This is a genomic window from Nocardia sp. 852002-20019_SCH5090214 (genome assembly GCF_001665865.1).
Taxonomy (GTDB): domain Bacteria; phylum Actinomycetota; class Actinomycetes; order Mycobacteriales; family Mycobacteriaceae; genus Nocardia; species Nocardia nova.
The window spans coordinates 1-57671 of record NZ_LZMK01000285.1 but is presented as its reverse complement, the minus strand read 5'-3'; the positions used below and the strand labels follow the sequence as shown (position 1 = coordinate 57671).

At 64.1% G+C, this 57671-nt stretch carries 56 protein-coding genes (1 of these 56 running past the window's edge); 34 read left to right on the top strand and 22 right to left on the bottom strand.

Annotated elements, in window-relative coordinates:
- Positions 1-220, top strand: the 3' portion of a protein-coding gene (locus A5780_RS22165; RefSeq protein WP_064909488.1) for a VOC family protein. Its footprint begins 149 nt before the window's first position; the window shows 220 of its 369 coding nt (coding positions 150-369); its start codon lies beyond the left edge, outside the window; the stop codon is at positions 218-220.
- Positions 221-311: 91 nt separating this feature from the next.
- Here the strand turns inward: A5780_RS22165 and A5780_RS40145 are convergent, their stop codons facing one another.
- The gene (locus A5780_RS40145) at positions 312-1184 is read right to left on the bottom strand and encodes a hypothetical protein (protein ID WP_064909487.1); all 873 of its coding nucleotides are present in this window, start codon (positions 1182-1184) and stop codon (positions 312-314) included.
- Between the two features lie 301 nt (positions 1185-1485).
- Here A5780_RS40145 and A5780_RS22155 point away from each other — a divergent pair, with 301 nt between their 5' ends.
- Complete coding sequence (locus A5780_RS22155; RefSeq protein ID WP_064909486.1) at positions 1486-2289, top strand: class I SAM-dependent methyltransferase; 804 nt, start codon at positions 1486-1488, stop codon at positions 2287-2289.
- 203 nt (positions 2290-2492) lie between these two features.
- Here the strand turns inward: A5780_RS22155 and A5780_RS22150 are convergent, their stop codons facing one another.
- Both A5780_RS22150 and A5780_RS22145 read right to left on the bottom strand, forming a co-directional pair.
- A complete protein-coding gene (locus A5780_RS22150) occupies positions 2493-2819 on the bottom strand; it encodes a putative quinol monooxygenase (RefSeq protein ID WP_064909485.1) in 327 nt (108 codons plus the stop codon).
- A 326-nt stretch (positions 2820-3145) separates the two neighbouring features.
- Positions 3146-4147 (bottom strand): zinc-dependent alcohol dehydrogenase family protein, encoded by a 1002-nt coding sequence (locus tag A5780_RS22145; RefSeq protein ID WP_064909484.1) that lies wholly within the window; start codon positions 4145-4147, stop codon positions 3146-3148.
- 100 nt (positions 4148-4247) lie between these two features.
- On the opposite strand from A5780_RS22145, the gene A5780_RS22140 reads away from it, so the two are divergent.
- Positions 4248-5189, top strand: a complete 942-nt coding sequence (locus A5780_RS22140) for an AraC family transcriptional regulator (protein ID WP_227463111.1) — start codon at positions 4248-4250, stop codon at positions 5187-5189.
- A 23-nt stretch (positions 5190-5212) separates the two neighbouring features.
- Here A5780_RS22140 and A5780_RS22135 read toward each other — a convergent pair whose 3' ends face one another.
- The gene (locus A5780_RS22135; RefSeq protein WP_030514831.1) at positions 5213-5710 is read right to left on the bottom strand and encodes a hypothetical protein; all 498 of its coding nucleotides are present in this window, start codon (positions 5708-5710) and stop codon (positions 5213-5215) included.
- On the bottom strand, positions 5674-5955 hold the full coding sequence (locus A5780_RS22130; RefSeq protein WP_063016007.1) for a helix-turn-helix transcriptional regulator: 282 nt from the start codon (positions 5953-5955) through the stop codon (positions 5674-5676). The genes A5780_RS22135 and A5780_RS22130 overlap by 37 nt, the downstream gene beginning before the upstream one ends.
- Positions 5956-5958: 3 nt before the next feature.
- Here A5780_RS22130 and A5780_RS40140 point away from each other — a divergent pair, with 3 nt between their 5' ends.
- On the top strand, positions 5959-6117 hold the full coding sequence (locus A5780_RS40140; RefSeq protein WP_156769610.1) for a hypothetical protein: 159 nt from the start codon (positions 5959-5961) through the stop codon (positions 6115-6117).
- A gap of 78 nt (positions 6118-6195) precedes the next feature.
- Here A5780_RS40140 and A5780_RS22125 read toward each other — a convergent pair whose 3' ends face one another.
- From A5780_RS22125 to A5780_RS22110, 5 genes are all read right to left on the bottom strand, one after another.
- The gene (locus A5780_RS22125) at positions 6196-7122 is read right to left on the bottom strand and encodes a haloalkane dehalogenase (protein WP_064909483.1); all 927 of its coding nucleotides are present in this window, start codon (positions 7120-7122) and stop codon (positions 6196-6198) included.
- 22 nt (positions 7123-7144) lie between these two features.
- Positions 7145-7588 (bottom strand): TIGR03618 family F420-dependent PPOX class oxidoreductase, encoded by a 444-nt coding sequence (locus A5780_RS22120; RefSeq protein WP_030514834.1) that lies wholly within the window; start codon positions 7586-7588, stop codon positions 7145-7147.
- A 608-nt stretch (positions 7589-8196) separates the two neighbouring features.
- A complete protein-coding gene (locus A5780_RS22115) occupies positions 8197-9291 on the bottom strand; it encodes an acyl-CoA desaturase (RefSeq protein WP_064909482.1) in 1095 nt (364 codons plus the stop codon).
- 561 nt (positions 9292-9852) lie between these two features.
- A complete protein-coding gene (locus A5780_RS41205) occupies positions 9853-10029 on the bottom strand; it encodes a hypothetical protein (RefSeq protein WP_181065144.1) in 177 nt (58 codons plus the stop codon).
- 350 nt (positions 10030-10379) lie between these two features.
- Positions 10380-10790 (bottom strand): RidA family protein, encoded by a 411-nt coding sequence (locus A5780_RS22110; protein WP_030514836.1) that lies wholly within the window; start codon positions 10788-10790, stop codon positions 10380-10382.
- Positions 10791-10834: 44 nt separating this feature from the next.
- Here A5780_RS22110 and A5780_RS22105 point away from each other — a divergent pair, with 44 nt between their 5' ends.
- From A5780_RS22105 to A5780_RS22080, 6 genes are all read left to right on the top strand, one after another.
- Positions 10835-11248 carry a helix-turn-helix domain-containing protein gene (locus tag A5780_RS22105; RefSeq protein WP_197516580.1) on the top strand — a complete coding sequence of 138 codons (414 nt, stop codon included), beginning with the start codon at positions 10835-10837 and terminating at the stop codon, positions 11246-11248.
- A gap of 394 nt (positions 11249-11642) precedes the next feature.
- Positions 11643-11960: a type VII secretion target gene (locus A5780_RS22100; RefSeq protein ID WP_064909480.1), complete on the top strand. Its 318-nt coding sequence runs from the start codon at positions 11643-11645 to the stop codon at positions 11958-11960.
- On the top strand, positions 11957-12682 hold the full coding sequence (locus A5780_RS22095) for a hypothetical protein (protein WP_064909479.1): 726 nt from the start codon (positions 11957-11959) through the stop codon (positions 12680-12682). The genes A5780_RS22100 and A5780_RS22095 overlap by 4 nt, the downstream gene beginning before the upstream one ends.
- A gap of 4 nt (positions 12683-12686) precedes the next feature.
- Positions 12687-13181, top strand: coding sequence for a hypothetical protein (locus A5780_RS22090; protein ID WP_064909478.1), 495 nt, complete (start codon positions 12687-12689; stop codon positions 13179-13181).
- Positions 13178-13840 carry a hypothetical protein gene (locus tag A5780_RS22085; protein WP_156769609.1) on the top strand — a complete coding sequence of 221 codons (663 nt, stop codon included), beginning with the start codon at positions 13178-13180 and terminating at the stop codon, positions 13838-13840. The genes A5780_RS22090 and A5780_RS22085 overlap by 4 nt, the downstream gene beginning before the upstream one ends.
- A gap of 292 nt (positions 13841-14132) precedes the next feature.
- Complete coding sequence (locus A5780_RS22080; protein WP_156769608.1) at positions 14133-14792, top strand: hypothetical protein; 660 nt, start codon at positions 14133-14135, stop codon at positions 14790-14792.
- A 155-nt stretch (positions 14793-14947) separates the two neighbouring features.
- On the opposite strand, the gene A5780_RS22075 is transcribed toward A5780_RS22080, so the two are convergent.
- The 3 genes from A5780_RS22075 to A5780_RS22065 are packed head-to-tail and all read right to left on the bottom strand — an operon-like array spanning position 14948 to position 19004.
- The gene (locus A5780_RS22075; protein WP_231983051.1) at positions 14948-16381 is read right to left on the bottom strand and encodes a serine/threonine-protein kinase; all 1434 of its coding nucleotides are present in this window, start codon (positions 16379-16381) and stop codon (positions 14948-14950) included.
- A gap of 38 nt (positions 16382-16419) precedes the next feature.
- Positions 16420-17037, bottom strand: a complete 618-nt coding sequence (locus A5780_RS22070; RefSeq protein WP_064909475.1) for a hypothetical protein — start codon at positions 17035-17037, stop codon at positions 16420-16422.
- A complete protein-coding gene (locus A5780_RS22065; protein WP_197521832.1) occupies positions 17037-19004 on the bottom strand; it encodes an N-6 DNA methylase in 1968 nt (655 codons plus the stop codon). Before A5780_RS22065 ends, A5780_RS22070 begins: the two co-directional genes overlap by 1 nt.
- A gap of 207 nt (positions 19005-19211) precedes the next feature.
- Here A5780_RS22065 and A5780_RS22060 point away from each other — a divergent pair, with 207 nt between their 5' ends.
- The 5 genes from A5780_RS22060 (at position 19212) to A5780_RS42050 (ending at position 21572) form a co-directional block, all read left to right on the top strand.
- On the top strand, positions 19212-19589 hold the full coding sequence (locus A5780_RS22060; RefSeq protein ID WP_064909473.1) for a hypothetical protein: 378 nt from the start codon (positions 19212-19214) through the stop codon (positions 19587-19589).
- A gap of 19 nt (positions 19590-19608) precedes the next feature.
- Positions 19609-19980: a DUF732 domain-containing protein gene (locus A5780_RS22055; RefSeq protein WP_064909472.1), complete on the top strand. Its 372-nt coding sequence runs from the start codon at positions 19609-19611 to the stop codon at positions 19978-19980.
- 25 nt (positions 19981-20005) lie between these two features.
- On the top strand, positions 20006-20329 hold the full coding sequence (locus A5780_RS22050; protein ID WP_064909471.1) for a hypothetical protein: 324 nt from the start codon (positions 20006-20008) through the stop codon (positions 20327-20329).
- A gap of 10 nt (positions 20330-20339) precedes the next feature.
- Complete coding sequence (locus tag A5780_RS22045) at positions 20340-20963, top strand: DUF4352 domain-containing protein (protein ID WP_064909470.1); 624 nt, start codon at positions 20340-20342, stop codon at positions 20961-20963.
- 402 nt (positions 20964-21365) lie between these two features.
- A complete protein-coding gene (locus A5780_RS42050) occupies positions 21366-21572 on the top strand; it encodes a calcium-binding protein (protein WP_231983050.1) in 207 nt (68 codons plus the stop codon).
- 263 nt (positions 21573-21835) lie between these two features.
- On the opposite strand, the gene A5780_RS22040 is transcribed toward A5780_RS42050, so the two are convergent.
- The 4 genes from A5780_RS22040 to A5780_RS22025 all read right to left on the bottom strand — a co-directional run bounded on the left by A5780_RS22040 (position 21836) and on the right by A5780_RS22025 (position 24286).
- Positions 21836-22276, bottom strand: coding sequence for a hypothetical protein (locus tag A5780_RS22040; RefSeq protein WP_156769606.1), 441 nt, complete (start codon positions 22274-22276; stop codon positions 21836-21838).
- Positions 22273-22782 (bottom strand): helix-turn-helix transcriptional regulator, encoded by a 510-nt coding sequence (locus A5780_RS22035; protein ID WP_156769605.1) that lies wholly within the window; start codon positions 22780-22782, stop codon positions 22273-22275. Before A5780_RS22035 ends, A5780_RS22040 begins: the two co-directional genes overlap by 4 nt.
- 75 nt (positions 22783-22857) lie before the next feature.
- Positions 22858-23400, bottom strand: a complete 543-nt coding sequence (locus A5780_RS40135) for a hypothetical protein (protein ID WP_156769604.1) — start codon at positions 23398-23400, stop codon at positions 22858-22860.
- Positions 23401-23749: 349 nt separating this feature from the next.
- A complete protein-coding gene (locus tag A5780_RS22025; protein WP_156769603.1) occupies positions 23750-24286 on the bottom strand; it encodes an NPCBM/NEW2 domain-containing protein in 537 nt (178 codons plus the stop codon).
- A 344-nt stretch (positions 24287-24630) separates the two neighbouring features.
- Here A5780_RS22025 and A5780_RS22020 point away from each other — a divergent pair, with 344 nt between their 5' ends.
- The 4 genes from A5780_RS22020 to A5780_RS39295 all read left to right on the top strand — a co-directional run bounded on the left by A5780_RS22020 (position 24631) and on the right by A5780_RS39295 (position 33877).
- Positions 24631-27519 (top strand): helicase-related protein, encoded by a 2889-nt coding sequence (locus tag A5780_RS22020; protein ID WP_064909465.1) that lies wholly within the window; start codon positions 24631-24633, stop codon positions 27517-27519.
- Positions 27520-27521: 2 nt separating this feature from the next.
- Positions 27522-30857: a class I SAM-dependent DNA methyltransferase gene (locus A5780_RS22015; RefSeq protein WP_369829542.1), complete on the top strand. Its 3336-nt coding sequence runs from the start codon at positions 27522-27524 to the stop codon at positions 30855-30857.
- A gap of 1294 nt (positions 30858-32151) precedes the next feature.
- Positions 32152-32781 carry a hypothetical protein gene (locus A5780_RS40130; protein WP_156769602.1) on the top strand — a complete coding sequence of 210 codons (630 nt, stop codon included), beginning with the start codon at positions 32152-32154 and terminating at the stop codon, positions 32779-32781.
- Positions 32774-33877: a DUF262 domain-containing protein gene (locus A5780_RS39295; protein ID WP_082976642.1), complete on the top strand. Its 1104-nt coding sequence runs from the start codon at positions 32774-32776 to the stop codon at positions 33875-33877. The genes A5780_RS40130 and A5780_RS39295 overlap by 8 nt, the downstream gene beginning before the upstream one ends.
- Before the next feature lie 116 nt (positions 33878-33993).
- Here the strand turns inward: A5780_RS39295 and A5780_RS22005 are convergent, their stop codons facing one another.
- Positions 33994-34308 carry a 4a-hydroxytetrahydrobiopterin dehydratase gene (locus A5780_RS22005; RefSeq protein ID WP_064909463.1) on the bottom strand — a complete coding sequence of 105 codons (315 nt, stop codon included), beginning with the start codon at positions 34306-34308 and terminating at the stop codon, positions 33994-33996.
- Positions 34305-35636, bottom strand: a complete 1332-nt coding sequence (locus A5780_RS22000; protein WP_064909462.1) for a DNA-binding transcriptional regulator — start codon at positions 35634-35636, stop codon at positions 34305-34307. Before A5780_RS22000 ends, A5780_RS22005 begins: the two co-directional genes overlap by 4 nt.
- A gap of 167 nt (positions 35637-35803) precedes the next feature.
- On the opposite strand from A5780_RS22000, the gene A5780_RS21995 reads away from it, so the two are divergent.
- From A5780_RS21995 to A5780_RS21980, 5 genes are all read left to right on the top strand, one after another.
- Entirely contained in the window at positions 35804-36154 is a 351-nt protein-coding gene (locus A5780_RS21995) for a hypothetical protein (RefSeq protein ID WP_064909461.1), read from the top strand.
- A gap of 144 nt (positions 36155-36298) precedes the next feature.
- The gene (locus A5780_RS39290; RefSeq protein ID WP_181068477.1) at positions 36299-36442 is read left to right on the top strand and encodes a hypothetical protein; all 144 of its coding nucleotides are present in this window, start codon (positions 36299-36301) and stop codon (positions 36440-36442) included.
- A 178-nt stretch (positions 36443-36620) separates the two neighbouring features.
- Positions 36621-36815 (top strand): hypothetical protein, encoded by a 195-nt coding sequence (locus tag A5780_RS21990; RefSeq protein ID WP_231983049.1) that lies wholly within the window; start codon positions 36621-36623, stop codon positions 36813-36815.
- Between the two features lie 246 nt (positions 36816-37061).
- Positions 37062-37364: a helix-turn-helix domain-containing protein gene (locus A5780_RS21985; protein ID WP_064909460.1), complete on the top strand. Its 303-nt coding sequence runs from the start codon at positions 37062-37064 to the stop codon at positions 37362-37364.
- Positions 37361-38632: a type II toxin-antitoxin system HipA family toxin gene (locus A5780_RS21980; protein WP_064909459.1), complete on the top strand. Its 1272-nt coding sequence runs from the start codon at positions 37361-37363 to the stop codon at positions 38630-38632. The genes A5780_RS21985 and A5780_RS21980 overlap by 4 nt, the downstream gene beginning before the upstream one ends.
- A gap of 112 nt (positions 38633-38744) precedes the next feature.
- Here the strand turns inward: A5780_RS21980 and A5780_RS21975 are convergent, their stop codons facing one another.
- Positions 38745-39737: a DUF3048 domain-containing protein gene (locus A5780_RS21975; RefSeq protein WP_064909458.1), complete on the bottom strand. Its 993-nt coding sequence runs from the start codon at positions 39735-39737 to the stop codon at positions 38745-38747.
- Positions 39738-39896: 159 nt separating this feature from the next.
- Here A5780_RS21975 and dapA point away from each other — a divergent pair, with 159 nt between their 5' ends.
- From dapA to A5780_RS21930, 9 genes are all read left to right on the top strand, one after another.
- Positions 39897-40787 (top strand): 4-hydroxy-tetrahydrodipicolinate synthase, encoded by an 891-nt coding sequence (gene dapA, locus A5780_RS21970; protein ID WP_064909514.1) that lies wholly within the window; start codon positions 39897-39899, stop codon positions 40785-40787.
- A 438-nt stretch (positions 40788-41225) separates the two neighbouring features.
- Positions 41226-41570, top strand: a complete 345-nt coding sequence (locus tag A5780_RS21965) for a WXG100 family type VII secretion target (protein ID WP_064909457.1) — start codon at positions 41226-41228, stop codon at positions 41568-41570.
- A gap of 4 nt (positions 41571-41574) precedes the next feature.
- Complete coding sequence (locus tag A5780_RS21960) at positions 41575-41880, top strand: WXG100 family type VII secretion target (RefSeq protein ID WP_064909456.1); 306 nt, start codon at positions 41575-41577, stop codon at positions 41878-41880.
- Complete coding sequence (locus A5780_RS21955) at positions 41877-43250, top strand: hypothetical protein (RefSeq protein WP_064909455.1); 1374 nt, start codon at positions 41877-41879, stop codon at positions 43248-43250. Before A5780_RS21960 ends, A5780_RS21955 begins: the two co-directional genes overlap by 4 nt.
- A gap of 37 nt (positions 43251-43287) precedes the next feature.
- A complete protein-coding gene (locus A5780_RS21950) occupies positions 43288-43557 on the top strand; it encodes a hypothetical protein (RefSeq protein ID WP_082976640.1) in 270 nt (89 codons plus the stop codon).
- A complete protein-coding gene (locus A5780_RS21945) occupies positions 43547-44038 on the top strand; it encodes a hypothetical protein (protein ID WP_064909453.1) in 492 nt (163 codons plus the stop codon). Before A5780_RS21950 ends, A5780_RS21945 begins: the two co-directional genes overlap by 11 nt.
- A gap of 391 nt (positions 44039-44429) precedes the next feature.
- Positions 44430-45389, top strand: a complete 960-nt coding sequence (locus A5780_RS21940) for a DUF4357 domain-containing protein (protein WP_082976639.1) — start codon at positions 44430-44432, stop codon at positions 45387-45389.
- Between the two features lie 237 nt (positions 45390-45626).
- Complete coding sequence (locus A5780_RS21935) at positions 45627-51980, top strand: DEAD/DEAH box helicase (RefSeq protein ID WP_064909451.1); 6354 nt, start codon at positions 45627-45629, stop codon at positions 51978-51980.
- Entirely contained in the window at positions 51980-54193 is a 2214-nt protein-coding gene (locus tag A5780_RS21930) for a 3'-5' exonuclease (RefSeq protein WP_064901744.1), read from the top strand. The genes A5780_RS21935 and A5780_RS21930 overlap by 1 nt, the downstream gene beginning before the upstream one ends.
- 13 nt (positions 54194-54206) lie before the next feature.
- Here A5780_RS21930 and A5780_RS21925 read toward each other — a convergent pair whose 3' ends face one another.
- Positions 54207-54572, bottom strand: coding sequence for a hypothetical protein (locus A5780_RS21925; RefSeq protein WP_156769601.1), 366 nt, complete (start codon positions 54570-54572; stop codon positions 54207-54209).
- Positions 54573-54785: 213 nt separating this feature from the next.
- Positions 54786-55334, bottom strand: coding sequence for a TetR/AcrR family transcriptional regulator (locus A5780_RS21920; protein WP_231983048.1), 549 nt, complete (start codon positions 55332-55334; stop codon positions 54786-54788).
- A gap of 272 nt (positions 55335-55606) precedes the next feature.
- On the opposite strand from A5780_RS21920, the gene A5780_RS21915 reads away from it, so the two are divergent.
- Complete coding sequence (locus A5780_RS21915) at positions 55607-56869, top strand: lipase family protein (protein ID WP_197521831.1); 1263 nt, start codon at positions 55607-55609, stop codon at positions 56867-56869.
- Positions 56870-57671: the final 802 nt, after the last annotated feature.

Here is a 57671-nt window from a genome sequence, read left to right as displayed (position 1 = left end):
ACTCCGCGACATCGTCCCCGGCACCGATCTCGCGTCCGCGGCCCAACCCGGAATCGGCACCGCGATCTGGCTCCACGCCACAGATGTCCAAACCATCCACGACGCTCTGGCCGCCGACGGTCACCCCATCGTCTCCGCACCGATCGACGGCCCCTTCGGCCGAACCTTCACCTTCGCCGACCCCGACGGCTACCACATCACCCTCCACGACCGCGCTTGACAGGGTTCGTCGGCGAACGATCGCGGTTGCGCCGGGTTCCCGTGGCCCTCACAGAACTCGTCACGATGGGCCGGGCCGAGAGCATCCGGCGTTATGCGGGAGATTTGTTCATGACCGTGAAGGCGAGATTGAGCAGACCCACCGGCACGAAAATGCCCGCCCACCATTTCAGTGATTTCAGGCATGCGCCCTTGAGCCACGTCTCGCTGCGCCCGTAGACTCCCGCACTCGTTGCCGCCCAAGCCAATACGAATCCCAGTGTCGCCACATACTGGAGGACGGTCTGAGCGGTGTCGCGGAGCAATATCGCGATGATCGTGAAAACGATGGCGACGCAGAAGGCGATCGTCGCGAACTGGGTCGCTCGGACAACCTGGTTCAGCCCTCTCGCGATATCGGTCCGCCGTTCCGTCGCGATCGGTTCGTAGGGTGTGCGGCCGGAGTCCGCATCGTCCGCGGGCGGCGCCGGATTCCTCAAGCGTGCCTCCTTCACCCGCCGCAGCACCGCCTCGACCTTGTCCGGCAGCAACCGCACCACAGCCAAAGGCGGTCTGGCGTAACCCCTCTCGTACAGCAAGGTGGCATCGGCCGGGCGCAGCCTCAGCGCTCCCACACCGATCTCCGGCCTATCCACGATCTTGTTGCCCCTGGTAAGCGTCTGCCAGCGTTGCAGTTTCACCACCTGGTGCCCGTACCGATATGTGACACGGCGATTGTGGTGGCGACAGCGCATCCACTCGCCGGGCACCCAATTGCGGCACGGTCGCCCCTTGCTCGTGCGCGGATAAGCGCATTGAACCGGCCACACCGACCCACGCAGAAACCAGAGCAGCACCGACACGACAGCTACGTAGACCGGAAACAACCCGCCGATCCACAGCGGCCACGGTATCGGCGACACCGAATCGAGTTGCCTGGAAATCCACTGCAAGGTCGATGGAAGCAGAGACAGATAGTCGTTCACCAGCCACCCCCGTCATTCACATGTTTTGTCACGCAACGACTTCGACGATTATTCCTCAGTCGGGTCGGTGTCGTGGGGCATTCGGGATCGGATCGGCGACAGAGGATGAGCGTCGACGTCCCGGCAGAACTCAGCCCACTCGTCACCACGGCCTGTCCCCCGGACCGCGGTCACCCTGCGAGGGCCCGGCATCGGCAACCGGTGCGGCGCTGTCGGATTCCTGTTCACCGAACGTCGAGCGCCCCGCGTGCCTCTGCGGCAGAGTGGTTTCAGGGCGAGGCACCGATCCGGAAGGGCACCGATGACAACTCCGTCGCTCATCTCCGAGTACGCGAACCTGGATGCTCTTCGGATCCGCATCCGGACGCACCAGCTCTATTCCGAGGTCGACGACGACGTGAACGCCTCGGTGTTCGATGCATTGCGACTCTCGGGATCCGAGCATCTGATCGATATCGGTTGCGGTACCGGAGGATTCATTACCCTCCTCGCCGAGCGCGGCCATGCCGGGCGATTGTGCGGTCTCGATGCCTCACCGTCGGCCGCGGCTGCGGCGGCCCGGGTGCCGGGTGGGGCCGGTGTCCGCGCGACGGCACAGCAGATACCGGCTCCCGACGGAGCGTGGGATTGCCTGACGGCCAGGCACATGCTCTACCACCTCGACGACCCGGTCGCCGCTCTCCGGGAGTTCCGACGAGTGGTCCGTCCCGGCGGCACGGTATGTGTCGTCGTCAACCATGCGAGAGCGTGCGCACGGACCCGCGACCTCGTCACGGCCGTCGCCGGCCGCTACGGGTTCCGAGAGCCGCCGGACATGATGAACCACACCGTCAACTCCGACACCGTGCCCGCCATGATGCGGGATGTCTTCGGCAACGCCGAAGTCCGATCGTCCGACAACGCACTGGTCATCCCGGAACCCGAACCCGCGATTCGGTTCGCGGAATCGCTGTTCGCGTTCTCGGGCGTCACACCGGCCGCGCCCGAATACTCCGAGATCCGTGCCGAGGTGGAATCCGAATTGCGCGGCTGGTTCGCAGCCAACCCGGGCCGGTCGTGGCGAGATCCGAAGGGGTACACGGTGACTACGGCGATCCGGGCCTAAGCGGTTCAGCCGACGCGCCTCCGGCTCCGTCAGTTCCATCGGTCACCCATCTGGCGGTCATGGGGTAGCCGCCGGGGTGCCGTTCCGTCTTACCCTCGCCGCGCTTCTCTATCGGCGGAGCGATGACCGTCGTGCTGTTCCAGCCTTTGCGGCCGGGGCGATTCGGCCACTCGCGGTCTGGGACGGCCAGTCGCGCGACCCGCTCAGCCTTCGGTGATTCGACCGCCGACATGGACGGTGTGGCCGTAACCGCCTTCGGGCTGCTGGGCCAGGAGCGGCGGAACCTGGCGAGAGACCGCCGCCACCGGTTCGGAACGGGTGGTGACGTCGTGTGCGTCCTTATCGCGCCACAGCTGCGTCAGCCAGATCGTGTCCGGGTCGTCGAATGCGATGTTGATGCTGTAGTGGAGCAGGCCGCTCTCGTCTCCGCCGGCGCGAAATCCGGCGAGGAGCACAGCGATCAGTTCGTCACGCCAGCCGGGCTGAGCCTTCATCCGCCCATAGACGCTGAACATGTTCCCACTGGACATACATATCGCCTTTCACCTGCCCACCCCGCGTCGAGGCTACTCCGCAGCGGCAATCGGCACCTTTCACCAATCCACTGCTACAGCGCTTGGTTTCGCGACGCAGCATGGGCAGACCTACGTCCGGAGCTCTTCGAGCCACGCCGCCGATCCTCCCGCGATTCATCGCTCGACGACGCCTTGCTTTCGCAGGAAAACCCCGAGCGCGGCACCCCGGATGCCGGAACCAGCACCAGGAACTGCTCGACCATCCACGACGATGGCGGCGAGCCGGACGTCACCCTCGCCGGCGACCAGCGACGGCTCCACTTGTGCGTCATGGCCCACGTTCAGAGTTTGACGACGATCTTGCCGGTGTGGGTGCTGGATTCCATCAGACGGTGGGCGTCGCGGATGCTGTCGAGACCGTCGAAGACCGCCCCCACGTGCGGCCGGAAGACACCATCGCGGATGCCGGAGGCGATCCAGTGGTTGATCCGGCGGCGACCGTCGGCGGTGACCGACAGCTCCATGTTCGCGTACCCGAGAATTCGCAGCGGCCAGTTCATGGGCATCGCCATCGGGCGCTGGTCGAGCCAACCGTAGACGACGACGGTGCCGTTATGCGCTGCGGCCGTGCTCAATTCGGCCAGGCCCGGTCCGCCGACGGCGTCGAAGATCACCTGCGCGCCGACGCCGTCGGTGATGCGGCGGGTCTCGGCCACGACGTCGGTATCGCCCGAGGCGATGACGTGCGCCGCCCCGTTGTCGAGGAGGTATCGACTCTTCTCGCCGGTGCGGGTGACCGCGATGGGGATAGCGCCGATGCGGGCAGCGGTTTGCAGCGCGGCGATACCGACACCGCTGGACGCCGCGGTGATCAGTACATGGTCACCGGGACGCAGCCCACCGGTTTCGATCAGTCCACCGTATGCGGTGGAGTAGGTCAGCCAGGTGGCCGCGCCGGTCACCGCGTCGAGGCCTTCCGGGCGCGGCACCACGGACTCCACCGGCAGCACGACCCGCTCGGCGTAGACCCCCGCCGAGCTCATCTCGATATTCGGGCCCGTCGAAACCTTGTCCCCCACAGCGAATTCGGTGACATTGGCGCCCACCGCCTCGATCACCCCGGAGGATTCGTAGCCGAGCCGGGATCCCGGAAGCGTCGGCAGATAGTAGTAGGTGCCGGCCCTGAACAAGGCCTCCGCTCGGTTGAGTCCGAGTGCTTCGATGCGGATGAGTACCTCCTTCGGTCCGGGAGCGGGCAGGTCGAGATTCTCGATGGTCAATACCTCGGGGTCACCGAGTTCGTGGAAGACGACGGTGCGTGCGGAAATCGCGTCGGTTGTCATGCCATCGACGATATGTACCGTCGGGGAGATGATCTATGCGTGGAAGTCTCGCGCAAATGTCCGTTCGTCTCGCTGCGCCGTTCGCGGCTACCATGCGGATATGGGTTTGGACGTACTCAGCGATGCCGTCGCGACGATGCGAACCGGCCGCCCGCACTCCTCGCGCCAGCACAAGTCGGCTCCGTGGGGAATGCGCTTCCCCGCGTCCGACGGCACGGGATTCCATGTCGTGTTGCAAGGTTCGGCATGGTTGATCGTCGAGAATCGCGAACCCACTCCGCTCGGCCCCGGCGATATCGTCTTCCTGCCGCACGGCCGCGGCCACGCCTTGGCCAGCGATCCGTCCGTACCTTTGCGCGTGGTGAACCCACTGCCCGACGGATCGTGGCCACCACCCGCGACGGAACCCCACCAACCCGAGGCGCCCAGTACGTTACTGCTCTGCGGCGCATACCAACTCGACCGTCGACGCGCTCACCCCCTGCTCACCGACCTCCCCGATGTCGTCCATCTGCGCCCACGAGTCGGAGCGCACCGCTCCCTGCGAGCGGCGGTCGAACTACTCGGCACCGAACTCGAGGAGTCCCAGCCCGGTTCGGACGCGATCATCACGTCCCTGCTCGACACCCTGCTGCTCTACATCCTGCGCGCCTGGTGGTTGGACACCGAGGACGACGGGACCCCGCGTAACGGCTGGGCCGCCGCATTGGCCGATCGCCCCGTCGCCACCGCCCTCCGCGCCATCCATACCAGCCCCGAAAAGCCGTGGACCGTAGAGGAACTAGGCACCCTCGGCGGCCTGTCACGCGCCGCCTTCTCCCGCCGCTTCACCGCCACGGTCGGCCGATCCCCACTGGCCTATCTGACCTGGTGGCGCATGACTCTCGCCGGCCGCTTGCTCCGCTCCGACGACACCCCGTTGCACACTGTGGCCCAGCGAGTCGGCTACACCTCCGAATTCGCCTTCGCCAAGGCCTTCAAGCGCGAGTACAGCACTCCCCCGGGACGTTATCGCGCTGCGGCACATCATCTTCCACGGTGAGAGCGGAAGCTTCACACGTATCGCTAGTCGAAGCTGTCGTCCTCGGGAAGTTGCTGCGCTGCAGAGCGGCGCCGAACGAGCTTTGCGATCGTTCCGGCGACAGCCGCTCCGACCGCACCGCCGACCACCGCGCCTAACAGACTCTGCGGCAACGAATCCGATGGCAGGGTGCGCCACAGGAAGACGATCACCCACGCGGCGATCAGCGGATACGTCGTGGCATACGCGATCCGTTTACGCCGCGGCGGGAAGCCTTTCAGCACGGTCTGCATATCGATGCCGCGCCGCGCGCAATAGCGCAGGAGCAGAAGTGATGTGAGACTGGGCAGCACGAAGATCAGCAGCGATACCCACTTGGCATCCAACGCTGCGGCGACGATGGCGATGGCGTAACAGCCGTAGATCGTGGCGCACAGCGCGATGGTCGAGCCTCGGTAGAACTCCTCGCGGGCGCGCTCGTCGCCCCAGGCCGGTTCGTCGGGCGCTAGGAAGATGTCTTCGAATGCAGTGGTTTTGGCCATGTCCCCTCCAGATCCTCGGTCCAGAAAATGTCTTCCACCGTCGTTCCCAGCGCACGGGCGATCCGCAGCGCGAGATAGACACTCGGCGCGTAGTCGCCTTGTTCGATCGAGATCACGGTCTGCCGGCTGACGCCGACGGTCGTCGCCAATTGCGCCTGGGTCATCCGGCACTCGCGCCGTCGCTTGCGTACCGGATGCTCCTGCTGATCGCCGACCACGAAACCAATGTTAAGGATGTTTGACATCCAATGTCAAGGAAACTTGTCTTTTCCCGGAGCGTTCGCGGCCCGCACGACCGCGATACCGGCTCGGACACCGTCCGGATTTGGTGGGACGTGGCCCGGTTGATCGATCCGCTCTACGACCCGGATCCGGAATTGGCCCAGCCCGCGCTGCGGATCGCTTAGGCAGTGCCCGACCGCGACCATCGATGGCAAGGGGACAGCCGCAGCGGTCGAGTCGGGCACGCTGCCAATCCAGTCGCCTCAGGCGAGCGACTGGTCCAACGGCGTCGCGTGGACGAAGTCGACGACCACTGCAGCGAGTTCTTCGCCCTTGTCCTCCTGGAGGAAATGCCCGGCCGAGGTGATGGTCACCGGTGAATGCGCTGCGGCGCCAGGGATTTTCGACGACAGCACCTTGTCCCCGCCGCGCGTGATCGGATCCGAGTCCGAGAAGGCACACAGGAACGGCCGCTCGAACGTCTCCAGGACTGCCCACGCGGCCCGGTTCGCGGGGGCGGCAGGATCCTCGGGACTGGTCGGAACCAGGAGCGGGAACTGGCGCGCGCCCTGCTTGTAGGTGTCGTCGGGGAAGGGAGCGTCGTAGGCAGCGATCACCTCGGGAGAGAGATCGGTCAGGCACGCGCCGTTGACGATCTTCCCCGCTCGGAAGTCGGGTGTGTCCTGGCTGAAGCGCTGCCATGCGAGGAACGCGTCGCCGGGATGGCGATCACCGGTCGGCAGGAATGTATTCGCGGCGACAACGCGCGCGAAGCGATCGGGATGTTCTCCGACCAGACGTAGCCCGATCAATCCACCCCAGTCCTGGCATACGAGGGTGATACGGTCGAGGCCGATGGCTTCGATCGCCGCCCAGGTCCAGTCGACGTGTGCTTGATAGGTGTAGTCCCCACGGTCCGCCGGCTTGTCGCTGCGGCCGAAGCCGACGAGGTCGATCGCGATCGCGCGCAGGCCACCCGCCACCAGCACCGGGATCATCCGCCGATACAGGTACGACCACGACGGTTCACCATGCAGCAGCAACACGACCTCACCGTCGGGCGGGCCCTCGTCCAGGTAGTGCATCCGCAGCGTGGTCCCGTCACCCGCGGGCACCTCGACGTAATGCGGTTCGAACGGAAAGTCGGGCAGCCCCGTGAAGCGTTCGTCGGGCGTCCTCAATATCCGCATGGCCCAATCCCTTTCGTCGAAACTAGCCGCCGTTGCTGTACACCCGAGTCGGTTCGACCAGGACCGCCGCACGGCGCTCCGCCGCCATCACGCGGTCGTACTCGTCCCAGTCGTCGTGCTCACCGCCGGCGGCCGTGAACACATCACGCAGAAGCCGACGCAATCCCTCGGCGTCGATCCACGGCTGCGGATCGTCGGGACCCACGATCTGGGCGCGCCCCTCCACTGTCGCCCATGCCCAGCCTTGCCGGAAAGTGGCGCTCACCTGCGGGCGAGCGCGAAGATTCGCGAGCTTGACCTTGCCGTAGGTAACGAAACCCAGAACCGGCTCACCCGTCGAAGGATGAGCCAGCAGCCCGACATTGACCAGCGTGGATTGGATGGTCTCGTCGGATCTGAGAGTGGAGACGACGGCGAGCCCCTTCTCGGCGCGACCGAGCTCCACCGCCTGTTCCAGTGTGGTCATCACATCTCCCGTGGTTGAGTGCTCCGATCCTCGCACGGCCCATTGTGCGCCCGCTGAGTAGCGCGAATGGTGGCGACTTCACGAAGTTGGGCTGCAACTCGCGTCGCGCGATGTCGACTGGACGTCGGGGCCGAATTTTTCGTGCAAACCTCGACGGGAATGCGAGAAAACTGCAAAATTCGGCGAGGTTTGCACGATCAGTACACATCCCCGCACGCCGGTCGATGCTGGATGCTGTGGATTAAGGGCACGAGCACTTCTTCGTGCGCGGCACGGCCTCGCGGACGTAGCGCGGTGGCGCAGGGTTGACGGGATGTAGCGCGGTGCCGCGGGTGTAGCGCGGTGCCGCACGGTCTAGCGCGGTGCCGCACGGTCTAGCGCGGTGCCGCACGGTCTGGCGCGGTGCCCCACGGTCCGGCGCGGTGCCGCGGGGCGTGACGCGGGGACGCCGCGTCTGGCGGTGACGGGCGCGTGGCGCGGTGCCACCAGCTGCACGGGCGATGCTGCGGGCGCCTGATGCAGTGCCGCCAAGCGCAATGCTGTGGGTGCGTAACGCGGTCACGCGAGGGTCGGGCGCGAAGAGCGATGGGCGTTCGAATCGAGCCGGCCTAGCGTCCCGCTGCCGGCCCCTCGTTTGGCACATCCTGCGCCTGGTGCGAACCTCCGCTGCGCAATGGCACACCGACGTCATGCAGATGCCTCAGCGCCTCGCAGTACGAGGTGACCAGCCCGGTCTCGTGATACGGCACGCCGATCTCGGCACAGTAATCGCGGACGATCACCTGGGCGTACCGCAGATTCGGAGTCGGCATGCTGGGGAACAAGTGGTGCTCGATCTGATAGTTCAGCCCACCGAGAGCGATATCGGTCAGCACGCCGCCGCGCACATTGCGCGAGGTCAACACCTGCCGGCGCAAGTAGTCGGGCCGGTCGTCTCCCGTGAAGGTCGGCATACCCTTGTGATTCGGCGCGAAGATGCACCCCATGTAGAGCCCGAACAGCGCTTGGTGCACAACGAAAAACGCAAAAGCCTTGTCGGCAGGCAGAATTGCGAACAGTGCTCCCAGATAGCCGGCGAAATGCCCGAACAGCAGCACGCCCTCCACTACACGGTGCTTGACCGCCCGGTTCCGGAGCGCCCGCACCCCGGCCACATGCAAATTCAGCCCCTCCAACATCAGCAGCGGGAAGAACAGGAACGCCTGCGCCCGCCCGATCAGCCGAGGCAACCCACGACTGGCCCGCGCCTGCCGTTGCGACCACACCAGAATGTCCGGCGCGACATCAGGATCCAGCTCCTCGTGATTCGGATTTGCGTGATGCCGCGTGTGCTTGTCCTGCCACCACCCGTACGCCAGTCCGATCCCGGCATTGCCGACGACCCGACCCATGATCTCGGACCGGCGACGGAGCCGGAACACCTGACGGTGGGCGACGTCATGCATGACGAGCGCGACCTGAGCGAAGGTCACGGCCATGAACGCCGCGACCAGAAGCGTCCACCACGAGTCGCCGACGAGCACGAGGGCCACCCAGCCGGCTACGAACGCAATCCCGACGAGGCCGAGCCGGATGGCGTAGTAGACGGGACGTCGATTCATCAAGCCCGCGTCGGAGATTCGACGTAACAGGCGGGCGTAATCACCGTCGGTACGCCGCGATGATCTCGGGGAGGGCAGTGGGACCAAAGCCGGTGTCGTCATGGTTCTTCCTGGGAGCTGAGGCGCGGACGACACCTCGCCCGCTCGGGATCCCGACCGATGTCGATCGGGATCCGGTGCATCGCGCGGTGGGGCGGGGTGACGTGTCGATACACCGAAGCTATTGGCCGGCTTCTCGTTTCAACTCACCCCCAGGTATGGCATGGCATCGGACTGTGGGGTGATATCGAGCGTCACCGCAGGCAGGTAATCCAGCTGAAGCCTCGAACCGAGCGACCGGCCGACTTACCGCGCAACGACCCAACACGAAGGCGGCACAGTATTGGGTAAACGAGTTCGACCACCACCGCTCGAATCCACGGCGAGTGTGCGAGCGCCACCTCCGCAGTCATCGACTACGTTGTGCGGCTATTTGCGGACACCGCCGCCGACCTTGCCCACAACGAGCCATAGCCCGATCGGCGCTGGGACCCCCGCAACGCGGCGAGTGGCGGCGGAAGTGGGGTACGACCGCGTATGTCTCGCCGATTGCACAGCGTCCGGCACGTCGCTGCTCGTCGGAGAGCGCGTCACCCGGGCCACGCGGGCCTCAGGAAACCGTTATCACCGCTGGTAGCTGGCGATGACGCCCCAGAACAAAGGGCGGTCGATGATGCTGAAGTCCCAGTCGTCGACCAAGGCATGCAGATTGTCGACGATGCCCTCGATGTCGAAGTCGGCTGCCCGAGCGGTCCCCGTCGATTCGACGAGGCCGATCACATACTTGACGGCGGTTCCCATTGCGCCCGTATTCCCGGGATTCGGACTGCCAAACAGGGTTCGCGCCGCAATCACACCGGCGCGGAGAGCTTGCGTCTCTAGTCTTTTCGGCCGCCTCGCTGACGGGGCGGCTAGCGTGAGACGAGGCTGCCCGTGCGGTTGCCGCCATGGGGCATACCGGCAGCCGAATCATTCACGACAGCTTCGACAGGCAGGTGCTCCCGGCCCAGGGCAGTTGGGCCGGGAGCACATACCCAGTCCCGCGTGCACCGTGGCGAGGGCAGTGAAACCGGGTCGTGCGGGCGGGTAACCGCCCATCTCGGCGATATGCATTGAGAAATCATGAAATTGCTAGCCGATATTCCTGCCGGTCAGTCGAGCACCGCGGTCGCCTCGACCTCCACCCGCACATCCGGCTCGAAAAGGTAGTCGACACCGATCAGTGACGCCGGAGGCATCGGAATCGGCAGTCCGATCTCCGCGGCGACCGCCTCCACGCCGGCCATGAAGTCGTCGATCTGCTCCGGGCTCCACCTGGTGACGTAGAACGTCAGGCGCAGCACATCCGCGAAAGACGCACCCGCACCGGCCAATCCGCGAGCAGTGTTGCGCAGTGCCTGGGCGACCTGGCCGGCGAGATCGCCCGGCACAACCGGAGTGCCGTCCGCGAAATGTGCGACCTGCCCGCTGACGTGCACCTGGCGCGATCCGGTGCCTACAGCCACGTGATGGTAGGGGGTCGGCTGCAACATTCCCTCGGGCGTGAAGTGCTTGACAGTCATGCTCTGGACCTTTCGTTTCGAAGTATCGCTAAGATACTTAGTTGATGAAGGACACTTCAACGAAACCAGGTTTCAGCATGGATACCAACGGTGAAATCCGCATCGAGACAGCGCACCGTGACCTACTCGATCAAGTGCTCGACAAGTGGTCGCTCAGCGTCCTCAACGAACTCTGCGAACGCCCGTGCCGCTTCAACGAACTACGCCGCGCCATTCCCGCGGTCACCCAGAAGTCGCTCACCGCGACCTTGCGCAGACTCGAGCGCAACGGCGTGATCGAACGCGTAGTCGTCACCACCCGCCCGGTCGCGATCGAATATCGAATCACCCCCCTCGGCAAAACCCTGCGCCATCCTGTCGACGTACTGCTGGCGTGGGCAGCCGACCATATGCCGGCCATCGAATCTGCGCGCGAGACTTACGATGCGCGCGAGGAGGACACGGTCCTGGGTTCATGACACCCACCGCCCTCGGCCATCGCGGCAAGATCTGGGAGAGCTGGCGGTTGGTGACGGTCGTGCGTGATGCTGGTGGATACCGCGTGCGGCGCTGGAGGCGCAAGCCCGAGTTACCCATCTCGGCCGCGACGGATGCGAGCGGCCTCGTTCAGCAACGTTCCGACGAGCAACTCCCGCCTCGTCCCGCGAAACTTCATCGAAGCCAGCCGAATCCACGTCGGCGGCAGACGATCGATGCGAACGTTCGCGAACCGCGGAAGACTCGTCGAGACCGTCGGCGTTCACGTCTGCCGCCCTGGGCAGAGAGCGCGCCGGTGGAAGTTGACCGGAACCGACCGCGGGCATCGTCCGTCCAACAGATCAGAAGTGTTCAACCCCGCACGCAAGGAGCGCGATGACCGACTTCCAAGTCGTACCCGACGATGTGGACAAGTTCAGCGGCGCGATGCGTGATCTCGCGGGCCAAGCCGGCGCAGCAGGCAGCCACGCGACGAAGTGGTTCAACCTCTCGGATGCCCACACCGGCATATTCGTCGAGGTCAAGGGGATCGTCGAGCATATCCGGCAAAATCTCGAGGACAACTACAAGCACCTCCAGACGCTGGCCGACGGCTCGGCGACCGAACTCGCCAAAGCCGCCCAGCTCTACCGAACGACCGACTACGAGCACGCTCGGCAGCTCGACGAGACATATCCGGGGAATGCGCGATGACCCGTCCCGAAGAGAAGCTCGTCGACCCTCAGGCCGAGGACCCGATGCCGGGCCTGGTGTCGTTCATCGCCGGGGGAAATTTCGTCTCCCCCGCCTACTACATCTCGACCACGATCAAAACCCTCGTCGGCTTCGACATTTACGGCTGGGCAGGAGAGAAGGTCAACGGCGACTGGGAGGCGGTCGCGAAGGCCGCCGGAGCCGCGGGCAACCTGAGCCGCTTCAATTCGGCGTATGCGGAGTCGATCAACACTCAGTGGCTACAGACCGCAGGCGCCACCTGGCACGGTCACGCCGCCGACAGCTCGCAGACCTATTTCACGCATCTCGCTGCCTGCGTCGAGTTCCAAGTTCGCCCGCTCGAAGAGATCGAACGGCAGCTGACGAATATCAGCACCGGCATGCGGGAACTGGGCCGCCGAGTCGGGGACTTTCTACAGGACATCTCCGATTTGGCCCTGCTCTGGCTCGCGTCGCAAGCGGCGGAGGCGGTGCTCGCTTCCAGTCTGGTCGGCGCTCCCGCCGCAGCTGCCCAAGCCGCGGTGTCCGCGGCCTACCTGGTCCAAATCGTGGCGAAGGTGGGCGAACTCATCAAACTCGTCACCACCGCGTACAAGGCGATATACGGGATGATCGGGTTGCTGAACGCACTGTCGAGCCAGACGACCCCGGAAAACCTTCCCGCACTGCCGAATTCGACCTACGACCACCCGGGGGTTTGATCGAATGGAAGATCGCTCCGAAGTCAGCTTCGACGTGGCACACGGCGACATCGCAGTGTCCCGCCAACTGCGCCGTTCCCTGGAAACGATCAAGTCCGCCGTAACCGACCCCGATCTGCGAAAGCAACTCGACGATGTACTGAACGGCCGCCGCAGCATGCGAGACTTCGGTACTTCCGACGCATTCGCGGGAATCATGGACTCCGTACCCGCCGGCCAGCTGAACCGCGCCCTGACGATGCCGGAAGACCAGCGTCAGGCTCTGGCCCAAGCAGGCGAACAAGAACTCGAACGTCTGCGAGGCGATCAGCACGAGTCCGCGCCCACCCCGCCTCCGAGCAATGTGCCGCCGACTCCCTCGACTTCCGCGAAAGATACTGGCAGCCCGGTGATCCCACAAACGAGAAAACCGAATCGCGAGCAGCTGTATACCCCCGATGAACCGGATGAGGACGATCTCTACTTCCAACAGCGACGCAACCGAGGATGGCTGGAGTGAACCCCCGCTCGGGCGCGCAAACCGATATGGCAGTGCGAATTCGCCTCCGCGAGGACTTCGCGGAAGACCCCGATTTCGATCCGCAGGAAACCTTCGTCCTGCAACTGGCCGACGAGCTACCCGACGTATGTACCCGCCACGGCGAGACGGCGATCGAACAGCGCAACAAGGACTTCGACTTCCGCCCGAAGACTGTCCGGCGTTCTACAGAACAACAATGGATACAGCGAACCCCTTCGTACGAAGTCCGATTCCTGCTGCGAGGCTTCTACCGCGTCGCCACATTCAGATGGTTCGAGGTCAACCCACCATCCACCATCCTCGAGGGAACGTGGCCGATCTGCGCGAAATGCGAACGCACGAGCAGGTTTTGCCAATACACCGCACACGCGATCGTCCTTCTGGGCCTCGCCGCAATTCTCGTCATCCTCGCAGCCACCCAAACAACGACCTCCGACCACCTTCCCGTACCGCTTGTGTTGGCCGTCTTCCCGGGATGGGGGCTGTTCGGGTTGATCGCCGCATACCTGCTCTACCGCCGCTCCACGACGTTCGTGCTGTTCCGGCCCATTGCCGATCTCGAATCAGTACGGATCAGGGCACACCCGCGATTCGTAGCGGCGTTCGAATCTCGCGGGTCGGTGCCTGGGGAGGCATAGACCGTTCTGCCCCGCGAAATACGTCCCCCAGAGCAGATCCAGTACACATCGGGGCCGACCCGTCCCGTTCCAGACCACCAGCGGCAAGGAGGGGCATCAGATGCTCATCATCGGACACGACGGCCACCGGCTGGAGGTCTACAACCCTGGAGAAGCACCAGCTGGATCACGGTCGACCAATTCGTGAACGGACACGTCGGGGACATGCCGGGGCCCGACGGGAATCCGCAGGGTGTGCCACAGAACGTCGACCGCGCTTGCTCCCCCGACCGTCATGAGCAGCCGAGGAGACATGGCGACAGCATCGACGACGAAGCATTCTCGACCACAACGCTTTTCGCGCCGTCTCGCCGCCATTGTGGTTGTTCTGCTGCTCATCCCCGTGGTTGTCGTGCTCTCGGTTCGCTATCGGCACGTGCACTCGCCGAGCGGAACAATCGCGACCGCAACACCCGCACCCATGCAATGCCGCCTCGATCCCGGTGTCCTCACGCAAACGCGCACACACAATTTCGAACAACTCACCGATCAGAGCGCCGCCCACCTCCCCGAAGGCGGCGACCTCAACCTGTCGTGCAACTGGGGACAAGTGCGCGGGGAAGACGGTATCGACCCGCGTCACTTGGAATTTCGTGTGCAGCGCTTCGACATTCCACGGACCGGTGGCACGGCGCGAGAACAATTCGACCGGCAAGCTCAGACCCCCTACGCCATGGGGCGGCGAACGGACACCGCAGTGCCGGGATTAGGCGACGGAGCAACATTCGCTGTGACCACGGACCGCAACGATCAGAGCTTGATGCGACTGGCCGTGTGGCAGGGCAATCTGCTGGTGAACGTCTACGTCCGGGGCGAACAACGGCACCTCTTCTGGACCACCCAGATGTCCACCGAGGAAGCACGGCAATCGAGCATCGCGGTCGCGAAAGAGCTGCTGCAGCGCACATGGTAACGCCCCGTGCGTATTTCGCCGGCAGTCGGCGCACCTGAACGAGCTTCCCCGTCAGGTCATTTCGACGCAGGATCCGAACCGGGAGATCTCAGCACTGCAAACATCGTTCCAGGCGCGAATCCGCTATGCGAAACGATGTCGCGAGTCCGAGATTCTCACCGCTCCCCTCCCATCTCGATCAATTTGATCTGTTCGACCAGGTCCACCACTCGCCGATCCTGCTCCCCATACCGCACCGCCATCTGACTGTGCAGCCGGCGCAACCGGGTCAGCGCCGCGGTGATGTCACCGTTTTGCACATCGCAGGTGGCGAGTTGGCGTTGACAGTGCATCACCTGTTCGTCGTATGGGCCGCGTTCGGCGGTGAGGTCGTCGATGAGGGTGCGGAACAGTTCCGCGGCACCGGTGAAATCGTTGCTGTCGAATCGGAGTGCGGCGAGGTTGAGGCGGGCTTCCACCACATCGGCATCCCGCGGACCGAGTTGCGAAATAGCTTGTTCCACCACGGTTTTCAAGTTCGCGATGGCGGGGGTGAAGCGCGATTCGGCGGCGAGATCGCGGGCACGGTGGATGGCGCGTTCGATATCGGAGCGGCTGAAATCGGTGGTACGCGGGGGTACTACCACGGTTTCGCCGGTGACGATCGTCGGCGCGACGACGGTCGCGGCGGTGCGCGACGTACCGGCCGTGCTGGCTGCGGCGGCGTACATCCGTGCCGGTCCGTACGGGTCCTTGACTTCCGGGAGCTCCGCCACACCATCGGTGTAACGCATCAACACGGCGTGGACGGTGGCAGCGTCTTCGGGCCGGCGGTCCGGCGATTTCGCAATCGAACTCATGATCAACCGCGCCATATCGACCGGAACATCGGGACGTTCACGGCGGATCTCGTTCGGCGTGAAGTGAACTTGGTTCTGCCACACCACATATGGCGAGCTCCCGGTCATCACACGATCTCCGGTGAGCAGTTCGTACAGCACCAGCCCGAGCGCGTACAGGTCGGTCTGCGGCACCACGGTGCGCCCCTCGACTTGTTCGGGTGCCATGAAGGCCGGTGTGCCGAGCGTATTTCCGGTGCTGGTGTACCGGGTCATGCCGGTGTCGGTGGTCACGGCGAGGCCGAAGTCGAGCACCTTCACCGTTCCGTCGGCACACAGCATGAGATTGGACGGTTTCAGATCGCGGTGGTAGATCCGGTTGCGGTGCGCCGCGACCAGCACTGCCGCGGCTTGCGCGCCCAGCGTCGCCACGACCCCGACCGGGAGCGGGCCGCGCCGGGCGAGGAGTTCGTCGAAGGTGGTGCCGTCGACGAATTCCATGACCAGATACGGCCGTTCGGGCGGGCCTGGTGAGATGCCGGCGTCGTGGATTGCGGGCATGCCGGGGTGGCTGATCTGCGCCATGAATTCGGCTTCGCGCAGAAAACGCCTAATCCAGTTCGGGTCCCGGTCGAGGTTCGGGTGGGTGATTTTCACCGCGATCCGGCGTTTGAGGTGACTGTCGTAGCCCTCGAACACCTGCCCCATCCCACCGGCGCCGATCTCTCGGACCAGTTCGTACCGGCCTCCGTCGATTCGCGGTTGTGTCACCGCCACCTCCGTGAGTCCACCACTGCCGACACGTCAACCTACTCGTCGACGGTAGCCGGTCGCAGCGCCCCCGCCGCCAGGCCCCTGACCCCGGCACGCACGACCTGCTCGACCGCCGCACGCCGCAGCCGCCATGCAACGTCCACGTCGGCCAGCTGCCGGAAGGCGGCGCCGAGCCGGCGTTGGTCTATGAGCGGAACACGCGGAATCTGCACGCGATACAGGTCGACCGGACCGTCGGCGATCGCGGCGCGCAGCACCCCGGCCAGGAATTGCGGGTCGATGATGGTGGCGCTACCGCGCAGCAGATGAATTCCGGAGCCGAGCAGCACACCGTCCTCGGTGCAGACGTGTGCGGCCGGATCGGCGCCCATGACGACCGCGACATCCCCGGCTCGCACCAGCACCGCGCCAGGCGCGTCGGAGTCACCCCACCGCGACGCCGCCCGACCCAGCCGCACGTCCTTGGCCGACAACATCGCAGTGTCCCCGCTACCGACGGTCGGCGGCGCTTCGTAGACGTGCAGCGCCTCGGCGGCCACCAGATCCTCGAGCGAAATCGAGTCGTGCGCAACCGGACCGGGCTCGAGGAGCGGCGGATCCACGAGGGGCTGTTCGATCAGCGCGGACCGCAGCTCGGCATAACGCTCGCTCACTACTTGTCCTTCCTGTGCTCGTCCTGCGGCACGAGGGCGCCCGCCGTGAGTCCGGTGGTGATCAGCTCGGCAGTGTGGTCGGCGGCTGCCGAGGCCCGGTGCGCCACGGTGCGCAGCAGGAACAGCTGCCGAAACAGCGCCCCGTATCGGCGCTGTTCCTCCAGCGACAGCACCGGCACGCGCAGCCGGGACAGGTCGAAGCGAACCGTGGATGTTCGTATGGCGGAGACGTTTTCGGTGCCGGTAAGGAATCCGGCGAGGAACCACGGATCGAGCCGGCTGCGGTCCACCCGAAGGGCGTGCACATGCGGGCCGAGGACCGCACCGGCATCCTCCGCGGTAGCGACGCGCGCGGTGCGGCCACCGCTGCGGTCGCTGCGCACCGCGGGCATGAGCACGTCGCCCTCGCACACCTCGACCGGTTCGTCGGGCACCGAATCCATCGCGCCCGAGGCCGGAGTTCCGTTCGCGACATCCGGCGCGGTCAGAACGCGGCGATCGCCGGGCGGTCGCTCCGAACCGGGTGGTGCGGCCCGAAACCATTGCAGCTGACCATGGTTGACCAGGTCCGCGATGCCGATGAACCGCCACGACTTCCCGCGAGACTCCGCCCAGCCCGGCACCTCGGCGAGAACGTCGGCCAGGTCCGCGGCCGCCGCGCCCAGACTGTCGAGTGCCGCACCGACCTGTTGGGAAACCGCCCCCGAATCGAGCGCCGATCGCACATACCGGGCGGGAGTAAGGTCGACCTCCTCGTCCAGCAGATCGACCAGCCGCACCACCGCCGACACCCCCGACTCGGCTGCGCTGTCGAAGCTGCCTTCGTCGAACGCCTGCCACAGCGCGATCACCGCATCCTGTCCGAGACGATCGCCGTCCAGACGCGCCCCGCCGGCGGTGTCGACGAACAGCATCGAGTCCGGTACCGCCGCACCGACTTCCGGTCGCCGCACCACCCATATCTGCAGTCCGACGTGCCATGGCTGCGCGACACCCGGCGTCAAACCGATCACGGCCCGCAGCGCACCCGCACGCACCAGGTTGGACCGGATCTTGCGCCCGGACGTCCGGGTTGCGACCGCGGGCGGCAGCAGCAGCGCCGCGATACCGCCGGGCCGCAGATGGGCGATGGCGTGCTGCACCCACGCGAGTTCCGGTTCTCCGCGCGGCGGGAGCCCGTAATCCCAGCGGGTGTCGAAGGCGAGCTCACCCGAGCCCCAGTCCCGTTGTCCATAGGGCGGATTGCACAGCACCGCATCGACCCGGAGGTCGGAGAATGCGTCGGCGGTCAGACTGTCCCCAGCCCGCACCACTGGCTCCAGAGCCGTCTCGGCTTCGATCAGCAACCGGGCGCGCTGCACCTGCACCGGCACCGAATCCTGCCCGTACAGTTCCTCGGCGCCGCACTGGGCGGCCGCGAGCAGCAGGTTACCGCTGCCACACGCCGGGTCGAGGACGCTGCGCACCACGGGGGTGGTCGCCGACCGAAGCAGCGCCGCCATCATCGATGCCACCGCCGGCGGAGTGACATAGACCCCGGTCGAGGCGGCATCGTCCATCGCGCGTTCGGACAGGATGTCGAGCGCGGTACGCACCTGCTCGGTGCTGGTGGCCGACCGCAGGGCGGCGGCGACCTCGGTCGCCAATTTCCGATCGTCGGCCCCGGAGGCGGACCAACCGTCTTCGGTACGACGCAACACCTCCATCACCTTGGTGACAGCCTGCGGCGTCGCATGCGATCGAACCAGTGTGCGCAGTTCGGCCTCCGGCGACTGCGTCGCGTCGATGCTATGCGAAGCCAGCCATTCCCGCACGGCGTGCAGATCGAACAGCGGCCGTGACTCGTTGCCCGCGACCGGGTCAGGGAAGTCGTCGTGGCGGCGACGCCAATTGCTCACCGTGGCACGAGTGACGCCGGCGAGCCGCGAGATCTCTGCGGCGCTCACCTTCGCTACGGGCTTCGGCATACCCCTCCTCTCGCGGGTCTGCTCACACACTGCTGGACCGGTGAGCAAAAATCAATCTTCCGATCGACATTGACAATGTTTTCAGTTCATCCTACTGTTTACATCAGCCTCAAAGCACGCCGACACCGGCGAATCTCCGCACCTCAACCCCTCCCGCAGCCGTCGCCGTCGAGCGATCCCTGCTGCCGTAAACGACAGGACTTCGCCATGAGTCACGAACCCGACCGCCCCATCGACGTATGGGACACCGCACCACCGGACCGCCCGCCCGCACCGGATCCGATGCCGCCGTATCCCCCGAGCGCGGGCGGGCTGATCGAGCCGTATCCGCCGGTTCCGCCCACCGCACCGCCGTACTACCCGGCCGAATACTTCACGTCCCCCGGGCCCGCGCACCCCGCTGTCCCCCAGGCCTTTCCGTCACCACCGCCGATGATGAACGTGGTCCAGCAGTTCCCGCCCGGAGCGCAGGTCGTCGTCACACGATCGTTCCCGCACGGACTGCATCTGGTGCTCACGCTCATCACCTGCGGGCTGTGGTCACCGATCTGGTTGATCCATTACCTGCTCGCATCCAACAACTGACTCACTGCCAGGAATCATCATGAAAAACGCTCGTATCGTCCCTGCTCTGCTCGCCGCCAGCGCCACCGTCGCCGTGCTCACGGCCGCCGCACCGGCAACGTTCGCGGCCCCCGATACCGGCTCAGCCTCCGGATCCGGCGGCAGCAGCTGCGGACCCCGCAGCCCAGCCGACCAACGCTTCCTGAGCGACTACGCCGAGGACGACGACACCTGCAGCGGCCAGGACTCCGCGATCCAGCTCGCGCAGGCCGAATGCAATTGGCTACGGGCCTACGGCAATTCGGCGCACAACCAGATCGTGCTGGCCGAGAAGTCCCGCGGCGCCGTGAAGTACCCGTACATCTTCCTCGACGCCGCCATCACGGCCTACTGCCCGCAGTACGAACTCTGATCCCGCCGCCACCGATCCAGGAGTTATGACCATGTTCCGCAAGGCTTTTCCCGCTCTGCTCATCGCCTCCGCCGCCGTGACCGTCGCGGCCGCCACCGCATCCGCCGCACCGGCCGCCACCCTGCACGAGGGCATGCAAGTCGTCGGCACGGACGTCCTGGAAGGCACGTACCACACCTCCGGCCCCCGCGCGGATGACTACGGCTACTGCTTCATCACGTGGCTCCCGTACAAGGGCGCGAAGTCCTCGGAGGCCACCGATATCGAGTCCTATTCGAGCGCGTCCTACGTGCAATTGCAGGCCGGTGACGTGATCAACGTCGAGGGCTGTACCTGGATCCACGAATAGGAGCGGCGCCATGACTTACCAGCCCGGGCCACAACTCCCGCCGCAGTACGTGGTGCAACAGAAGAAGTCCAAAATGCCGAAGGCGCTGCTGATCGTCGTCGTCGGCATCGTGCTGCTCTGCGGCGTCGGCGGCTGCATCGCCGGCCTCAGCGGTAAGGATTCCGCCGGTTCCAGGCACAGCGCGACCACCGCCGCGGGCAACTCTGCCGCAGCGCCCGCGCCCGCGAAGCCTCCGCCGCCCGGAATCAACACCCCGGTCCGCGACGGCAAATTCGAATTCGTGGTCACCGACGTGCAGACAGGCGTCAAGGAAGTGGGCGACAACCCCTACCTGCGCCGCACCGCCCAGGGCGCGTACACGATCGTCACGATGACCGTACTCAACACCTCCAAGGTGCCCTACGGCTTCTCCCCCGGCAATCAGGACCTCTACGACACGCAGGACCGCAAGTTCAACAACGACACCGCGGCCGCCATCAACCTGCAAGCCGACACGAGCATGTACGCAAACATCAACCCTGGCAACACGATTACCGCCAAGGTCGTCTTCGATCTGCCGGCCGATTCTCAACCCGTCCGGATCGTGCTGCACGACTCCATGTTCTCCGGCGGCGCAACGGTTTCGCTGCGCTGACCGGGTGATCGGCGCCGGGACGGGCACCCACGCGCCCGCCTCGGCGCCGAGCGCGCAGCCGCTCATGTGCGTCATCCCCATCGCGTCGTTACCGAAATGCAGCTAATACGACCCGTCCCCTCACCGACATTTTGGCTACTCGAGACACACTCGCGCCGGAAGGACCGTGCATTGAAGAGAATCGCGGCATACCTCGCTATCGCTGCCATTGGGGCAGCAACCGCATGTGGAGCAACGGAAACGTCGACCACGCAGCCGAAAATCGCCGACACGACGACAACTCTCCTGGTGCCGACGAGGACACAGCCGGCACCTTCAACGGAAGCACCCCCGGCGCAGGCACCCTCGAGCGCGCCGGCGGCAACGCAAGCCGCGACAGTGCCGATGCCGAATGTGGTGTGCATGAATTTGCAGGCCGCACAGAACCTTATCCAAAAAGCCGGAGTGTTCTTCTCTCGAAGCAAGGATGCGACCGGAGCCGGCCGAATGCAGATAATCGACCGCAACTGGGTTGTAGTCGCACAGACCCCTGCCCCCGGCGTCCCGATCGGTGAGGGCGACGCCGTCCTGTCGGTGGTGAAGAAGGGCGAACCGGGAGATTGCTCCTGATCGGCGCCGACTCCCTGTTCTCCGGCGGCGCGACGGTCCCGCTGCGCTGACCGGGTGATCGGTGCCGGGGCCATACGCCCACGCGTCCGCCCCCATCGGGAGCCTGTTCCGGACACGGCGGCCTGGCCCGCTGGCTCTGCCAGGAGAGGATTGAGACCCGCCGCAAACGGGCCTGGTAAGTCGCATCGCAACGAGCGGACTACGAGCACCAGCAGTTCCTTGCGGGAAACCCCAGAGCCTCTTTGCCCAGTCCCCCCAGGCGACTACAGATGGCGGCTCTGATCGGACGGGCGCTGCGGGATCAGCTTCCGCACCTCGTCGTAGGCGTTGATCGGAATGGACAGTGGCTTCACCCTGAATGCCGTCGTATCACTCACCAGCGCACCGTTGACCACGCCAAGCGCGTAGCCGATGCCGTGTTCGCGCATGAAGGTGTCGACCTCTTCTTCCGGAGGCGGCTCGGAATCGTTGGCGAAATAGAATCGGTACGTCACGACGTATTTGAGTTCCAGCGAAGGGTTACTCACTGAAACCTCGACGGTCGTATCGACGACAGGGGCGTCTTTGGAGGACTTTCCTCCTGATACCGACATCGAGATGCTGAATGCGTTCGGGATGTCTTCCAATTCGTCGGATGATTTGCGACGTACCGACCGCTCTTTCCAGAAGACGTTGCTCCCGGTCGCCCGCTCCACAAGAGTCATGACTGAACCGTCGCGGTCACCCGATGCAGGTAGTCCCTGGTCCCTTTCACCGGTTCCACCACCGGCGCCGAGCGGCCGAGTTGTTCGACCGCGGTCGCCTTCCACGGACCCGGCGAAGCGTCACCGGTGCCCATTCGCACGGTCCACAACTGCTCCGCGTTCGTCAGAGCCTCACAGCGCGCATCCGATGATTCGGGAGACGTCGATTCGAGGGACTCATCGTTTTCGGACTCCCACCGTTGGGCCCGTATGCGGAAAATCGCTCCGACAGCCTTCGCATAGCGGCGGATCGTGGACATCGTGGGGTTGGTCGCTCCGCTCTCGAATCGGGAGACCTGTGCGGGGTCGACTCCCATCGCCTCCGCGACCTGGGTGACCGAGTATCCACGCTCCAAACGAATCTCTCGCATGTCCAGGATCAAATCCAGTTGCTCGCTCGCCAGCTCCACGCCCAGCTGCTCGTTCGAGGTGGGGTTGCCGAAACCGGGGTACCTGTCCGCGCTCATCGAGACCACCTCTCCCCTCGCATCGGAACATCGCACGGTCGAGCCGAGAGCTGTTGCGTTATATCACAAAGGTTATCAGGCCGCATTCCAGCGTCTCCATACTTTCCGACAGTTGTCGCACCGTTGAGTGCCCGAGATCATCGCCGAGTGGATGTCGGCCGTCTGATCGTCGCTCGTCCAGCCACCATCCGCACCGACAGGTTTCTCACCAATGGCCGACGCGTAGATTTCGTCGGTCGTCGCCACCCAGCCTGGGCGGGACTCGATGAAGTACAAACGGTACAGAGTTCGCCCATCGACCGACTCGGCGTACAACTCTCCTACCCACGGCATGGGTCTGACCTGGTCATCGAATGCGAAATCGGGCAGGTCTCGCACGCGGTCTCCCACCGGACAACGATGAGTGGGATGCGTCGGCCGCGGGACATGGTTGTTGTTCTGCGTGGGAGGAAGCCCCCGCTCCCGCGCACGACGAATCATCGCACTGAACATCTCCGCGACCTCGATGTGCTCGCTCCGCAACCGCTCGAACTGCTCGATGCATTCGGAAGTCCACGACCAGGGACATCCCGGTTGATGAATCTTGGAACGAAGCGCGCTATCCATCGAATCCGCCACGCGCGTAGATCCCATGCACCCCAACGCCTTTCACAATCTCCCCGCAGAAAGCCACGAAGGTTCCGCCCGCATCCCCTGCCAGCTGGCGCACGCGAATATAACAGTCCGGACCGACACCTCGCAGTCCGTCGTTCGACGGATTGTCAACGCGCGGAGGTCATCTCCCGCTTCGTGACAGCACCTGCTCGCGGAGACAGACCACCTTCCGCAGTGCCGGGTAGCGATGGCTGCACGCCCCGATCCGGGTTCAGCGCGACTGCCCCGGTGCGCTCGTGCACAGCACCTCCGGAGTCCCCCACGCGTTGTTCATGTCCACGCTCTTTCGCGTGTCGTACAACGTAAGGCGCGCCTATCCCGTGATGTCGACGTCCATCCGCTGTGGCGGGTCGGCCGGGCCGACCATCACCGATGCCAGGTCGCGACCGTCCCCCTGGAGATAGAAACCCCCACTGCCGGTGCCCGATTCACTCGAGTCGATGTCCTTGCCGACCCATGCCTGGAACCTCGTGCAGTTGCCGCCGATGGCCCACACTGCCCTGTTGCTCGGATCGGACGTGCTGGAGGGGTATTCGCCGGCGATGCTTGCCGGATACGTCTGCGTGCCGATCCGCACCGAATCCTTCCAGTAGAAGCCGTTTCCGCCGGAGACCGACTTGTAGGCCGTCAGCTTGTACCAGGTCGGATCCGAATGGGCCGGGGCGGCAGCGGTTGTCGTGCCGGACGGAGTCGTCGTAGTCGTCGGCCGCATCACCGCGGCGGCAACGCTGGTCGTGGAGCCGGGAACCGGTGGGGCATCGGCATCCGCGGAACCGCTGCTCTGCGAATTCCACCACATCACGGCACCGACGCCCACCGCCGCCACCACGACAACCACGCCAAGGCTCACCACATATGTCCGGGTTCCCCGATGCTTTTCCTTCCCTTCCGTGTTCTTCTGCCACCTGCGCCCGAAGAACGGACCGAGGGTCAGGTGACCTTCGGTACTCTTTTGGACCTTCTGTTTCCGCTTCCTCTCGCTTCCCCCACTCGCCTTCACTTGGGCCTCGATGCGCCCTACCTGATCCTGCCGATCCGCCCCGGAGTCTCTACTCACGGATCGTGAGCATATTGAGCGGAGACATCGCTACGTGTCGTTCGAACAACCGACATGCACCACCGCCGTGTCACATCTCGAACCCCAGCACCGATACTGGATTGGCCCGCCCACACCCGTCCCCAGGAGCAGCGTCGATGACCCTCGCCGAGCAGCCCGACACCTTCGAGGTAGCCCCCGGTTCGATCGTGGTGGTCCGCGACGAGGAGTGGCTGGTCACCTCGGCCGAACAAGGTTCGGACGGGTGGCTGCTCCGGGTGCGGGGTCTGTCGGAACTGGTCGGCGACACGACCGCGACGTTCTACCGCAGCCTCGACGACATCGAGGTCCTCGATCCCGCCAAAGCACAGGTCGTTGCCGACAGCTCATCCGGCTATCGGGACTCGCGGCTGTGGCTGGAGTCGCTGCTGCGCAAAACTCCGTTCCCCTACGGCGACCAGACGCTCGCGGTCTCCACGCGGATGCTGGCGGATTCCCTCGGTTATCAGCGGGCCGCAGTGGCGAAAGCCTTGGATCCGCAACACATTCGGCCCCGCATCCTGCTGGCGGACGCGGTGGGCCTGGGCAAGACCCTCGAAATCGGCATGATCCTGTCCGAACTGGTCCGGCGCGGCCGCGGCGAACGCATCCTCATCGTCACCCCACGCCACGTTCTCGAGCAGATGCAGCACGAACTGTGGTGCCGCTTCGCGCTCCCGTTCGTACGCCTGGATTCGGCCGGCATCCAGAAGGTCCGCCAGAAGCTCCCCGCGACCCGCAACCCCTTCACCTACTACAAGCGCGCGATCATCTCGATCGACACCCTGAAAAGCCCTCGCTACAAGGCACATCTGGAGCGTCAGCACTGGGATGCGGTGGTGATCGACGAGTCGCACAACCTCACCAACGTCGGCACGCTGAACAACGAGCTGGCCCGCATCCTCGCCCCGAATACCGAGGCTCTGATTCTGGCCTCGGCTACTCCGCACAACGGTCGCGAGGAGTCCTTCGCCGAACTGCTACGCCTGCTGGACCCGACCGCGGTGGCCGCCGACGGTTCCTTCACCAAGGAGGATGTGCAGTCCCTGCTGATCCGCCGCCACCGCCATCACGACGAGGTCGCCGCCGAGGTCGGTAGCGACTGGGCCGAGCGTGCCGAACCCGTCCATCGTCTGGTCACGCCGTCGCCGGTGGAAGAGCTCGTCGCGCAGGAACTTTCGCAGGTGTGGTTGCATCCGGAGTCGGGCCGCTCCCCGTACTCGGGTGAAACCAAAGCCCTGTTCCCGTGGACCTTGGCGAAAGCGTTCCTGTCCTCCCCCTCGGCCCTCCGTGAATCGATCAACCAGCGCCGCAACAAACTCCGTGAGAAGGGCGGCCCGCACGGCGCCGAGCAGCGCACCGAACTGGAAGCCCTGAACCGTCTCGCCGACCTGAACGACAAGGCATTCACCGAATCCGCCGGCAAACAGGCGGCACTCGTCGACCGCCTCCGCGAGATCGGCGTCGGCCCGAAATCCGGCACGCGCGCAGTGGTTTTCGCCGAACGCGTCGCCACCTTGAAATGGCTCACCGACCTGCTCCCCACCGCGCTGGGCCTGAAGCCTGATGCGGTCGTCATGCTGCACGGCGGCCTGTCCGACGTGGAACAGCAACAGATCGTCGACAGCTTCAAACTGGAAACCTCCCCCATCCGCGTGCTGGTCACCGGCGACGTGGCCTCCGAAGGCGTGAACCTGCACGCCCAATGCCACCACCTGATCCACTACGACATCCCGTGGTCGCTGATCCGCATCGAACAGCGCAACGGCCGCATCGACCGTTACGGCCAGAAACACCCACCGGTGATCTCGTCGCTGATCCTGGAACCCTCCGACCCGGAATTCTCCGGCGACCTGCGCGTACTGTCGCGGTTGCTCGAACGGGAGAACGAGGCCCACACCACCCTGGGCGACGTCGCTTCCCTGATGGGGAAACACAGTGTGGGAGAAGAGGAATCGGCAATCCGCGATGTCCTCGCCCGCAAAACCACGCTCGACGAAGCTGTTCGCAGCATCGAGGAGGTGGCCGAAGGTGACGATTTCGACGCCTTCTTCGCCCAATTCGACCTGGATGACGACGACACCCGAGCCGAGCTGCCGGAAGAACCCCGCCTCAGCCTGTACCCCGACGACATCAGCTTCCTCGACGAGGCCCTGCGCGCAGCCTTCCACGACGTCCCGCACGCCGCCCCGGCCGCGGGCGGCGTCGGCTGGACGCGGCACACCAATCACGGTATCGCCGAACTCATTCCACCCCGCGACCTCAAACAGCGCCTGGGCCAACTCCCGCAGAACTATCTGCGCGACGGCCGCGTCCTGGAACGCCTGAAACTGGCCACTTCCACCGCCGTCGGCGACGCCCAGCTGCGTGCCGCGCGAGAAGGTAAGGGCATCAACGACACCACGTGGCCGGAGGCACATTTCCTCGGCCCCCTGCATCCGGTCCTGGACTGGGCCAGCGACCGCGCACTCAGCGCGCTGGGCCGCAACCAGATCTTCGCCATCCGCGGCGAGGTCGACGACGTGACGGTCCTGCTGATGGGCACCCTGATGAACCGCCGCGGCCAGCTCGTCTCCCGCGTCTTCTCAAAGGCCGAATTCCCGAACCCGGGCAACCCGTCCTTCTGCCTGGTCGAACCTATGGAGGATCTGAACTTCCTGACCACCACCACCGGCCTGCGCCCCGGCACCTCCAACCCGGGCCCGCTGCACGATCTGGACCAGCTGCAACCACTGATTCCGGTCGCCGTCCGCGAGGCCGCGCAGTCGATGAAGATGATCCTCGACGCCCAGCAGAGCTCCGCCCAGGAACGCCTCGACGCCTGGCGGCAGCGCGCCGACCGCTGGCATACCGGCGCCGAACAGCTGGACCTGTTCAGCGGCCAGAAGAAGAAGGTCGAGAAGCTGTCGCAACGCATCCTCGAAGAGCAGCGCCTCGCCGAATCCCTCGCTCCCACACAGCAGTTGGTGCGTCCCCTGCTCGTGATCGTCCCCGAAAAGGATCAGTGACCATGCCCTCCTTCGATTCCATCGTCGTCGGCGAGGATTGGATCAGCGAGCACTACTTCACCACCGATTCGGTGAACGAGTCCTTCCACGGCAAGGTCCTGGGATTGCGCAAAACCTGGGACGCCGAGGCCAAGGAGGGCCGCTCCACGGTCCGCAGCACGCTGCTATCCGCCGCCCGCGACCTGCAAACCTCCCTAGCCGGCCTGTCCGAGGATCCCCTCGCCGCCCCCAAGGCCCACGCCCAGGTGCGCGCCGCGTTCGGCTACCAAGGCGAACTCACCCCCTTCACCGCCGAACGCGCCGGCTCCGAGCTGGAAATCCCGGACGCCCAGCTCCCCGACCTCCCCGACGTGCTGTTCCTGCAAGCCGAACCGGTCGACACCCTGGAAGACCTCCTCGCCCCCGAAACCGGCCGGCTCATCGCCCCCGCCACCGAGGACGGCAAACCGATCGAATCGGCGTCGAAAGCCGTCTCCGCCGCCTTCCGCTCCGACACCCCACCCGCATTCGTGGTCGTCCAGGCCGGCCAATGGCTGTTGCTCGCCGAGGCCGAACGCTGGGCCGAAGGCCGCTACCTGGCGATGGACCTGCTGGTCGTGGTCGAACGCCGCCACGAGGCGCGCGGCGGCGAAATCGACCGCGCCGCAGCCATCTTCGGCTACCAGTCGTTGAAGGCCGACGCCGACGGCAACATCTGGTGGACCGGCGTCCTCGAAGACTCCGTCAAACACACCGTCGGCGTCTCCAAGGACCTGCGCGAAGGCATTCGGCTATCCATCGAAATCATCGCCAACGAGGTGGTCCGACGGCGTGCCGAACGCGGCCTCACCATGGACGGCATCGACGGCAACGAACTCGCCAAACACTCACTGCGGTTCCTCTATCGAATCCTGTTCCTGCTGTATGCCGAAGCCTCGCCGGAGATGCAGGTACTGCCCACCGGCGCCGCCGAGTACGAGGAGGGATACGGACTCGATCGGCTGCGTGAACTAACGCTCACCGAACTGGTCTCCCACCGGGCCCAAACCGGTACGCATTTGTACGAGTCGCTCAAGAAGCTGTTCGACCTCGTGGACCGTGGCCACACCCCGGCCCTGCGCGAGCACATCCTCGACGATCCGGCCCCCGGCCTCGAGTTCAACCCTCTTCGAGCAGACCTGTTCTCCCCCAGAGCAACCGCCCTGATCGACGAGGTGGGCCTCGGCAACGCCGCCACCCAACAAGTCCTCGAACACCTGCTGCTCACCAAGGAGTCCAAGGGCCGCAAGGGCGGCGACCGCGGCTTCATCAGCTACGCCGAACTCGGCATCAACCAACTGGGAGCGGTGTACGAGGGGCTGATGTCCTATACCGGGTTCTTCGCCGAAGAAGACCTGTTCGAGGTCGCCAAGGACGGCAACCCCGAAAAAGGTTCCTGGGTGGTGCCGGTGCACCGCGCCGACCACCTCTCCGAATCCGACTTCGTCCGCGCCGAAGACCCGGACACACATGAACTAAAGCCGGTGATCCACCGCGAGGGTACCTTCGTCTTCCGTCTCGCCGGCCGGGAGCGGCAGCAGTCGGCGTCGTACTACACGCCCGAGGTACTGACGAAATTCGTTGTCTCCCAGGCACTCGAAGAACTCCTCGACCAGAACGGCACCCGCACCTCGCCGCAAGAGATTCTCGAGCTCACCATTTGCGAGCCCGCCCTCGGGTCTGGCGCCTTCGCCATCGAGGCCGTGCGGCAGCTCGCTACCGAGTACTTGAAGCGCAAGCAGGAAGATCTCGGCGAGCTTATCCCGGCCGATGAGTATCCGGTCGAGCTGCAGAAGGTAAAAGCGCATATCGCGCTGCACCGAGTGTATGGAGTAGACCTCAACGCCACTGCTGTAGAACTGGCCGAAATCTCGCTGTGGTTGGACACGATGGTCGCAGGACTGCAAGCTCCGTGGTTCGGTCTGCACCTGCGGCGTGGCAACTCACTCATCGGGGCCCGGCGGGCGGTATACCAGCCTTCCCACTTCGCGAAGAAGGCATGGTTGAGCACCGTCCCCACGGATGTACCCTTGGGCGAATCCGTGGGCGCTGGCATCCACCACTTCCTGCTGCCCGCGCAAGGTTGGGGCGCGGTGGTCGACACAGCCGAAGCGAAAACCTACGCGCCAGAGAAGCGCGAAGAACTTCGCCTGTGGCGCAACGGTATTCGCAAGACGCCTTCGAAGGACATCCAGAAGAGGCTCGCCTCGCTGGCACAGCGCGTCGAAATCCTTTGGGGGTTCGCTCTGCGCCGGCTCACCATCGCCGAATCCGAAATTCGGCGCGACCTGAACCTCTGGGGCAGTGACCCGGTCGAATTCAAGCACGCGGTGACGCGAGAGCAGATTGAAAAGGCACTGAACGACGAAGACGGGGCGTATCGGCGGCTGCGGCGGGTGATGGATGCATGGTGTGCAATGTGGTCGTGGCCGGTGACGGGGGATATATCTGCGCCTGATTGGGATCAGTGGGCTGGGGGGCTCGAAGCGCTGCTCGGACTGATGCCGAAGGCTGGGAAGTGGGAGAAGGACGGGCAGACAAGTATCGCCTCGGATTTGGGGTGGTTCGAGTTGGACCTCGCTGAGCACACTGATCGGACGTTTGCTCAGGCCAGAGGCATTAATGCTGCGTTTGTCGAATTTCCGTGGCTGGCGGTAGCTTCGGGGATTGCTGCTTCGCAAGGGTTTCACCATTGGGAGTTGGATTTCGCACCAGTCTTCGCGCGGGGTGGATTCGATCTGCAGGTGGGTAATCCGCCTTGGGTACGACCGGATTGGGATGAAGCAGGGGTGCTTGCGGAGTTCGATCCGTGGTGGCAGTTGGCACATAGACCCTCCGAGGCGGCGAAGAAGGCCAAAGCCGCGGCGGCACTCGCTCTCCCGACAATCCGGGAAACGTTGCTCTTTGAAAGGGCCGTTCAGTCCGGCCAGGTCGAGTACCTGGCATCGGGAATTGACCATCCGGTCCTAGCTGGACTTAGACCGGACCTGTATCGCTGCTTCATGGAACGGACCTGGCGATCGTCAGCCACGCGCGGCATCACTTCACTGATCCACCCGGGAGGCACTTCACCGAATCCCGCGCTAAAGGACTGCGGCGAGCCTGCTACCGACGCCTCAAGCGGCACTGGCAGTTCCGCAACGAACTCAGCATCTTTTCGGAGATCAACCATACCCGTCAGTATGGCGTCCACGTGTACGGCAGCGACTCTGCCGTCCACTTCCTCCAGGGCTCAGCGCTTTACCACCCTGATGTCCCCGCCCGCTCACTCGACGCCCGCCGATCAGGCAACGACAGCTCCACCATCGTCCCCGGTGTAAAAGACCCCGACGGAAAATGGGACGTCCGGCCTCACCCCGAACGCATCATCGAGATCACAGAATCGGACCTCGCGGGCTGGGCGACCCTCATCGACGAACCCGGTACCCCCGCGACCGAGGCCAGGATGCTGTATCCAGTGAACCGCGCAAGCAGCGCAGTCCTCGAAAAGATCGCGCTAGCCCCCCGGATCGGCGACGTTGGATTCCATTGGACAACCGGCTGGATTGAAACTGATGCACGCAAACTCGGCTACTTCGAAGCTCGTTCCGCTGTACCGGACAACCTGGACAGCGCCATCCTCCAGGGTCCCCACCTAACAGTGGCCTGTCCTGTATATCAACAGGGCAACCCGACAATGCGCAGCAACGTTGACTACGCCAGCATCGACCTGGAGTCGATTCCTGAAATATTCATTCCGAGAACCAATTACCAAGTCGCTCTTCCTCTGCCAGAGTATCAGACCGCTTACCCAAAATGGAACAACGAACCGAGCTGGTCCTACTTCCGACTCGCATGGCGGGCAATGGCTGACCCAGCAACAGTCCGAACCCTTCACTCTGCGCTAATTCCACCGGGCCCCACGCATGTTCATGGCCTGCACTCCTTGGCAGCAGCGACCAACCTAGGCACTGTTTTGATGGCGGCGTTCTGCTCCTCTATGCCAGTGGACTTCGTCATGAAGGTAATGGGGGTGGCAAATTTCAACCGCGGCCCTATCAGCAAGGTCCCCTGTATTACCGCTCATCCTTTACAGCCACAACTTATCCACCGAACCCTCCGCCTCAATGCTTTGGTCTCCGCGTACGCCCCACTCTGGTCCGAGCTGTACGATCCAGCGTGGGAATCGGACACCTGGGTTTCCGAAATAAACCCGGGGTACTCGCGCACTGCTGCCCTTGCCGATATCACCCCAGACTGGACCTGGCACATTCCGTTACGCCGCGATGCCGACCGCCGCCAAGCCCTCATCGAAGTCGACGCAATCGTCGCCGTAATGCTCGATATCACTGCCGACGAACTTCTCACCATCTACCGCACCCAGTTCCCTGTCCTCCAAAAATACGAACGCGAAGCCCTCTACGACAACAATGGCCGCCAACTCCCCGCCAAATTAGCCTCCGAGTACCGAAAAAAGCGCGGCCTACCGTTATCCGACCTAACCGTCGACGGCATCACCTACAAGGAACCAATCAGAGGCGTAGACCGCGAACACGATATGGAAAAGGCGCACCAACGCTTCTTGGAACTCGCCAATACCGCTCGATAAGGAAGGCCCACGAGTTAATGCGTAACATGGCAGCGGTCGATGCCGAAAACTCGTCCGTTAGTGAACTTCCTGGACTACGCATGTTTTGGGATGATTTCGTGATTCTCGACCGCGATGTGGACTACTTTGTCACGGCTCGCCTCTTCGACGGGACGCCGGCGGTTTGGCCCGAGGAGTTGAGCTACGTGCGCTGGCGGCATCGTGTTGCCATCCACCTTGGCGTAGACCCGATGTCGGTCCAGTTAGTTGGTAGTGCAAGACTCGGCTATTCAATGAACCCAAGGAAGGGATATAAAAGATTCAATAGCGAGTCGGATCTCGACATAGCTGTCGTATCCTCCGAGTTATTTGATACCGCATGGACCGAATTGCGGACGATAATCAGCAACGCCAGGTTCGAAACCCAGCGAAAGTACTTACGAAAACTAGTCTTCGAGGAGTGCATCGCACTCGACATAATTCTTCCGCATCTATCCTTTGGGGAACACTGGTCGCTCGCTCGCGACAGCCTTGTTGAACACCTGGGTCCCGATCTCCAAAGATGTGACGTAAACTATCGCCTCTATCGCAGCCATAGATCCCTGAGAAAATACCACGCAGAGAGCGTGAGTACCGCTCGGGATCGCGCAATAGAAGAAGGGATTGCCGATGCCTGAACATGCACTAAAATTTGAAATTGAATCCAAAACGGTTGCCGACTTCAGATCGCTGGACAAGTCTGGAGAACTTATTCTGCGCCCGGAATACCAGCGTCAGGCGGTTTGGCCAGACGCAGCAAAGGTCTCGCTCATGGAAACCATTCTTCTTGGATTCCCGATCCCCGAGATATACCTCTCGTACGAGACCACGGCAGACGGCGAGCAGACCGCGTCCGTGGTGGACGGGCAGCAGCGGCTAACAGCGCTACTTGAGTTTTTGGAAAATAAATACACGCTCGATAACCTAGAGAATCCAGCTCTCGCAAAAGAGTTTAACGGAATGTACTTCAGAGATCTTCCAAGTGAAGTTCGCCAGGAGTTTTTTCAATACCGATTTCCAATCCGACGCCTATCGAATCTTGCCGACGAGTTCGTTCGAGCAGTGTTCGCTCGGGTCAACCGCGTAAATATGGTCTTAACAGCACAAGAGCTGCGGAATGCTCTCCTGCCAGGCCCATTCAATGAATTCCTTAAGGATTGTGCGGCACACGAATTGAGTGCAGTTTCCGGAGTATTTAGCGGCGAAAGAAGGAAGCGCGGCGGAGATCTTGAGTTCTATGCCGAGGTTTTCAGTACCTGCATCTTTGGACTGTCAAACAAGAAGGTGGAGCTGGACGAACGTTACGATAAAATATCAACAGACTTCGAAGAATATCGAGATCGTTCTGTCGAGTTTATCGATTTGCTCACCTTGTTGACGTCAGCAATAAAGTGGGAAGGCCGCACGAGGTGGTCGAATATCGTTGATATGTTCACCCTCCTCAATACGACCTGGGAGTTCCGAGATGTCATAATGAAGGCTACAGCCGGGGAACTCAGCCAGATACGCAAGCTCCTCGATCTTTTTCAGCGCGCGGTTACTTCATATAAGCGAGATGAAATTCACGACACGACCGTGTCCGAACTCTCGCAGATCCTTGATCTAACCGAAGAACAGACTGGATCGATCGTGTCTGGATACACGCGGGGTATCCGTAACTCGTCCGATCTAGGATCCCGGCGGATGCGGCATATTCACCTAAAGTCTCTTCTCAGTCGCAAGTTGAAAGCGTGAGCCGATGCCGTTCGCAGCGCAAATGTGGAGACAGCTGGTCGAGGCTGAGATTTTGGGTGCCAGATGTCCGGCGCTGCCTCGTCACGACAAGCGTCCATCAGTATCAGCTCTTCTTGTCAGCCCGGAGTCGCGCCAGAGGCTTCCGCGATCCGATCAATATCTCGCGCGAGGTCGAAGTCCAACTCGGTCAACTTCCTCCCGACATCGTGGGTCGTAATCCGGAACTCGATCCGCTGCCAAGTGATCAGCATGTCGGGATGGTGCCCTACCTCTCGGGCCTTCGCCGCGACGTACACCGCCAGATGCACGCACTCATGGTAGGTGTGCCTGAAAGTGCGAGTGATCTCGTTACCGTCACGCTCCCAACCCGGCAGCGCTTCAAGACGGCTGGCAATCTCGCTGTCGCTCAATGGAATAGGCAGTGCGGTCATGCGACAGACCCTACGAGAGTCCTCAGCCCACGCCCTGCCGCGGTGTTCGCCCATGCTCGGGCATGGTGAGCGATCTCCTTCAATTCGCTGCGGAGCCTGGCAGACCCGGTGACTTTAACTGCCTCGACCGCCTCTGCTGCCGCCCACACAGCGCGGTCGGGGTCAGGCACCCTGGCCAGTACAGCCGACTGCCGCGCACGAAATACGGCATTGTCCCGACGCGCAGACTCCGGCATGGAGTCTAGGATCTCGTCCCACAGATTGGCCGCATCCATGGCGTCTCGCCGATTGCCGGTGCGCCCGTAGCAAGTCGCCCGCTGCGCTTCCATGTAGTGCGGGGTGCGTCGGCAGGAGTTTCCCCACGGGCGCACGTCATCGATGCGGTCGATCAGCATTACAGCGTCATCCAATAGGCGTTCCGCCGTGCCACGATCGCCGAGCATGGCGTGGCCCTGCGCTTCGTGCTGGAGTGCAATCACGCGGACCTTCGGCGATAGCTTCGATCCGGCCGCATTAGCCGCCCGCGCGAAGTCGACGACGGCGCGGCCGTCGTCACTGTCCAATGCGAGCATCGCCATGTTCGATAGTGCGTAAGAAATGAGGTCGGCGCTGGCGCTGCGGTGTGCGAGGGCCAACGTTGTATCTCGCCACTTGGCGGAGGCGGCTCGGTCACCCGCGTCCTGATACAGCCAGCCGAGAAAAGCAGCGTATGCAGTGCCGATTTCCAGCAGCCCGCGCCGCACCGGCGCATCGGCAGTGCCCGCTAGACAGTCGATCAGTTCCGTCTGAGCCCGCACCGTCGGGATGAGGTAGAGCGGTCCCAGGTACATGTCCGCGGTGTAATGCCCGGAGAGTTGAGTGTGGAAGTAGTCCACGAGTTCGGGTGCCACACGGGCACCGCAGACAAAGTCTGAGACATCGCTAGGAGCGGCGCTCATATCCGAATTCACAACGCCCGCAACTAGGGCAGGCAGCCCAATGGCGGCAGTCCCAAAATCCCGTCGCCTCACATTGTCGACCTCCTCCGCGTCGAACACCACCGCTGCACCGCTGGGCAGAGAATTCTCAGTGCCGACGGTTTGGAGAGTGCCGTCCGGGTTCTGCAGCGCAGCATCGAAGCGCGCCCTCTGCTCATCATCGAGTCGTCTGTATGCGGTGTCCATGCACTCGGCGTACTTCACGCCCAAGGTGATGTCAGCACCTCTGCGTTCCCATTTACCGACCGCTTCCAGCGAACATCCGATGCGGTCGGCGAACTGAATCTGCGTGTCCCGCAACGCTGTACGCAGGGCCGCGACCTCGAGCCCGGTCCACTTGACGATCGTCATCTCTCGGCGTTCTCCCCTCCGCTGTAGTACCGCAAGGGTACGGGCTCAGTACGGGTTCAGTACGTCCTTCGAACGCGTCGACGCGGCAATGCTGGAACCAGTCGTTACCGCACACCGCAGAGGCGCACGCTCGACTTTCGCCCCGACAGAACCCGGAGCCGACCGCTATGCCCGTACCCGCAACCGAAACCAGTGCCCGCGAGCCGATCGGCGTGAAGCCGACCCCCACCAGTATCGCCCCGGACGACGACCCCATGCGTCAGGAACTACCGAAACTCCCCATCAGGCGCACGCACAACCGGTCGATGGCGGCCACCCTGCGACTCTGGCACACCCGCAACCGCGACCTCCTCGAACGCGTCGCCACCGGCCTCCGCCACCTCGATTCGCCAGCGGGCTGCAAGAACACCGAACCCATCCGCGGGCGAGCACACGCCATCCACGTCATGGCCGACCACGCCAAGCACGACTGCCCCCGATTCCGGCTCGCAGCACAGTACATCGAAGCCTCACAGTGACCACCGCTCGACCCGAATCATGAAGGGACAAGCGATTTGACGAACACGGACAAGCCGACACGAACGCCCGACTCCCACGCCGGTCCGTTGACGGCACCGGAACCATTCGGGCTACCCGTCACCGATCACCACCGCGTACCGGCCATGACCATCACGTTCGCCCATGCGGTGATGCAGCGCCACATCGACTGCCCCATCAACGTCTGCCCGATCAAGCAGCAAGCCAAAGCCCACCTCGTCACCGCGCAGCGCATGGTCCCGGCAGACCGGCCGCACATGGGCTACTGACCGAAACCGCGGAGGAATACGTGCTCGATCAACTGCCACGGCGTGAACCTGGCCGCACTCAGATCCCATGCCCCAGTTATCGATTGCTTCAGCCACTCACCCCGGACATCACCGCATTGACACGATTCGCCGACGCCCTGCGCGAGTGGCGGCCCCACACCGATAGCCGGCAGCCGCGATGATCGACCACCGCCACATCACCCCGGAGACCGCACGCCTGCACTTCCTGATGGCGCGCGCTCGCCGCGCCGGCTATCAACTCATCGCCGAACCGAGACAGAACCACCGATGGGTTCTGCTCGACATCGACGACGGCGAGCGCCTATTCGAATCCGCCTCCTTGGCCGAAGTCGAACAGTACTTGAGCGAATAGCGCTCCAAGACCACGTGGCAATCTCTCTGACACACCACGCGTTCGGACTTGCCCATACGGTATGACTCTGCGGTGCATCCTGTTTCGCGATACCTGACGGCAGTTGTACGCGGGTGCTGCCATAGATTTGCCACCAATGTCGCCATATAGCGACACGAGCTTGTGTCGCTATATGGCGACAGTATGCCGATTCCGCCCAAAGCCGTTGACTTGTCGCCATACGGCGTCATTTGATATTGTCGCCTAATGGCGACAGCAACCGTGCATCGTCCCGACGACCTCGGCCCCGCTCTGCGTGAGGTCAGAATTGCCGATGGCATCACACAGTCCGCGCTGGCGGCGCTGGCCGGCGTGGGGCGGCAGTGGCTCAACTCCTTCGAGCTGGGCGACAAACCGTCGGCACCGCTGGACATGGTGATGCGGGTCGCCACAGCCCTGGACGTGACACTGGTCTTGACCCCACCGGAATGGAGAGTGGCCGCAGCGACGGAGCCCGCCGACGAGGAACCGATCGACCTCGAGGCGCACCTGAAGAAGTTCGACCGATGAACACCGCGAACGAACACCAGTTGTACGTGGTGATGAACGGCCGCGTGATCGGCGACGTCCAGCGCACGGGAAAACGCCGGATGCGACTGCGCTATTCGGACTCTGCCAGCCACAGCTTCACACCCCTGTCTGTGTCGATGCCAGGCCCGGCCGGTCGATACCGAGAGCCGGTCCTGGATTCGTGGCTCTCCGGGCTCCTGCCGGATCGCCCCGAGACCCTTCGCCAATGGCGGCGCCAGTTCGGCATATCCGACGAAACCGACGCCTACTCACTCGTGCGACATGTCGGCGAAGACCTGGCCGGCGCTGCTCAGTTCGTTCGACCTGAGCGCCTCGAGGTTGTCCTGAAAAAATCCGGGCGTCTGAGTCCTTTGGAGAGTTCCCGGATCGCGGAAATGCTCCGCCGCGCCAAGGCAGACTTGCCCATCTCGGACATCGACAACGGACAGGGCAAATTCTCCCTCGCGGGCGCCCAGGCGAAGATCGCACTTCATCGCAGCGACGACGGTTGGAACGACCCATCAGGCAGCGTGCCTTCCACCCACATCATCAAACCCGCCATTCCCGGCATGCCCGATCAGGATCTCGTCGAGGCCGTGACCATGCGCACGGCGAGCAACCTCGACCTCGGCGTTGCACGGTGTTCGATCGAAGAGTTCGCCGACGAGCGAGCCATCGTCGTGGAGCGCTACGACCGCGCCCAGCGATCCGACGGCCGGTGGACTCGAGTGCACCAGGAAGACATGTGTCAGGCGTTGGGCCTATGGCCCAGCCGCAAGTACGAAAGTCAAGGTGGCCCTGGCGCATTCGCACTGGCAGATCTGATTCGCCGGACGAGTCGACAGCCGTCGGAGGATGTGCAGCGGCTGGCTCGGGCACTCATCTTCAATTGGCTCGTCTGCGGTACGGACGCCCACGCCCGCAACTACTCACTTCTGCTCAGCGGGCCGACTGTCCGTCTGGCACCGCTGTATGACCTCAACTCCCATCTCGCCTATTCAGACGGTTCCGGGAACAGCTTGTCGATGTCCATCGGCGGAGTGTTCCGCGCCGAACGAATTACGGTCGACAGCTGGGTTGGGGTCGCACCCGCCCTCGGCATCGAGCCCGACTGGCTACGACATGAGATCGACCGGCAGCAAGCGAGTCTCATGGACGCTATGGCAGCCGCGGCGGCGTCTGCCGACATTGCCCGCTACGCGAGCCCCGCCGTCCATCGACTGCTGTCGAACACTGAAAACTGGATACAGCGCCGGGTCCGAACGTAAACCCCCGGCCCCTGCCAATCAGTGAGCACACCCCGTCCGCATCGACCATTACCGTGTCTGCACTTCGTGAACACACGTAACGTGACTACATCGGTACACCGCGAGGCCAAGGTCACCAGAGCTGCTCTGGAATCAGAACTGTCCAGACCTGTCCCGGAGCGAAGGGTATGACTGCCCCGGTGGGGGTTGTATACGTTGTGCCCGCCTCCGGGGAGGGCCGGGACCACACGGCCGGGAACTCTTGACCGTCACGCAGTACGAGTGCCTGACCGCTACCGGTCGTATGGGCCAGAGGTGAGACGCTGCCCGCCACGTCGCTGATGGCCGAGTTCTGCACCTGCACACTCTGCAGCACGACCGTACTTGGCGTGAGCCGTCCGGTATCGGCAGCGCTGTAGGCAGCACCATCCATGGACACCAGCCAGCCGTGATCGCTGGGTGACCAGTCGAAGCCGACCACCGCAGCCGGATACCGCGCTTCCTCATGTTGCGTGGGCCGGCCGCCGGCAGGCGCAGGACCGAAGTGCAGTTGCGAAGCCTCCGGCCAGCCGCCGCCTTCGGGCAACTGATCGGGGCGGACGAACATGTTGTGCGGCGCGACGCGACTGTAATCGCGGAAGTACGCCGCGGGTTGCAGATCGGCCGAGGCGTTCTGGAGCGAGGAGGAATCGAGGGCGGGAATCAGCTCAGGCGCGGAACCAGAGGATGCCAACGTCGGGTTACCGAACTGGGCCAACAGCGTCAGATCCGTTTCCCGCGCACTCCGGACAGGCCCGATCACCGGGGGTTTCTGTGTCGCGAACACCGCGGCCAGCCGGCTCAAACCACCCTCGACCGGCTCGACGTAGACCACATCGGCGGCTCCGAGCCCAACCGGTGGCCGTGCCTGCGGGCTGTTGTCTATCTTCGCGACCAGCACGGGCACCCCTACCTGGGAGGGTGGGGGCGAGGCAGGTGCCGCCTGCTCGGGTCCGGTGCGGGTGCTGGTGCCAGTGCCGGGGCGGTCGGCGGGGCCGGTGTCGGTGCCGCTACTGCACGCGAACGTAGTGCACATTCCCAAGGTCATCAGGAACGCGGCAATCCACACCCACCATCGCTGCTGCATAAGGCAAACCTCTAGCTACCAATTTACGCCGCGCTCGACCACTCGGGCCGGTCGCTGGTTGAGGCTTATGCCCTCGGCGAGCGCCCGTGAGCCACCCCGACGACCCGCGGCGCGTGGGCACGGACAGGCGGTGAGGTGCTCGCCTGTAATCTCACGATCATGGTGGACACCCCCTTCGGTCGAGTCATCACGGCGATGGTGACCCCCATGCACGCCGACGGCTCGATCGACTACGACGGCCTGCAGAACCTCGCCGTATATCTCGCCGACCACGGCCATGACGGATTGCTGGTCAACGGGACCACGGGTGAGTCCGCCACCACCACCGACGAGGAGGACTACGCCTGCGTGCGGGCGGTGGTCGAGGCAGTGGGCGACCGGGTCCAGGTGATGGCTGGCTGCGGCACCAACGACACCGAGCACTCGACTCGCGCGGCGCGCGAAATGGTCGCCTGCGGAGCGGACGCTCTGCTCGTTGTCACGCCGTACTACAACAAGCCGCCGCAGGACTGCATCCTCGAACACTTCCGCCTCGTCGCCGAGGCCGGCGGCGGTGTGCCCGTCATGCTGTACGACATCCCGGGCCGGACGGGGACGGCGCTGAGCACCGACACCATTCGTCGCGCGGCCGACATTCCCGCCGTGCGCGCCGTCAAAGATGCCAAGGGCGATTTCTTCGAGGCCAGTCGGCTTATGTCGCAGACGGACCTGCTCTGGTACTCCGGCGACGACGTCGTCAACCTGCCACACCTCGCTCAAGGCGCGACCGGCATCGTGTCGGTGGTCGGTCACGTCGCGGGCGATCACTACGCGGAGATGATCGCCGCCGTCGACCGCGGCGACCTGTCTCGGGCACGCGAGATCCACCGGCGCCTCATCCCCGCCGTCGATGCGATCATGCACGTCTCGCAGGGCGCCATCCAGGCCAAGGCCGCGATGAAGATGCTCGGCGTCATCTCCTCCGATGCGCTGCGAATGCCGTACCGGCAAGGGCCGCCGGAGCATCAGCAACGTCTGCGTGCCGGGCTCGAGGAATCCGGTTTGCTGTAGACAGGCACGTCAACATCGCTGTGCGGCAGCCTAGATCGAATCAGCTACGCTGGCCGAAGCCGAACGGTGAGAACGACCCCTCTCCCCGCGAGTGACCGGTACCTGTCCACCCAGGACCACGAAGAACATTCGAATACGTCAGTCATCGAAGTCGAGCCGGATCTCTCACCGGTCGTTCAACTTCGACCGATGCCACTCGCCCAAGCGACGCAGAAGTATTGCTCGGCAGCCGGCGAGTCGAACGTCGGATCAGCAGGATCGTTGACCACATCGTAGGTCGCACCCCAACGGGGCTGCCCAGTCGCCCAGGCCGATTGGCGATGGCGGAGCGGCTCGGCGTGGACCGACTTCATCGGTTGATCAGCGACGTGTTTACGCGTCGGTCATCACACTCGATCATGATGGACGGACGGACCGCCGATCGCTTAGCATCGCCGTGTGACTGATAGCGGGGGGAACATTCCAGCTCCTGGCCACGGGTTTTCGGTTGTCCCGGAACAGGTGCGTGATGTCGGGATCTACATCTACGGCTTGGCCGACACCCTGTCCGGAGCTCTGAATTCCGCGGGTGAGGAAGTCGCCGAACTGCTCAACGGCAGCTGGACCGGCGACTACGCCGACGAATTCTCCGAGGGCTGGACCGAGGTCCACGACGGCGGGCGGCAGATATTCGCGGCACTGACCACCATGGCGGAAAAGCTCGGAGTCACAGCCGAAACATTCCAGTCGGTGGACGCGAACAATGCTGCGGCGCTGGATATCCCGAAGCTGAACTGGACGTAGTCCGGTGGCTTCACAGTTCTCGGTCGACCTCGAACACCTCGACCGGATCGTGTCCCGGCTGTCCGGTCTGGCCGGCTTCATCGCTGACCATCTCGCCGATATCGAACACCGTGTCGCAGCCCTCCAAGGCACCGGCTGGGAGGGTGTTGCCGCCCGCGCCTATGACGACGCCTACCGCGAATGGGTCAGTGGCGCAAAAGAACTCGTCGAAGGCGTCAAGGATATGAGCGACGCTGCCAGACAAGCCCACACTGCGTACAGCACGGCACTGGAACTCAACGGGCGGATGCTGCGGAGCGGGCAACAGTGATCGTCGACTGGCAGATCTACTACGACGCCGCCAAGAAATGCCGCGACCTGGCCGACGAACTGCGTAAGGCCGACAAGCCTGTCCACGACGCGATCAAGGGCGACTGCCTGGGCATGGCCGGCGACGCCCCCGGCTGCGCGGACTGGGGCAAGGCCTACGACACCGCCGCCAGACAGACCCTGCAGGCCAGCGCGAGCCTGGCCAATGCGCTGACCAACTACGGTGCGGTTCTGTACGCGATAGGCCACAACTATGGCGTCGCCAACAAATCCAATCCCTCCCCGCCGCAACCCGACGTCAGCCAGGTCGGCGAATACAAGGTCTCCCTCCCGTCTTCGGTGGCCGACAACGGGCCCGGCCTCGACGATCACGGCGCGGTCAAGGAATTCTTCGACAAGCTGCTGGCCAAGGTGCTCAACACCTTCGGCAAGCTCCCCAACGGCGATAAAAACAAGCTCGACCGGGCCCACACCGTCTGGGACACATTCGCCAAGCACCCCACCGTCACCGGTGCCGCCGCCGGCATCTCCGGGATCTCAGCGATGTTCGACGGGATGGACGACGCCACCAACCGGGGCCTGCTGCAGGACCATTTCGCCACCCTGAAAACCAGCGCCGACACCGTCGCCACCTCCGCCCAGCAGATGGCCGCTCCCGTCGCGGATTATCGCGATGCCACGGTTGCGCTCGGCAGCGACACCAGCAGCAAGATCAACACCCTCGAACTGACCATCGCGGTCACCGCGATCGCCGGTGGCCTGCTGGCTCTGTTCAGCGCTGGTACCTCCGCGGTCGCCGCGACCGCGGCCATCGACGCCGACGTCGTCACCACCATGGAGGCCATTCAGGCCGCCTACCAGGCCAGCCGGATGAAGACGGTGATCGGCCTGGCGGCCCTCGCCGCCGGTGCCACCGCCACCATCGACGCCTTCCACGCCCTGCCCACCATCGACCTGGACAAGGCCGTCACCAACCTCGCCACCATCATTGCGATGAAGGTCATCGTCGCCGCGGACGGCGCGATGACCGTGGCGACCAAGTACGAAGATCTGCCACAGGCCCCGGGCATTCCACTCGGCGGACTCACCGATGAATCCGAAGCGTACGTCAAGGGAAAGCATGTCCAGGGCGGCAACAACGTCACGCCCGACAAAAGCACCTTCCCCGAAGGTACCGACCTCGACGCACTGGCCGAGGCCGCGGAGAACGTCACAGCTCGCGGGCCGAACGATTACGGCAACTACGAACGTGAGGTCGATGCCGGGCATCCGGTCGGAAACAAGTCACAGAACAACGGCGGCCAACCGACGAACAAGTACAAGGTGATCACGGACAGGTGGGGTACCGTCGTAAACATGTTCCCTGAATAAGGAGGATGAGTTGGGGATAACGATTAGCGTGCAGAATATGAACCACAATGAGGTGGAGTCGTTCTCCGGCGCTGCCGCCGACACGCTGTCGGATATAGTCTTGGATTCACCCACGGGTCCGATGATGCGCGGGATTCATAAATACGCCGACACCATGTTCAATTCATACCAGTTGAAATTCTTTCTGGAGGAGCTGGATTCCGCGAATCCGCGGAGTGACTCGGAGCGAGAACTTTTCTCCGTCCTGCGGCGAGCATCGGAATCGGCGATCCGGCAGCAAGGTTACCTGTGGTTCAGTGGCGACTGACCAAGGTGGGCCGATAATCAACACCCGCGCCGGAGGACATATCAGGCACCAAAAAGCCGAGCGGACGTTCCCTCTGAGTGCGACGGACTTCAGCGTTACGCGGCAGCTGACGTACGAACTTTCGAACATCGCACAGGACGAGCTTCAAGACATCGGATGGACCGCTGATACAAAGCATTTCCTCAAAAATCTCCTGTATTCGGTTTCTCGCGAGTTGGAAGAACCGAAACAAGTACAGTTGACGATTCGAGAGATCGACAACCACACAGCAGCGGAGCTGAATGCGAAACGGCGGGCCGCGGAGCAAAGCGATCCTGAAGCGCCGATCATAAGGACTATCCCTGACATCGTAAATATTTGGCTCACAGCGCTCCGCATAGTATGGCAGCACCTCGGGCCTTTAGAGGGCAGGTACCGAACCGGCTACGACGAGCACGAGATAGAAAGCGCTCTCGCCGCCGTGGAAGTAATGGCCCACTGATTCGAAATCCATCTGTAGGAGCGAGGTAGTCGACCACAGCACAGCGTGCCGGAGTCCCCACGCCTTCTACGACGCCCTCACCGCTTGGCACTCCGCCATCAGCCTGGCGGGCCCTCTCGACGGACGAGATATGATCTTGAACCCGCTGTCCGCTATGTCGGTATTCTGGATGCGTTTTCAAGCAGAGCGGGGTTATGCGCCGGCGGTCAGCAAGTAGGCCGCAGAACGCATCCGTTCGAACCCGTGGGATACCCTCCCAGATATCGAGGAGTGAATTGGCCGGCTTTCTGTCGGCCGAAACGGACGTCCGCCTCGGTTTCCCTTCCGTCCCTTGGCAATCCGGCCTACGATACCCACCCAGCGCGAGCGGGCCACCGCTATTGTCGGACTTATGCACAACAGGTCCGATGGTTGCACCGTGCAGCTCCACCTCCTGACGGGCGACCCCCACGGCGTCAAAATTCTCAGACGTGCCGGATGGGATGGATACGTCCTCGCCGTCCCCCGAGCCGATGTCGAGACCGCGCGGGGACTCGAAGAGCTGAACAAGGGCGCAACCGTCATCCTGCTCGGTTCCACCACCGACAACCGGCCTCGTGTCCGTGTCGGCCATGCCAATCGAGCAATCGACCACCTTCCGATGTTTCTCGCCGATCAGCGTTGGACCCAGCTGTTCGCGCTCGGCAGAGAGGGCGACTTTCCGAAGGTTCTTGCTCGCCGAATCGCCCTGTCGATGACCGAAGCGGCGAGGCGCACCAAGCTGGCGGATGTCGTCGACGCCTATCCCACTGCGCCCAAGGAAATTTCCGCGGCCGTTCGCGCCGAAGCAGACGTCTTCTCGCGCGAGACACTGACGTTTCTGGCGCTGTGCGGGGTGACCGTCTTCGGTACATCCATTCCGACCACCCCGGCGTCGATTCCAGCCGAGTCGCCGGCACCCGTAGCCTCGACTTCAGCGGCTGAGACGGCCTCGACTTCAGTGGCTGCCACGCCAACACCGAGCCGACCGAGACCGACGACGAACATGCCTACTGCCAAACGAATGCCGGTCGTCTCGTCCCGGAGTACCGGGAAGGCACACTACGACGAGGACATCCTGCTGCTGCTCGACCTCGGCCTGCTTCACCCAGGCCAGAAACTGATTTTCGAACAGCCCCGCAAACATCGGCGACACATCGCTTTCGTGGAACCAGACGGCGGGATACGGTTCCAGAACATCCGGTATGGATCGCCGTCGTATGCCGCAGTGGCCGCGGCAGGCTACAACAGCAACGGTTGGATGTGTTGGCGCACCGCGGACGGCCGATTGCTTGACAATCTGCGCAAGCAGGCCCGTAAGCGCAAAGGTTAGGGACCGTCATCACCTGATTCGATCCGCTGCGCTGGCCGACCCGCACGGTCGTGCGCAAACGTAACGACGTTGATGGCTTCATCGATGTCTTCCCCGCGCCCCGGATCCTCCCGGACCACACAAGCCGCCTGTACCCGGCCAATATGATTGACCAGCCAGGTATTCGCGACACCGGTACCGGTGCATCCGAGTCACAGCAAACGTGCATAGCGACCGAACAGCGGAGGGGAGTCGATCATGGGGGCGTTGCTGCCCACGCTGCAGGCCAATCGGCTGCGGGAGGGGTTGACCGACTACCTGGCCACAACGTTCGCTCTGACCGATGCCGACACCAAAGGTGCTCTGGTCGACTTCATCGAGCATCCACGCGACGGGATGTTCAAAGGGCCGTATGTGCGGCTGCGACTGCCGTTCGCGCCGGCGACCGGCAACTGGGGGATGCATCTGGACTGGTTGCCGCCGGGGTTCGTGCCGTATGGGCATCAGGCGAAGGCTTTCGAGCGGTTGTCGACGAAATTCCAGGCGCGACCGCAGCCGACCCTGGTCACCACCGGTACCGGATCGGGTAAGACCGAATCGTTCCTGATTCCGATTCTGGATCATGTGCTGCGCGCCAAGAAGGCCGGCGTGGCAGGGATGAAGGCGCTCATCATCTATCCGATGAATGCGCTGGCCAACGACCAGGAACAGCGGCTGGCGAGGCTGATCGTCAACAATCCGGAGCTGGCGGGCGTCACCGCGGGCCTCTATACCGGTGAGGGCGCGTCCAGTGGACGGACGCTGGTGTCGGCCGACGGGCTGATCACCGATCGCCGGCTCATGCACGATTCGCCGCCGGATATTCTTCTCACCAACTACAAAATGCTCGACCACATGCTGTTGCGGCCGGACCGCGCGCCGATGTGGCGGCAGTCGGCGCATTCGCTGCAATATGTGGTGCTCGACGAATTCCACACCTACGACGGTGCGCAGGGCACCGACGTCGCTATGCTGCTGCGCCGGCTGGGGTTGACCCTCAAATCGTATTGGTCCGACGACGCCGACGTCAGCGCAGAGGATCGGGCGCGGCCGCTGGGACTGATCACACCCGTGGCGACATCGGCGACGCTGGGGTCGGAGAAGGCGCCGACGGCGATGCTCGACTTCGCCCACACCGTTTTCGGGGAGGCCTTCACCGCGGATGCCGTAGTGGGCGAGACCCGGCTCACGCCGGAACAGTGGCTCGCACAACGTAATCCGGACCTGGACAGGTCGTACCGAGCGATCAGCCATCCCGCGCTCGACGAAGACTCCATGCGCGAGTTGGCGAAGCAAGTCGACCGCTCGTTGAACAACGCGGGGGCCACGGCAGTTATCCTCGCGACCTTGCTCGAGCGCGCCGACAGCGAAGGAGGTCTCGCGGAACGCGCGGCCGACCTGCGCAAACTGAACGCCGGCGAACTGCTCGACCTGCTGAAGACCCACCGGGTTTTCCACAACGTGCTGCGTGCGAGCGAAAAGGCGATATCGCTGCCCGAGCTGGCCGAGCGGGTACTCGAAACCACCGCCAGCAGCGCCGGTCAGGCACGCGACGCCGCGCGGCGGCAACGCTACCTCGAATATGTCTTCGCCGCGCTGTCGGACCTGCGCGCCCGTATCGGCGGCTCTGCACTGAATGTCGATGTGCACCTCTGGGTTCGCGAGCTGTCGCGCATCGACCGGAATCTCGCCACCAATGCCGAATTCCATTGGGCCGACGACGGTTCGGTGGAGGATGCCGGAAAGAACTTCTTCCCGGCGGTGTTCTGCCGGCACTGCGGGCGTTCCGGATGGGGTGTGCGGCTCGGGCCGACCGGTAACACCCTGGATGTCACCGACGAGTCCATCCGCGGCTACCACGCCGGCGGCGGACCGCGGTTCCGGACGCTGATATCGGCGCCGGTGGAGGCACAGCTCGGCAAGGACATCGACGGGCTCCGGTGGTTGCGGATCAGCGAACGCGAAATCGTCGACGAGACACCGGATCCCGAGAGCGCGGAGGTGCTCGAGGGACGCATCCTGCCGGTTTTGGTACTCACCGGACTCGACGCCGATGACAACTCGCAGAAGGATCTGTGCCCAGCCTGCCGCACACCCGACGGCATCCGATTCCTCGGCAGTGCGGTGGCCACGCAGCTGTCGGTCGCCTTGTCGAATATGTTCGGTGATGCCGAGCTCGACGACGCCGAGAAGAAGGCGTTGATGTTCACCGACAGCGTGCAGGACGCAGCGCATCGCGCCGGATTCGTCCAAGCCCGCTCCCACACCCTGAGTCTGCGCTCCACCCTGCGCAGCGCGCTCGGCAGCGTCGCCGCGGATTCCCAGCTTGTGCCACTGCCCGATCTGTGCGAGGCGGTGATCGAACGCGCCGGAGAGGATCCGGCCCGCCGCTACAGTCTCCTCGCACCGGATATCGTCGAACGCGACGAGTTCCGGGCGTACTGGGATCCTGCGACGAATCCGGCCGCACGCGCCAAGGCGCGCCGAATCGTCAGTCGCCGTGTGCAATTCGATATCGACCTGGAATTCGGCCTGCAGTCGCGACTCGGCCGCACCCTGGAGCTCACCGGAAGTGTGGTCGCCGAGGTGGATCTGGGCTCGCAGCACCGAATCGTGGACATGGGCACCGCCGCGGTGCGCGGTTCCGAACACCAGTTGACCTTCGACGAGCCCGATCCTGCGGCGGTGATCCGGTGGGTGCGCGGCACCGTCGAGCGAATGCGGACCCAGGGCGCCATCGCTCATCCGTGGCTCGACAAGTACATCACCAAAGATGCCAACCGGCGCTGGGTGTGGGGTGGACGACGCAAAGACGAAGGCATGCCGGCCTTTCCGAAGGGACGACCCGCTCCCGCGTTCCCCGCTGTTGGCGGCCGCACCATCCCCGAGGGGTTCGACGCCATCACCGCCCCCGCCGCCTGGTATGCGCGCTGGGCGACAAAGTGTCTGGGCGTCTCCGCATTCGAAGGTGGATTCCTGGCCCGGTCGCTGTTCGCGGTGCTCGCCGAGCAACGCATCCTGTCCACCAGCACCACCGAGAAGAAACTCACCGTCTATCAGTTGCGAGACGTGGCAGTGCTGGTCGGTGCCACCGAGCTGGCCGATCTGGAGGCCGGGCGCAATCTGCTCACCTGCGATGTGTGCCAGACTCCCGTTCCCGGGACCGACACGGTGACAACGCAACTCGACGATGCGCCGTGTATGTCGGATCGCTGCCCCGGCACGCTGCACCGCACCGAGCGCACCACCAACTTCTACCGCAAACTCTACGACGAATCGGAGATGAAGCGGGTCGTCGCCCGGGAACACACCTCGCTGCTGCCGACCGAAGTTCGGCTGGACTACGAGACGAAGTTCAAACGCTCAGATCTCGACCCCACGGCACCCAATGTGCTCGTAGCGACGCCGACACTCGAAATGGGTATCGATATCGGCGATCTGTCGACAGTGATGCTTGGATCGATGCCGCGCACTGTGTCTTCCTATCTGCAGCGGGTCGGTCGCGCCGGCCGTTCGACCGGAAACTCTCTGGTGCTCGCCTTCGTTCGCGGACGCGGCGAACATCTGCCCAAACTCTACGATCCGACCTCGATCATTCAGGGAGAGGTGCGCCCACCGGCCACATTCCTGAAAGCCGAGGAGATCCTGCAGCGCCAGTACGTCGCCCATATTGTCGACCGCCTGGCACGCGAACCCGGCGCCCAGGATCCGATCCAGGCCCGCGCGGTCCTCGGCACTTTCGACCAGGGCAGTTGGATGGCAACACTTCTCGCCCTCGCGGACGAACAATCCGAACTGTTGCTCGACGAGTTCCTCGCACAGTTCGATGGGCTCCTGGACGAACGCGCACGAGATGCGCTGCGCAGCTGGGCGGCTCGGTCCGGCGACGACCAGCCCAGTGAGCTGGTCGCACATCTGCGCGAGGCGGTACATCGCTGGAACCGAGACGTGACGGAGCTGACGACCCGCCGCAAGGCCGTCGATGCCGCGGTGCCGGAATTCGAGAAGCGCGCCAACTCCCCCGCCGCCACCGACGACGATCGCCGCGAATTGCGCACCGCTCGAGGCACGTTGCGCATCCTCGGCAAACACATCAGCGACCTCACCACTGAGCACTGGGTGGGTGTGCTCGAACGGTACGGGGTGCTGCCCAACTACACCCTGCTCGACGATTCGGTGACGCTGGATGTCGGCATCACCTGGTTCGATCCGGAAAGCAATCAATACGCCGGGAAACCAGAAAGTTATCAGCGCGGCGCCCGCGTGGCACTCACCGAATTGGCGCCCGGTGCAACCTTTTACGCCCAAGGGTTGGCGGTACAGATCGACGCGGTCGATCTGGGACCGGGCGAATCGAATATTCACATCTGGCGCATCTGTCCCGACTGCGGATGGGTGCGCATCACCCAGGCCGCGGTCGATACGCCGCCGCCGGTGCAGTGCCCGCGCTGCCACACCTCCGCCGTCGCCGACGTCAGCCAGCAACTGCGGGTTGTCGAAATGGCACGGGTGTCCGCGGAGGTGCGGCGCGACGAGGCTGCCATCACCGACGCCCGCGACGACCGCCGGCGCGAGCAGTTCAAGGTGGTCGCGGCCGCCGATATCAATCCGGACGAGGTTGTCGATCGGTGGTTCGTCACCGACCGCGATTTCGGTGCGGAATACCTGCAGCACAACGATATTCGCTGGCTCAATGTGGGCCGGCGCAACTCGCAGGGCGCCAAGCGGTTCATCGCCGGAGAGGAAACCGCGAGCGGTTTGTTCCGGGTATGTTCGGGCTGTGGTCAGCTCGACCGGGTCGCCGGCGCCAACCAGGCCCACGAACACCGCGCCTGGTGCAGATACCGCAATGCGACCGATGAGAAACATGTGCGGGAGATCGCGCTGGCCCGCACCCTGCGCACTCAGGCTGTGCTGCTCCATGTGCCGAACTGGCTGCAGTTCGACATCTTCACCTATCCGAGTCTCAGTGCCGCGGTATTGCTCGGACTGCGACAGGTGATCGGCGGGTCACCCGAACATCTCGACGTGCTGACCATTGCCGACGCCCTGCACGCCCCGAACCAGCGGGCCCTGCTGATCCACGACACCGTGCCCGGCGGTACCGGCTATCTGGCCGAATTCGCCGATCCCGCGAAGGTGTGGGCGGTGCTGGCCGCCGCCCGAAAAGTGTTGCACACCTGCGACTGTGCGACCGAGCAGCGCCAGGCCTGTCACAAATGCCTGCTGCCGTTCGCACCGCCACATGAACTCGACAAGGTCTCGCGCCAGACCGCGGCCCGCGTGCTGGACGAACTGCTCGGCGCGGGCAAGGACGAGGCCCCGGACTGGAGCAGCTGGGAGGCGGCACTCACCAGGGAGCAGCCGAAGAGGCGAGTCGGGAGCGCGGAATCGCCGCTGGAACGACGGTTCTACGCCGAGTTCATCAAGCGGCTGCGGACCGTCGGCGCGACGATCACCGAGCATCCCGGAACCTACGCGGCGTCGGCCACCATCGTCATGCCGGGCACGAAGATCCGCACCTGGACGCTCACGCCTCAGGTGCAGATGGGTAGCAGCAGACCGGATTTCCGACTGCTCACCCGTGATCCGGAGGTGCCGGAGATCGCCATCTTCGCCGATGGCCGGAGTTTTCACGCGTCGACGGAGGACCGGAATCGGGTTGCCGACGATGCGGGCAAACGGGAGATTCTGCGGTCGGGAAATACGATGGTCTGGTCGTTCGGCCACGAGGACCTCGAGCACTTCATCGCCAACACCGCCCTCACACCGTCTTGGCATTCCGCGAAACGTGCCGAAACGATAATGAAAAACGGAACTCTGCGTCCCGCATTGCTCAAACTTCTCACCGCGGACCCCATCACCCAGCTGCTGGAGTTCATGCTCGATCCCGCCCGGGAGGCATGGGCCGCCGTCGGACAGTGGCTGCCGATGATGTTCATCGGTAAGGACCGAGCCAAGGGTGAGCTCACCGCCGTCGTTCCGTGGGCGCTCGATCTCCTCGACGGAAAGCCGCCGACCATCCCCGACGGCGAGTACATGTGCTGGTCGTACACCGATGGCCCCCTGGTGATTACCGCTGCCATGCGGTCCGCCAGCGGTCCAATCCACGCCGTGCTGGCGCTCGATGACCGTGACGACAAACTCGGCATCTCGAACGGCCAGGCATGGAAGGACTGGGTGCGGCTGTCGAACTGGTTCGGCCTGTGCGACAACCACATGATCACCGCCTACAGTCTGCTCGCAACCCAGCGCGGCGGCCCCGAACCGACGCCCGCCGTGCGCGAGGTTCAGCTCGATTCCGCATGGCAAGCTGCTTACAGCCAGAGCTTTTCGACCGCTGAGAAAGAGCTCGTGCGCGCCCTCGCCGCGGCCGAGGTTCCCGTTCCGGAAGTTGGCGGTGAATCGGAGGAGGGCGAGGTTCTCGACTTCGCCTGGCCTCAGGCCCGGGTAGCAGTGCTGTTCGATACCGAATCGGAAGCCGCGCGACTGATGGCCGACCGCGGGTGGACGATCTGTCCGCCCGACGCCGAGCGGATCGTGGAAATCTTGAATACGAACGGGGCGAGGTAGTGGCAAATATCGTCATCGCGACCAACACCAAGGCCATGGGCAAACTCGACGGTTCGGTACGGCGCAAAGCCTTCGACTTCCTCGAGAAGCTTCAAACCGACGACACCGCACCGGGTTTGCACATCGAGCCGATCAAGGGGGCCGTCGACTCGCGGGTTCGCACCGGCCGGGTCGACCTGAATCATCGCGCCGTCCTGTTCCGTCTCGATCCGGAAAACGGCGGGACCACCTACGTCTACATGGGGACCTGGAAACACGATGTCGCCAATGCCGTAGCCGAGCAGTCCACGCTGCGGATCAACAAGATCAACGGCATTGTCGAGGGAGTCATCGGCAAGATTCGCGATGAATCCGGCGAGGAGAAGGCGCCGAGCGTCGCCGAGCGCACACCGTCGGCCGCGCTCCCCTATCTCGCGGCCGTGGGATTCACTCTCACCGATCTGACCGACCGGCTCGGCCTGGACCCGGATCTCGCCGCCCGAGCCCTCCACGCGCCCGACGATTTCGCGATCAACGATCTCGCCGCCGAAATCGACGGCTGGCAGGGTGACGCACTGCTCGATCTGGCCTGCGGCACCGGAATCGACGAAATTCGCGAGAAGTACTCCTTCACCGAACATCCGGTGGACGAGACCCTCGACGACGACAGCCAGATCGTCGCCGCCCTCGAGCATCCCGCCTCCAAAATGCAGTTCGTTTACGTGGACGACAGCGAGGAGTTGCGCCGCGTCATCGAAGGCGGCGACTTCGCGGCGTGGCGGACGTTCCTGCATCCGGAACAGCGTGCGTATGCCGAGAAGAGCTTCAACGGACCGTTCCGGCTCTCCGGCGGTGCCGGAACCGGTAAGACCGTCGTCGCCATCCACCGGGCCCGCAATCTGGCCCGCTCCAACCGGCAAGCGCGCATCGTGCTGACCACCTACAACAGGACCCTGGCCAAGGAGCTGGAGGTCAATCTGCGAATACTGGATCCGCACATCCCGATCGCCGCTCGCCTCGGCGATCCGGGCATCTATGTGGCGAGCGTCGACAAGGTCGCCAGCGACGTCCTCGCCCGTGCCGGTGACCTGACCGCGGCCACCACCGCGGTGTTCGGTACCGCGGTCGAGGTCACCACGCGCCGCCCGGATCCCTTCGAGCAGATCTGGTCCGCGGTCACCGATTCCGGCGACCACGGCCTCGACCACAGGCTCGCCACCGCGGCCTTCCTCGACCACGAATATGTGTCGGTGATTCTGGCCAACAAGGTCACTCGGCTCGAGGAGTACGTGCGTGTCAGCCGCGCGGGCAGAGGTGTGCGGCTCAGCCGCGCCCAGCGAATCGCGGTGTGGAAACTGGTCGAAGCCTATCGGCGCCACAACCGTGCCGACGGCCGCCTGACCTTCCCCGAAATCCAAGCTATCGCCGCGGAACAGCTTGCCAGGCAACAGGATGCGGGCCAGCCGCCCCTGGCCGACCATGTGCTCGTCGACGAGGCACAAGACCTGCACGCCACCCACTGGGCGATGTTGCGCGCCCTGGTGGCCGAAGGACCCAACGATCTGTTCATCGCCGAGGACTCACACCAGCGCATCTACGGTCAACCCGTCGTCCTGGGCAGGCTGGGAATCAAGATCGTGGGGCGTTCCCGCAGGCTCACCCTGAACTACCGCACCACCCGGCAGAACCTGCACTTCGCCATGAGCATCCTCTCCGGCGCCGACTACCACGACCTCGAAAGCGGGGACGACTCCACCGAGGGCTACCGGTCGGCACGGCTCGGACCGAATCCGCAACGGATACATTGCGTTTCGGCGTCCGAAGAACTCGACGCCGTAGCCGGCATCGTTCGCGGCTGGCGCGACAGCGGCGTCCCACCCGAAACCATCGCCGTCCTGACCCGCGACAAGAACAGCCGCACACAATTCGTGCGCGCGCTCAGCGAACGCGACATCGACGCCCGAGCCCTGGACGACAACCCCGCCACCCCCGGACATGTCCAAGTCCTCACCATGCACCGCGCCAAAGGTATGGAATTCTCCCGCGTCATCCTGGCCGGCGTGGACGACGCCCATGTCCCGTTGCAGGCCGCGCTGCGATCGGTTCCCGAAGAGGAACGAGCCGAGGCAGAACTGCGGGAGCGGTCGCTGCTGTACGTGGCGGCGAGCCGGGCACGGGATGAGCTGGTGGTGACGTGGAGCGGGCGGGCGTCGGCCCTGCTGGGTAGCGGGTAGCGCCGGGGTCGGACTATTCGTCGTCGGTATCGTCCGATGTTGCTTCGTCGGCGTCGAGAAAGTCCGATGCGATCCCGTAGAGGCTATAGCCGTTGTGGACCCATACATCTGGGCCCGAAAGCGCTTTTCGCTCAGGATCTCCGGTGGCCGCGCAGATGATGTGCTGCGCCAAACCCGTCGGTGTCCAGGACCCGGCATCGTCGGGCTCTGCGCACCAGACCAGCGGCCGATGGCGGTCCGCCTGCCATCGCGCCCTGCCACGTTCCGGCTTCTCTGCGACCCACTCCTCGACCTGTTTCACCACCGCTGCGTTGATGACGCCCTCCAGATCTATGACGAGCAGCTCGCCAGGCGCGATCAAATGGTTGTCGACGATCACATTGACCGACCGCGCACGACGCACACGGGTGGTAGTCGCCGTCACGTCATCGCGTTGGACACGTTCGACATCGGCTAGCGACCTCTCGCTGTTCCCACCCCCAATGCTGCGGAGTGCTGCAGAAGATCTCTCGGGGTATAGAAATAGACGCGGTGACGTGACTCCGCCACCCACTCGGGAGACCGTGCTTGCTGGATGGAACGACATACAGTGTCACTCTCTTTCCGCTGTAGCCCCCGTCATGACCATATTCACCAGGCGCTCGATATATGCGGCGTCGGGTCCCGGCGGTCCAATCACCTTGTGCGAGAACAAGACGTGACTCAACGCGGCTCCGGTCAACATCTCCAGCAACGTGGTGATGTTGGTGGCGGCGGGCAAGTCGCCGCGGTCGATGGCGCGCCGCACTATGTCTCGGGTCGTCGCGAATCGGCTGGCGCTGATGGTCCGGGTGAGCGGTTCGAGAAGCTCGGGAAACACCCGGGCGTCGAGTGCGACTCGCAGAGCGATCAACCCAGCTTGAGATTGATAGCCGGTAAGTAATTGGTGTGTCAGCTCTTTCAGATCGCCCCGTGTCGTGCCTGTATCGATCGGGTCGTGCAGCGGCGAGAGCTTCTCGAGTGCTGCGATGAGCAGTTGGATCTTGGTCGGCCACCGGCGGTAGATCGCCGCGCGGCCGACTCCGGCTGTCTTGGCGACTGCGTCGATGGTGAAGCCTGACCAGCCGGTTTCCCAATAGACGGTCTGCACTGCGGCGAACACCCGAGCCTCGATGCCCGGGTCTCGCGGACGGCCACGTGCGGGCGCGGTGTCCTGCGGTCGCCTCGGGGAACTCACGATCTCGATTGTGCCGGACGATTGCGGTTCCGAATCCTTGACTTTCGGACACTGAGTGTCTGTAATTACTTCACGCAGCCGCCCTGTGTGTCTTGTGTCACTACCGAGGAGCTGTGGTGGGGGTCGACGGGATGGAGCAATACGCAATGGGACGCAGTGTCCGGACCTGTTCGGCAGCGCTTGTGACGGTGCTTGGGATGTTGTTCACCGGGGTCGGCACGCCGCACGGCTCGGCAAGCCCCGCCGATGTGCCGGCGCCGTCCGGTTCGTGGGGGTCGTTCTACGATCCGCCCGCGGTCTTGCCCGGCGTAGCAGCAGGCGATGTGATTCGCGAACAGCCCTTCACCCCGGTTCTGTCGGCCGCCTCGCCGACGGGCACTTTCCCCGGCTCGGCGCGGCGCATCATGTATCGCAGCGTCGATGACGCCGGTCGTGCGATCGCTGTGACCGGCACATATTTCGAGCCCAGCACTCGGTGGCCGGGCACGGGGCCGCGGCCTTTGGTGTCGCTGGCTTCGGGAACGATCGGCGAGGGGCGCCAGTGCGCGCCGTCGATCGCGATGCAGTCCGTGCTGAACTACCGCCCGCCGTTCGACATGTCGATCGCCTACGAACAGCTGGCCGTCGATTATCTACTGGCACAAGGGATCGCGGTCGTCTTCACCGATTACGTCGGCCTCGGAACGCCGGGACCCCACCCCTACGGTAACCGCACCGCCTCGGCACGTGCGGTAATCGACGCGGCACGTGCGGCGCAGCGCCTGCCGGGAACCTCATTGAGTTCGCAAGGGCCGGTTGGGTTCTGGGGCTATTCCCAAGGAGGTCACGCCGCCGCGGCCGCCGCGGAGCTCCAGCCGACCTACGCGCCGGAGCTGAACATGAAGGGCACCTACGCCGGCGCCCCGCCGGTCAAGCTGGACGACACCCTGGCCCGAGCCGAAGGAAGCACCCTGATCGGAGCCGTCGGCTATTTCCTCAACGGCGCCGTGCGCACCAACCCGGAAATCCAACCCGTGCTCGACCGTGTCCTCAACGATCAGGGCCGGGCCATGATGCGCAACACGGCCAACCAGTGCGTCGCGGAAACCTTGCTGAGCTACTCGTTCCAGCACACCTCGCAATGGACCACCACCGGCGAATCGCTGGGCGCGGCGGTCGTCGGCGACCCGGTCGGGCGACGCATCGTCGAAGAACAGGCGGTCGGAAACCTCACCCCCGGCTCACCGGTCCTGCTCGCCGCCAACGTCAATGACGACGCGGTCCCCTACAGTCGCGTGCACGACCTCGCGCAAACCTGGTGCTCGCGCGGGGTTCCGGTCACCCTCGATACCATCGAGCTGCCACCACTCGTCCCGGGAACCGCTGTCGGCCATGGGATTCCCGAGTTCGCCAACGTGCCGACAGCCGCCGCGTGGATGATCGACCGTTTCAACGATGCACCTGCGCCGCACTGCGTCTGATGCGGGGGTGTCTCTGAACGTCCACGGCTCTCGGCCTCAGCTGAGCCTGTCGACAGGAGACGCATCACCTCAACCGCAGCACGTGGTTCCGTCCTGACAGCGGACTCGATCATCGTTCCACGCCCCGACGTCCCCATGAGCGACTCGGCGGTGACCTGACCATTTCCCGACTTCGCTCATGCACTGTCACGATGGACGGCCGGTCGCAAAGCAGACAAACCCGTACACGACGCGATTCGCAACGACTGTATCGGCATGACCGGCGATGCGACAGGCTGCAAGGAATGGGGCGAGTCCTACGACAAAGCCGCCCACCACACACTGCAAGTGTCCGCGAGCCTCGCCGACGCTCTCACCAACTACGACACCGTATTCTATTGCCCACGGCTACAACTGGGGAATCGCGAACAAATCCGACCCGCCCCCACCCGCAGCCGGACACCAGCCAAGTCGGCTTATACACAGTCTCCCTGCCTACCGCGGTCGCGAAAGGCTGCGGGCGCGGGTTCGAAGACCACGGCGTCAAAGAGTTCTTCGACGAACTGGAGGAGTTATGGGAGCCGATGAGGCACCTCGGGCCATCGTTGAGCACGAGGATCGTTGGCTGTTCAAGCCTCTACGCGGGAGAACCGTCACCAGGATAGAGTGGAAATCGGACCATCTCGAACTCGTCTTGGACGACGACCATTTCCGCATTCTGGTCGGGTACGACACCGAGCTGTCCGCTAGTGTTCTGCGCCTGAAATCCGTTGGGTAATTGTAGGATTCGTCGGTGGCGAGGACGGGGCGGCCGAGGTCGGGG

Coding starts and splice junctions, on each gene's coding strand:
- A5780_RS39295 (WP_082976642.1), top strand. CDS start 32,774: ATGCCTGAACATGCACTAAAATTTGAAATTGAATCCAAAACGGTTGCC.
- A5780_RS21975 (WP_064909458.1), bottom strand. CDS start 39,737: ATGCAGCAGCGATGGTGGGTGTGGATTGCCGCGTTCCTGATGACCTTG.
- A5780_RS22145 (WP_064909484.1), bottom strand. CDS start 4,147: ATGACAACCGACGCGATTTCCGCACGCACCGTCGTCTTCCACGAACTC.
- A5780_RS22020 (WP_064909465.1), top strand. CDS start 24,631: ATGACCCTCGCCGAGCAGCCCGACACCTTCGAGGTAGCCCCCGGTTCG.
- A5780_RS22065 (WP_197521832.1), bottom strand. CDS start 19,004: ATGCCGAAGCCCGTAGCGAAGGTGAGCGCCGCAGAGATCTCGCGGCTC.
- A5780_RS22090 (WP_064909478.1), top strand. CDS start 12,687: ATGGAAGATCGCTCCGAAGTCAGCTTCGACGTGGCACACGGCGACATC.
- A5780_RS22150 (WP_064909485.1), bottom strand. CDS start 2,819: ATGTCCAGTGGGAACATGTTCAGCGTCTATGGGCGGATGAAGGCTCAG.
- A5780_RS22155 (WP_064909486.1), top strand. CDS start 1,486: ATGACAACTCCGTCGCTCATCTCCGAGTACGCGAACCTGGATGCTCTT.
- A5780_RS22005 (WP_064909463.1), bottom strand. CDS start 34,308: ATGACCGCACTGCCTATTCCATTGAGCGACAGCGAGATTGCCAGCCGT.
- A5780_RS22015 (WP_369829542.1), top strand. CDS start 27,522: ATGCCCTCCTTCGATTCCATCGTCGTCGGCGAGGATTGGATCAGCGAG.
- A5780_RS40140 (WP_156769610.1), top strand. CDS start 5,959: ATGTCAAGGAAACTTGTCTTTTCCCGGAGCGTTCGCGGCCCGCACGAC.
- A5780_RS21940 (WP_082976639.1), top strand. CDS start 44,430: ATGCACAACAGGTCCGATGGTTGCACCGTGCAGCTCCACCTCCTGACG.
- A5780_RS41205 (WP_181065144.1), bottom strand. CDS start 10,029: ATGGGAACCGCCGTCAAGTATGTGATCGGCCTCGTCGAATCGACGGGG.
- A5780_RS22130 (WP_063016007.1), bottom strand. CDS start 5,955: ATGTCAAACATCCTTAACATTGGTTTCGTGGTCGGCGATCAGCAGGAG.
- A5780_RS22140 (WP_227463111.1), top strand. CDS start 4,248: ATGGGTTTGGACGTACTCAGCGATGCCGTCGCGACGATGCGAACCGGC.
- A5780_RS22110 (WP_030514836.1), bottom strand. CDS start 10,790: ATGACTGTCAAGCACTTCACGCCCGAGGGAATGTTGCAGCCGACCCCC.
- A5780_RS22100 (WP_064909480.1), top strand. CDS start 11,643: ATGACCGACTTCCAAGTCGTACCCGACGATGTGGACAAGTTCAGCGGC.
- A5780_RS21985 (WP_064909460.1), top strand. CDS start 37,062: ATGGCGACAGCAACCGTGCATCGTCCCGACGACCTCGGCCCCGCTCTG.
- A5780_RS22000 (WP_064909462.1), bottom strand. CDS start 35,636: ATGACGATCGTCAAGTGGACCGGGCTCGAGGTCGCGGCCCTGCGTACA.
- A5780_RS22035 (WP_156769605.1), bottom strand. CDS start 22,782: ATGAGCGCGGACAGGTACCCCGGTTTCGGCAACCCCACCTCGAACGAG.
- A5780_RS21995 (WP_064909461.1), top strand. CDS start 35,804: ATGCCCGTACCCGCAACCGAAACCAGTGCCCGCGAGCCGATCGGCGTG.
- A5780_RS21935 (WP_064909451.1), top strand. CDS start 45,627: ATGGGGGCGTTGCTGCCCACGCTGCAGGCCAATCGGCTGCGGGAGGGG.
- A5780_RS22045 (WP_064909470.1), top strand. CDS start 20,340: ATGACTTACCAGCCCGGGCCACAACTCCCGCCGCAGTACGTGGTGCAA.
- A5780_RS21980 (WP_064909459.1), top strand. CDS start 37,361: ATGAACACCGCGAACGAACACCAGTTGTACGTGGTGATGAACGGCCGC.
- A5780_RS22040 (WP_156769606.1), bottom strand. CDS start 22,276: ATGACTCTTGTGGAGCGGGCGACCGGGAGCAACGTCTTCTGGAAAGAG.
- A5780_RS21950 (WP_082976640.1), top strand. CDS start 43,288: ATGAACCACAATGAGGTGGAGTCGTTCTCCGGCGCTGCCGCCGACACG.
- A5780_RS22095 (WP_064909479.1), top strand. CDS start 11,957: ATGACCCGTCCCGAAGAGAAGCTCGTCGACCCTCAGGCCGAGGACCCG.
- A5780_RS22055 (WP_064909472.1), top strand. CDS start 19,609: ATGAAAAACGCTCGTATCGTCCCTGCTCTGCTCGCCGCCAGCGCCACC.
- A5780_RS22135 (WP_030514831.1), bottom strand. CDS start 5,710: ATGGCCAAAACCACTGCATTCGAAGACATCTTCCTAGCGCCCGACGAA.
- A5780_RS22120 (WP_030514834.1), bottom strand. CDS start 7,588: ATGACCACACTGGAACAGGCGGTGGAGCTCGGTCGCGCCGAGAAGGGG.
- A5780_RS22050 (WP_064909471.1), top strand. CDS start 20,006: ATGACCATGTTCCGCAAGGCTTTTCCCGCTCTGCTCATCGCCTCCGCC.
- A5780_RS21990 (WP_231983049.1), top strand. CDS start 36,621: ATGATCGACCACCGCCACATCACCCCGGAGACCGCACGCCTGCACTTC.
- A5780_RS22060 (WP_064909473.1), top strand. CDS start 19,212: ATGAGTCACGAACCCGACCGCCCCATCGACGTATGGGACACCGCACCA.
- A5780_RS22080 (WP_156769608.1), top strand. CDS start 14,133: ATGGCGACAGCATCGACGACGAAGCATTCTCGACCACAACGCTTTTCG.
- A5780_RS22125 (WP_064909483.1), bottom strand. CDS start 7,122: ATGCGGATATTGAGGACGCCCGACGAACGCTTCACGGGGCTGCCCGAC.
- dapA (WP_064909514.1), top strand. CDS start 39,897: ATGGTGGACACCCCCTTCGGTCGAGTCATCACGGCGATGGTGACCCCC.
- A5780_RS22105 (WP_197516580.1), top strand. CDS start 10,835: ATGAAGGACACTTCAACGAAACCAGGTTTCAGCATGGATACCAACGGT.
- A5780_RS42050 (WP_231983050.1), top strand. CDS start 21,366: ATGAATTTGCAGGCCGCACAGAACCTTATCCAAAAAGCCGGAGTGTTC.
- A5780_RS39290 (WP_181068477.1), top strand. CDS start 36,299: ATGACCATCACGTTCGCCCATGCGGTGATGCAGCGCCACATCGACTGC.
- A5780_RS40130 (WP_156769602.1), top strand. CDS start 32,152: ATGGCAGCGGTCGATGCCGAAAACTCGTCCGTTAGTGAACTTCCTGGA.
- A5780_RS22115 (WP_064909482.1), bottom strand. CDS start 9,291: ATGACGACACCGGCTTTGGTCCCACTGCCCTCCCCGAGATCATCGCGG.
- A5780_RS21915 (WP_197521831.1), top strand. CDS start 55,607: ATGTTGTTCACCGGGGTCGGCACGCCGCACGGCTCGGCAAGCCCCGCC.